We start from the raw sequence: 48,029 nt of genomic DNA, 5'->3' as shown, positions 1-48,029 counted from the left end.
TTCGACTGCGCCGGAAGTGGGGCGAATTATAGACACCTGAGATCTGCCGTCAACCGCTATTTTCACAAATCTGTCATATAGGTCAAAAAAGCCCGAAAACAAAGAGGCCGACCCAATGGGTCGGCCTCTTTGTTTGCCCTTCTACTTACAAACTAGGGAACGCGAACTGCGATGCTTCATGGCTCGCACGCTGAGGCCAACGCTGAGTGATTGCCTTGCGGCGAGTGTAGAAACGTACGCCATCCGGGCCGTAGGCATGCAGGTCGCCGAACAGCGAACGCTTCCAGCCGCCGAAGCTGTGGTAAGCCACTGGCACCGGCAATGGAACGTTCACACCGACCATGCCCACTTCGATCTCGTCGCAGAACAACCGCGCCGCTTCGCCGTCACGGGTGAAGATGCAAGTGCCATTGCCGTATTCATGATCGTTGATCAACTGCATCGCTTCTTCCAGGCTGTTGACCCGAACGATGCACAGCACCGGCCCGAAGATCTCTTCTTTATAGATGCGCATCTCTGGTGTGACGTTGTCGAACAGGCAGCCACCCAGGAAGAACCCTTCTTCATGACCGGCCACGGTCAGACCACGACCGTCCACGACCAGCGTAGCGCCAGCCGCTACGCCATCTTCGACATAACCGCTGACCTTGTCGCGCGCCTGACCGGTAACCAAAGGCCCCATGTCCAGGCCGCAGGAAGTGCCCGCACCGATTTTCAATGCCTTGATCTGCGGAGTGAGTTTGGCCACCAAAGCATCGGCAACCTGATCACCCACGCACACGGCCACCGAGATCGCCATGCAGCGCTCACCGCAAGAACCGTAAGCTGCGCCCATCAATGCACTTACTGCGTTGTCCAGATCCGCATCCGGCATCAGCACTGCATGGTTCTTCGCGCCGCCCAGGGCTTGCACGCGTTTGCCGCGCTTGGTGCCTTCGGCATAGATGTATTCGGCAATCGGCGTCGAACCGACGAAGCTCAACGCTTTGACTTCTGGCGCTTCGATCAGCGCGTCCACCGCTGTCTTGTCGCCGTGTACCACGCTCAGCACGCCCTTCGGCAGTCCGGCTTCCAGCAGCAATTGTGCGATCAGCAGTGTCGAGCTCGGGTCACGCTCGGAAGGCTTGAGGATGAAGCAGTTGCCGCAGACGATCGCCAGTGGGTACATCCACAGCGGCACCATGGCCGGGAAGTTGAACGGGGTGATACCCGCAACCACGCCCAGCGGCTGGAAGTCCGACCATGCATCGATGTTCGGGCCAACGTTGCGGCTGTATTCGCCTTTGAGAATTTCCGGCGCTGCGCAAGCGAACTCGACGTTCTCGATGCCGCGCTTCAGTTCACCGGCAGCGTCTTCCAGGGTCTTGCCGTGCTCTTCGCTGATCAACTGCGAAATCCGGCCTTCGTTCTGTTCCAACAGTTGCTTGAAGCGGAACATTACCTGGGCCCGCTTGGCCGCAGGCGTGTTGCGCCAGCCCGGAAATGCAGCCTTGGCGGCGTCGATGGCGCTCTGGATGGTTTCGCGGGTCGCCAGCGGCAGCTTGTGAATAGCCTGTCCGGTAGACGGGTTGAACACATCGACCGCGCGACCGTTCTCGGTCACCAGTTCGCCATTGATCAAATGCGGAATAACGCTCATGGAAGCTCCTGAAAAGTTGTCCACAGGCGCCCGTTTCCGAACGCCCGTTGTTTATAGCTATATAGAAGGAGAAATCAGTCGATCTTGCTCAGCACTTCGCCGACCGCATCGAACAGGCGATCAAGGTCTTGTGGTTTGCTGTTGAAGGTTGGGCCGAACTGCAGGGTGTCGCCACCGAAGCGCACGTAGAACCCGGCTTTCCACAGTGCCATGCCGGCTTCGAACGGACGAACGATGGCGTCGCCATCACGCGGGGCGATCTGGATCGCACCGGCGAGGCCGAAGTTACGGATGTCGATGATGTTCTTGGTACCTTTCAGACCATGCAGTGCATTTTCGAAATGCGGTGCGACTTCAGCCACGCTCTGTACCAGGTTTTCCTTTTGCAGCAGGTCGAGCGCTGCCAGGCCCGCGGCGCATGCCACCGGGTGCGCGGAATAGGTGTAGCCGTGCGGGAATTCCACCGCGTACTCAGGCGTCGCCTGGTTCATGAAGGTCTGGTAGATCTCGGAGCTGGCGATCACCGCGCCCATCGGGATAGCACCGTTGGTGACTTGCTTGGCGATGCACATCAAGTCCGGGGTGACGCCGAAAGTGGTGGCGCCGAACATGGTGCCGGTACGCCCGAAACCGGTGATCACTTCGTCGAAGACCAGCAGGATGTTGTGCTGATCGCAGATTTCGCGCAGGCGCTTGAGATAACCCTGAGGCGGAACCAGGACACCGGCGGAGCCGGCCATTGGTTCGACGAATACGGCGGCGATGTTCGAAGCGTCGTGCAGTTCGATCAGCTTCAACAGTTCGTCAGCCAGTGCGATACCGCCCTGCTCCGGCATGCCACGGGAGTAAGCGTTGCTGGCCAACAGCGTGTGCGGCAGGTGATCGACGTCCATCATCGCCTGACCGAACAACTTACGGTTACCGTTCACACCGCCGAGACTGGTGCCGGCAATGTTCACACCGTGGTAACCGCGGGCACGACCGATCATCTTGGTTTTGGTCGATTGGCCTTTCAGGCGCCAGTAAGCGCGGACCATCTTCACGGCCGTGTCAGCACACTCCGAACCCGAGTCTGTGAAGAACACGTGGTTCAGGTTGCCCGGTGTCAGGTCGGTGATTTTCTCTGCCAATTGGAAGGAGAGCGGATGGCCGTACTGGAAGCCTGGCGAGTAATCGAGGGTGCCCAGTTGCTTGGCCACCGCCTCTTGGATTTCCTTGCGGGTGTGCCCGGCGCCGCACGTCCACAGACCGGACAGCGAGTCATAAACCTTGCGGCCCTTGTCGTCGATCAGCCAGCTGCCTTCTGCACCGACAATCAGGCGCGGGTCGCGCTGGAAGTTGCGGTTGGCCGTGTACGGCATCCAGTGAGCATCCAGTTTGAGCTGGCTGGCCAGGGATGTCGGAGCGTTTTCAGGCAAGTTCATGAGCGAAACCTCGCAAGGCGATAAGCGACATAGGGATATAAAAACCGTTCTTGCAGCTAAATTGCCACGGGGATAAAGTCGGTGAAATCCAACTTTTCTAACCTTTAGTCAGGTCATCACTAAACTATGTCCAGCCGCCGTCCCGATCCACTGGCGCAAGTCAGCGACTTTGATATTCGCTTGTTGCGGATCTTTCGCAGCGTCGTCGAATGCGGCGGCTTCTCTGCGGCGGAAACAGTGCTCGGCATCGGTCGCTCGGCCATCAGCCAGCAGATGAGCGACCTGGAGCAGCGCTTGGGTTTGCGTCTTTGCCAACGCGGGCGTGCCGGTTTTTCCCTGACCGAAGAAGGCCGGGAGGTTTATCAATCAGCGCTGCAGTTGCTGAGCGCACTGGAAAGTTTCCGCACCGAGGTCAATGGTCTGCATCAGCATTTACGCGGCGAGTTGACCATTGGTCTGACTGACAACCTGGTCACCCTGCCCCACATGCGCATCACCCACGCCCTCGCGCAATTAAAGGAACGTGGCCCGGACGTTCAAATCCAGATTCGCATGATCGCGCCCAATGAAGTGGAGCAAGGTGTGCTCGACGGTCGCCTGCATGTCGGCGTGGTGCCGCAGGCCAGTGCCCTGTCGGGGCTGGAATATCAACCGCTATATAGCGAGCGCTCGCTGCTGTATTGCGCGGTCGGCCACCCGCTGTTTTATGTCGACGACAAGCAACTGGACGATGTGCGCCTCAACAGTCAGGACGCCATCGCCCCGACTTTCCGCCTGCCGGCGGAGATCCAGGCCCATTACCAGGCACTCAATTGCACCGCCAGCGCGTCGGACCGCGAAGGTATGGCGTTCCTGATTCTGACCGGCCGTTATATCGGCTACCTGCCCGACCATTACGCGAGTCTCTGGGTGCAACAGGGTCGATTGCGCGCGCTGAAATCAAAAACGCGCTTCTACGATTTGAGTCTCGCCTCGGTCACGCGCAAGGGGCGTCGCCCACATTTGGTGCTGGAGAGTTTTCTGGAGAGTCTGGCGGCGACGCGTTAATGATCGTTGCGCCGCATAAGGACTTGTCTGGAGCCTGTGGGTGCGCTATCAACGCAATGCCCGCACCCACCCACCTGATCGGAAGTGCCCATGACCTTTGAAGTCCCAGCCCACGGCGGAAAACCCGCCAGCCGCATTCGTCAGAAAAACGAAGAGACCATCATCAAAGCCGCCGAAGACGAGTTCGCCCGTCACGGGTTCAAAGGCACCAGCATGAACACCATCGCCTTGAATGCAGGCTTGCCCAAAGCCAATCTGCATTACTACTTCACCAATAAGCTGGGTTTGTATGTGGCGGTGCTGAGCAACATCATCGAGTTGTGGGACAGCACCTTCAATACCCTGACCGCCGACGATGATCCGGCCGAAGCGCTGACGCGTTACATCCGCGCCAAGATGGAGTTTTCCCGGCGCCAGCCGCAAGCCTCGCGAATCTTCGCCATGGAAGTCATCAGCGGCGGCGAATGCCTGACCGAGTATTTCAACCAGGACTATCGCACCTGGTTCCAGGGCCGTGCCGCCGTGTTTCAAGCGTGGATCGACGCTGGCAAAATGGATCCGGTCGACCCGGTGCATCTGATATTCCTGTTGTGGGGCAGCACTCAGCATTACGCTGACTTCGCCACGCAGATCTGCCGAGTCAGCGGTCGTACCAAATTGACCAGGCAGGACATGGAAGACGCCGGCAACAACCTGATTCGCATCATTCTCAAAGGCTGCGGCCTGACGCCAACTCTCTAAGACGACTATGCCTTTTACCCTCAGCGACTTTTGCGAATACCGCGAAGAGATTCGCAAAAGCCGCTTCATCACCTACGCCGCGCCGATCAGCAGCCCTGCCGAGGCCCAGGCGTTCATCGAACAGCACAGCGACCTGAATGCCACGCACAATTGCTGGGCGTGGAAGCTCGGCGATCAATACCGCAGCACCGATGATGGAGAGCCCGGCGGCACTGCGGGACGACCCATCCTGGCGGCGATCGAAGCGCAGGATTGCGATCAGGTCGCGGTGCTGGTGATTCGTTGGTACGGCGGCATTCAACTGGGCACCGGCGGATTGGCCCGGGCTTATGGCGGTGGCGCCAACAAATGTCTGCAAGCGGCGCCGAAGGTAGAACTGATCAGCCGTGTGCCGCTGCGGTGTGCCTGTGCGTTTGGCGAACTCGTGCTGGTGAAGTTGCGCGTCGTGGAAAACGGCGGGCTGGTGGTGCAAGAGGACTTCACGGCCAATGGCGTAGAACTGCAATTGGCTGTGGGGGCCGAGCAGATCGCCACCTTGCAAACTCAACTCGCCGATTTGAGCCGTGGGCGCATTCTCTTGCAGCGCTGACTGAGTCAAAAGATCGCAGTTTTCCCCTGCGATCTTTTGGGGCACAGGGTTTTATCCCCTATTCCATATTTGCCCACATCTACTGTGCACCCGACTGTGGATAACCTGAGCACATACTGCTGTAACCCTTCTGTCATGCGGCTTTGCGGGCTTTGCTCATTTTTCATCCAATTCACTGTCAAAACGTTAAAACCAAAGTAAAAACAATTAGTTAGATCGGTTTATCACCTTTAGAAGAAAGCCACACAGCGCTTATGCCCAAGTTTTAAGCTTGCGCACAAATACTGTGGAGCAATCTGTGGATAACCCGTTCATGGCTGACGCGGCCCCATATCCGGCATGGCTTGCAGCGCACTGCTCATTTTTTGACCAAAAACGCACGCGCAAAACCGGAGCCAGATCAACGGCTTTGCCCTCAGATGGTGCCGCGGTTTACATCCCGCCCAGCGAAGTGCCGGACTCAACGCTCCGGTTCAAACGGCTCGGATGATTTCCTGACCTACTGGCCAGAAAATTGCTTTATCCACAGGCATAACTTCAATCGAACCGAGCCTGTCATGACCCACGCCGCGCCCATTGTCGATGCAACCCCTCGCCTGCAATTGCGCAGAATCAGCAAGCGCTACCCCGGCTGCCTGGCCAACGACGCTATCGACCTGAGCATTGCACCCGGTGAAATACACGCCCTGCTGGGGGAGAACGGCGCGGGTAAAAGCACGCTGATGAAGATCATCTACGGGGTTATCCATGCCGATTCGGGCGAGGTGATATGGCAAGGGCAGCGGGTGAGCATGCGCAATCCCGCCCAGGCTCGTGGCCTGGGAATCGGCATGGTGTTCCAGCATTTCTCGCTGTTCGAAACGCTTAGCGTGGCGCAAAACATCGCCTTGGCCATGGGTGCGGCGGCTGTAACGCCAAGACAGCTGGAACCGAAGATTCGTGAAGTGTCGCAGCGCTATGGCATGGCCCTGGAGCCGGAGCGACTTGTCCACAGCCTGTCGATCGGCGAACGGCAACGGGTGGAGATCGTTCGTTGCCTGATGCAGGACATCCGCCTGCTGATTCTTGATGAGCCGACGTCGGTGCTGACCCCGCAAGAGGCCGATGAGCTGTTCGTCACCTTGCGCAGGCTCGCTGCAGAGGGCTGCAGCATTTTGTTCATCAGCCACAAACTCGCTGAAGTCCGCGCGTTGTGCCATAGCGCGACTGTGCTGCGGGCTGGTCGGGTAGCCGGGCACTGTGTGCCGGCCGAGTGTTCGGATCAGCAACTGGCGCAATTGATGGTCGGCGAAGCGGCGGCGTTGATCACTGACTATGCAAAAGCGACGGGACAGGATGTCTGGCTGAATGTGCAGGGCTTGTCCTGGCACAACCCGGATCCGTTCGGCTGTTCGCTCAAGGGCATCGACCTTGAAGTGCGCAGCGGTGAAATCGTTGGCATCGCCGGGGTCGCCGGCAATGGCCAGGACGAGTTGCTGGCCCTGCTCAGCGGTGAAGAACGATTGCCCCGAGTCGACAGCGCCAAGATCAGTTTCGGCCTCGAACCGGTGGCACATTTGCGCCCCGACGCACGCCGCCAGCGCGGGCTGGCATTTGTGCCTGCCGAGCGCCTGGGGCATGGCGCCGTACCGGAAATGAACCTGGAGGAAAACGCCCTGCTCACCGCTTTCCAGCAAGGTCTGGTGAATAACGGACTGATCCAGCGCGGCAAAGTCCAGGCATTGGCCAACACCATCATCGAGCGTTTCGCAGTCAAGACTCCTGACGCGCAAACACCGGCCCGCAGCCTGTCCGGTGGCAACTTGCAGAAATTCATTCTCGGCCGGGAAATCCTCCAGCAGCCCAGGCTATTGGTCGCCGCGCACCCGACCTGGGGCGTTGACGTCGGGGCCGCCGCGACGATCCATCGCGCGCTGATTGCCTTGCGCGATGCAGGTGCGGCGATCCTGGTGATATCTGAAGATCTCGACGAACTGTTCCAGATCAGCGACCGCCTTGGCGCCTTGTGCAGCGGACGAATGTCGCCACTCAAAGCCACCGTCGATACCCGCCTGACCGATGTCGGTGGCTGGATGGCCGGCCAGTTTGATACCCCTCAATCCTCGGTGGCCGCCACACTTTAACGGAGAGTCACATGCTGCTTTCTCTTGAACCCCGGGGCCAGCAATCACAGGTGATGTTGTGGTGTTCGCCATTGCTGGCGGCGGTCCTCACGCTGGGCTGTGGCTCATTGCTGTTCCTGGCATTGGGACATGCCCCCTGGCTGACCTTGCATACCCTGCTGATCGCGCCGGTCAGTGACTTGTATGGCGTCTGTGAGTTGCTGGTCAAGGCCTTGCCCATTCTGCTGTGCGCACTGGGCCTGGCGGTCGCGTACCGGGCGCGAATCTGGAACATCGGTGCCGAAGGTCAACTGTTGCTTGGCGCATTGGCTGGCAGTGCGCTGGCGGTAAACATCATTGATATGCAAAGCCGCTGGGCACTGGTTCTGATCCTGCTGGCCGGAGTTCTGGCCGGCGCGGCATGGGCCGGCCTGACCGCGTGGTTGCGAACCCGCTTCAACGCCAATGAAATCCTCACCAGCATCATGCTCAACTACATTGCCCTGAACCTGTTGTTGTATTGCGTCCACGGTCCGCTGAAAGACCCCGAAGGCTTCAACTTTCCGCAATCGGCGATGTTCGGTGACGCCAGCCGGTTGCCGCTGCTGACGGAGGATGGCCGGTTGCACGCCGGGGTGTATTTCGCCCTGCTCGCCTTGGTAACGGTGTGGGTGTTGTTGCAGAAAAGTTTTGTCGGTTTCCAGATCAAAGTGCTCGGGCTGGACAAGCGCGCGGCCGGGTTCGTCGGCTTTCGCGAGAAACGCCTGATCTGGCTGGCGCTGCTGATCAGCGGTGGCCTGGCGGGGCTGGCGGGGGTTTGCGAAGTCACTGGCCCCATTGGCCAGTTGGTACCGCAGGTGTCTCCGGGGTACGGCTACGCGGCGATCACCGTGGCGTTTCTTGGGCGGCTCAACCCCGTCGGAATTCTGCTTTCCAGCCTGTTGATGGCGCTGCTGTACATCGGTGGCGAGGGCGCGCAAATGAGCATGAATTTGCCACAGGCCATCACTCAGCTGTTCCAGGGAATGATGCTGTTTTTCCTGCTGGCCTGTGATGTGCTGATTCTTTATCGACCGCGATTGAACCTGCGCTGGGCACGCCGCGCACCCGCCACCGCCGTACACGCAGGAGCGCTTTGATGGATATCGATCTGCTGAGCAATATTTTCTACGCCATGGTGCGCTGCGGTACGCCGTTGTTGCTGGTGGCGCTGGGCGAACTGGTTTGCGAAAAAAGCGGCGTACTCAACCTGGGCCAGGAAGGCATGATGCTGTTCGGTGCGGTGATCGGGTTCATCGTCGCCTTCAACAGCGGCAACCTGTGGCTGGGGGTGTTGCTGGCGATGCTGGCCGGGATGTTGTTGGCGTCCCTGTTTGCACTGGTGGCACTGATGTTCAACGCCAATCAAGTCGCGACCGGATTGGCCCTGACGATTTTCGGCGTGGGGCTTTCAACCTTTGTCGGCGCGGCGTGGGTGGGCAAACCGTTGACAGGATTCGAGCCGCTGGCGATCCCGTACTTGAGCGACATTCCGCTGATCGGGCGGATGCTGTTTGCCCAGGATCTGCTGGTGTATCTGTCATTCGCGTTATTCGCGCTGGTGGCCTGGGTGGTACTGAAAAGCCGCACCGGGCTGATCATTCAGGCCGTCGGGGAAAACCCCGATGCAGCGAGCGCCATGGGGTTGCCGGTGTTGCGCGTACGCACGCTGGCGGTGTTGTTCGGTGGTGCCATGGCCGGGTTGGCCGGGGCTTATTTGTCCCTCGCCTATACCCCAATGTGGGCGGAGAACATGAGCGCCGGACGCGGCTGGATAGCGCTGGCGCTGGTGGTGTTTGCCAGTTGGCGGGTGTGGCGCCTGCTGCTCGGTGCGTATCTGTTCGGCCTCGCCAGCATCCTGCACCTGGTGGCACAGGGCTTGGGGCTGGCGATTGCGTCGAGTCTGTTGGCGATGCTGCCGTATGTCGCGACTATTGTGGTGCTGGTGTTGCTGTCGCGCGATGCATTGCGCACGCGGTTGTATGCGCCGGTATCGCTGGGGCAGCCGTGGCAGGCCGGACATTGATGACGACTGCACCGGCCTCATCGCTGGCAAGCCAGCTCCCACAGCTTTTTATGATGTGACACAGACCTCGCTTAAACCCGAGCGCCTGGTGGGAGCGGCGGTGCGACGATTCGACTTGCCCGCGATGAGGCCCTGACAGGCAACACTTGAGCAATGCCCCACGCCAGTTCGAGGACCAGGAAACCCACTACCAACAAACTGGCGCCGTGGGCCAGGGCATATGCCAGCCACGCGGCGAACAAAAACCGCGCCACCGCGTCATAGCGTCCATAAACCTGCTGCGGATCACGAATCCGCAACACCGACCACACGCAGACAATCGAGCCCAACAAATTCGCCATCAACAGGTGTACCGGTTCGAACGGTGGCAGCTCACCGGGCAAATTCAGGGCCTGGCTCACCCCCGTCAGAAGCCCATGCAACAGGGCGAAACTCCAGGGCGTGACAAACGCCGCCGTGACGATCAGGTCATACCAGGCACTGCCTTGCACCAAGCGACGGTATTGCGTTGAAGTCCACATCGACATTGCTCCATCAATTCAGGAGCAACAAGGCTAAAGCCTGGAGTATGCTCCAGGGTCAAGCCCTCCATGAGTCGAGAAAATGCGCATCGGTGAATTAGCCCAGGCCAGCGCCGTCAGCCGTGACACATTGCGCTTCTATGAGCAGCGCGGATTGATCGCGGCGCAACGCAGCGCCAATGGCTATCGCGACTATCCGCCCGACATGGTGCAACTGGTGCAGTACATCAAGACCGCTCAACGGCTGGGCTTTACCCTCGGCGAGATCGGTGACAGCGTCGCGGCCATCTCGCAGTCGCCTGATCCCGACAGCGCCGTCACGCAATTGCTGCAAGACAAACTCAAACTGATCGAAACCCGCATGGCCGAACTCGGCGCCCTGCGCGAAGAGTTGCAACAACGGCTCGGGCAACAGTGTCCATTGAATCCACGATTCTGAATCTACAAGGAAGCCACTCATGTCTACGGCAAAAACCGCACTCATCATCGGCGCCTCCCGCGGCTTGGGTCTTGGCCTGGTGAAGACCCTTCTGGCCGATGGCTGGCAAGTCACCGCCACCGTGCGCAACCCGCAGAATGCCGATGCGCTGAAGGCGTTGGGCGAAGTACGGATCGAGAAACTCGACATGGACGATCAGCAAGCGGTGCTCGCCTTGAGCCAACAGCTCAAGGGCGAGGTGTTCGACCTGCTGTTCGTCAATGCCGGGGTCAAGGGCCCGGACGTCCAGACGCCGAATGGTGGTGCAACGCTGGCCGACGTCGGTCAGTTGTTTTTCACCAACGCCGTGGCACCGATCAACCTGGCCCAGCGTTTTGTCGGGCAGATCCGCCCGGACACCGGCGTCCTGGCGTTCATGAGCTCGGTGCTGGGCAGCGTGACCATGCCCGACGCGCCGGAGCTGGCGTTGTACAAGGCGAGCAAGGCCGCGCTGAACTCCATGACCAACAGCTTCGTCACGCAATTGGGCGAAACCAGACTCACGGTGCTGTCGATGCATCCGGGCTGGGTGAAAACCGACATGGGCGGTGAAGGTGCGGACATCGATGTGGAAACCAGCACCCGTGGTCTGGTCGATCAGGTGAACGCGTACGTCGGCAAGGGCGGGCATCACTTCGTCAATTATCGGGGTGAAACCATTCCCTGGTAATCCGCCGCCCCTGTGTGAGCGAGCTTGCTCGCTCACACAGGGGCATGGGTTGTTCGGTCGGACCGGGCTTGCCCATGGCGGCGATTTGATCGAAACTTCGCACCTCGCCTCCCCGGCGACCCTGGATCAGCAGACAGGGCAACACTGAGCTGGCAACCCTGAACCCAACTTTCAGAGGAGCCGGCCAACATGCCTGCGACCCGTACCTGGTTAAAAAATCCCCTCGCCATTTTCACCTCCAACGATCTCGATGCCCGTGGCGGCCTTGTGCTGCAAGACGGTGTGATCGTCGAAGTGCTCGGCCTCGGTCAACAACCATCGGCGCCATGCAATGCAGAGTTCGATGCCCGCGAACATGTGATTCTGCCGGGCCTGATCAACACCCATCACCACTTCTATCAAACCCTGACCCGCGCCTGGGCGCCGGTGGTCAACCAGCCGTTGTTCCCGTGGCTGAAAACCCTGTACCCGGTATGGGCTCGGCTGACCCCGGAAAAGCTCGCCCTCGCCACCAAAGTCGCGCTGGCTGAGTTGCTGTTGTCCGGCTGCACCACCGCGGCCGATCACCATTATCTGTTCCCCGAAGGCCTGGAGAACGCGATCGACGTACAGGTCGAAAGCGTTCGCGAACTGGGCATGCGGGCGATGCTGACGCGCGGCTCCATGAGCCTCGGCGAAAAGGACGGCGGGCTGCCGCCGCAGCAGACTGTTCAGGAAGGCCAGGTGATCCTCGATGACAGCCAACGCCTGATCGCCGAGTACCACGAACGAGGCGACGGTGCGCAAATCCAGATCGCCCTGGCGCCGTGCTCGCCGTTTTCGGTAACCCCCGAAATCATGTCCGCCAGCGCCGAACTGGCGAACAAACTCGACGTTCGCCTGCACACGCACCTGGCCGAAACCCTCGACGAAGAAGACTTCTGCCTGCAACGTTTCGGCCTGCGCACCGTGGATTATCTGGACAGCGTCGGCTGGCTCGGCCCGCGCACGTGGCTGGCACACGGCATTCATTTCAACCCGGACGAAATCGCCCGCCTCGGCGCCGCCCGCACCGGTATTTGCCATTGCCCGAGTTCGAACATGCGCCTGGCTTCCGGCATTTGCCCGAGCATCGAACTGACTGACGCCGGCGCGCTGCTCGGTTTGGGCGTGGACGGTTCGGCGTCCAACGACGCCTCGAACATGATGCTCGAAGCGCGTCAGGCGCTGTACATCCAACGCTTGCGCTACGGCGCTGAAAAGATCACGCCGGAACGTGTGCTGGGTTGGGCAACCAAAGGTTCGGCCAGTCTGCTGGGGCGTACCGATATCGGCGAACTCGCGGTGGGCAAGCAAGCCGACCTGGCGCTGTTCAAGCTTGATGAGCTGCGGTTCTCCGGCAGCCATGACCCGGTGTCAGCGTTGCTGCTGTGCGGCGCGGACCGTGCGGATCGGGTGATGGTCGGCGGCAAGTGGCGAGTGATCGATGGACAGGTCGAGGGGCTGGATCTCAAAGGTCTGATCGCCGATCACAGCCAGGCGGCTCGGCAGTTGATTGCCGGCACCTGATCGCCACGATCCTTGTGGGAGCTGGCTTGCCAGCGATAGCAGACTGTCAGCCAACAGAGATGTTGAATGTGACGGCCTCATCGCGGGCGAGCCCGCTCCCACAGGTTTCTCTGGCGGTTCAAAGGCCCAGCAACGACAACATGATGAAAGTCGCGAACAGCACAAAGTGAGTCATGCCTTCGATGGCATTGGTTTCACCATCGTTGAGGTTGATCGCGCTGACGATCAGCGTGAGGAAGATCATCACGGTCTGCACCGGGGTCATGGCCATCTGGAAGGGTTGGCCGGTGTAAAGCGCCATGGCCTCCATCACCGGCACCGTCAGGATCACCGTCGACAACGACGCCCCCATGGCAATGTTCACCACCGACTGCATACGGTTGGCCAATGCCGCGCGTAATGCGGTCAGAATCTCCGGCGCCGCCGAGATCGCCGCCACCAGAATTGCCGTGACCACCGGCGGCGCGCCCGTTCCTTCCAGGCCCAGGTCGAGGGTCTTGGACATCACCTCGGCCAACGCGCCAATCACTACAACACCCAACACCAGCAGGCCGATCGACAGCGTCAGGTTGACCGGCGTCGGTTCCTCGTCCATGGGCGTTTTCTTGCGGCGCTTGTCCGGGTAGCTGTAACTGAAAAAATAACTGTGCGGCCCGACCTGCATGCGCAGGAACAATGTGTAAAGCACCACCATCGCACCAATGGTGAACGCCGAATAAAGCTTCCAGTTGGCTTCGGGAATGAACTCCGGCACCACCATGGAAACGCCCATGGCGGTGAGGATCATCACGCTGTAGCTGCGCGCAGAATCATCGTTGTACGACTGTTCGCCGTGCTTGAGCCCACCCATCAACGCCGCCAGGCCGAGGATGCCGTTGATGTCGAGCATCACCGCCGAGTAAATCGTGTCGCGCACCAGGGTCGCCGAGGCTTCGTTACGCATCATGATCGCCAGGATCACCACTTCCACCAGCACGGCGGCCAAGGTCAGGATCATGGTGCCGTAGGGATCGCCGACTTTTTCCGCGAGCAATTCGGCCTGATGGGCAACGCGCATGGACGCGGCGACGATGAAGGCAATCAGTACCAGCCCGCCGATCAGCGCGACCATCTGGCCGCTGTGCAGCAGCCAGTGTTCCAGCGGGAACGCAACGATGGCGGCGATCAAGGCCAGTAGCAGAAAGCTTTCTTGCTTGAAAATCGTGAGCATGGCGGGCCTTTTGCCGTGGGGTGCGATAAGCCACTGACTGCGGTGCGGCGCTAACGTTTCGTTAAACCTTAGCGCACCAGTGAATGGCAGCCGTGCCAGGCTGCGCACTTTTATCGGTCTTGCGGGCCCCATCGCCAGCAGGCTGGCTCCCACATTGGAATGCGTTCTCCTGTGGGAGCTTGCCTGCAAGCGATGGCCGTTACGCGGTTTCACCGTTTGTTGTCTTGTTGGTCAGCAATTTGCATTGCCCCTGCCAACCTCAAAACAAAATGGAGTTGGATTCATGCACAAACGTCCGTTGCAGAAGCTGCTTTGCGCCATCACCGCGGCCATCGGCCTGAGCGCCAGCCTGACCGTCAGTGCTGCCGATCCGCTGAAAGTCGGCTTCGTCTATATCGGTCCGATCGGTGACCACGGCTGGACGTATCAGCATGAACAGGGGCGCAAGGCACTGGCGGAAAAGTTCGGCGACCGGATCACCACTAACTACGTGGAAAACGTCGCTGAAGGCGCTGACGCCGAGCGGGTGATCCGCAACATGGCCAAGGATAAATACGACCTGATCTTCACCACGTCCTTCGGCTACATGAATCCGACGTTGAAAGTCGCCAAGCAGTTTCCCAACGAGATCTTCGAACACGCCACCGGCTACAAACAGGACAAGAATCTGGGCACTTACCTGGCACGCACCTATGAGGGGCGCTACGTCGGTGGATTCCTCGCAGCGAAAATGACCAAGAGCAAGAAAATCGGCTACGTCGCTTCGTTCCCGATCCCGGAAGTGATCCGCGACATCAACGCCATTCAGCTGGCCTTGAACAAATACAACCCCGGCACCGAGATCAAAGTGGTGTGGGTCAACTCGTGGTTCGATCCGGGTAAAGAAGCGGACGCCGCCAACGCGCTGATCGACCAGGGCGTGGACGTGGTCTTCCAGCACACCGACAGCCCGGCACCGATCCAGGCGGCCGAACGCCGCGGCGTATATGCCGTGGGCTACGCTTCGGACATGGCGCACTTCGGGCCGAAAGCCGTGCTGACTTCCATCGTCAACGACTGGGCACCGCACTACATTCAGGCAACCCAAAGCGTGATCGACCACACATGGAAGTCCCAGGACTATTGGGGCGGTTTGAAGGAAGGAACGGTTGAGCTGCCCATCAGCGACCTGGTACCGGCCGCAGTGAAATCAGAAGCCGAGCAGATCATCGCCGACATCAAGAGCGGTGCAATGCATCCGTTCACCGGCCCGATCAAGGATCAGGCCGGGGCCGAGAAAATTCCTGCCGGTGTGAGCGCGACCAATGCGCAGCTCGCGTCGATGAATTATTACGTGGAAGGCATGAAGGCCGAGATGCCGAAGTAAATTTGCCCCCCACACAAACCCTGTGGGAGCCAGCCTGCAGGCGATGACGGAACATCTGATCATTCCCACGCTCTGCGTGGAAATGCAGCCCGGGACGCTCCGCGTCCCAAAAGGCCGAACGCAGAGCGTCCGTTGAGGCATTCCCACGCGAAGCGTGGGAATGATCACATCTTAACGTTTTCAAGGATTGTGCATGAACAGTCTTCCGATCATCGACATCGCCCCGCTGTACAGTGACGACCAAACCGCCTGGCAATCCGTCGCCACTGAAATCGACCACGCCTGCCGCGAGTGGGGCTTTTTCTACATCAAGGGTCACCCGATCAGCGCCGAACGCATCGACGCGCTGCTCGACAGTGCCAAACGTTTCTTCGCCCAGCCCACCGCCGAAAAGCTCAAGATCGACATTACCCAGACCCGCCACCATCGTGGTTACGGCGCCATCGCCACCGAACAACTCGACCCGGGCAAACCCAGCGATCTGAAAGAGACTTTCGACATGGGCCTGCATCTGCCCGCCGACCATCCAGACGTGCTGGCGGAAAAACCCTTGCGCGGCCCCAACCGTCACCCGTCACTGCCCGGTTGGGCAACGTTGATGGAGCAGCATTACGTCGACATGCAGGCCTTGGCGCAGACCCTCTTGCGGGCAATGACTTTGGCACTGGGCATTGAACGGGATTTTTTCGATACGCGCTTCAGCGAGCCGGTCAGCGTGTTGCGCCTGATTCACTACCCGCCGCGCCATACCGCCAGCTGCGCAGAACAACAAGGTGCCGGGGCCCATACCGACTACGGTTGTATCACCCTGCTCTACCAGGATGCTGCCGGCGGCTTGCAAGTGCGCAATGTCAAAGGTGAGTGGATCGATGCGCCACCGATCGAAGGCACGTTCGTGGTCAACCTCGGCGACATGATGGCGCGCTGGAGCAACGACCGTTACCTGTCGACGCCGCACCGGGTGATCAGCCCCCTCGGCGTGGACCGCTACTCGATGCCATTCTTCGCCGAACCGCACCCGGACACCCGCATCGAATGCCTGCCGGGGTGTCAGGACGAATTGCATCCGGCGAAATACCCGGCCACCACGTGCGCGCAATTTCTGCTCTCGCGCTTCGCCGATACCTATGCTTATCGACGGGAGCAAGAAGCCGTGTAGTGAACCGGCTGGTCAGGTTTTGCCAATTGTTCGCGCCAGCACCTGTAGAATGTCCGCCATCTGCACCTGATGAGAAAAGAATTATGTACGACTGGCTGAACGCACTGCCCAAGGCAGAACTGCACTTGCACCTGGAGGGTTCGCTCGAGCCCGAATTGCTGTTCGCCCTGGCTGACCGCAACAAGATCGCCCTGCCGTGGAGCGATGTCGAAACCTTGCGCAAGGCCTACGCCTTCAACAACCTGCAAGAATTCCTCGACCTGTATTACCGGGGTGCCGATGTGTTGCGCACGTCGCAGGATTTCTACGACCTGACCTGGGCTTACCTGCTGCGCTGCAAAGAACAGAATGTGATTCACACCGAACCGTTCTTCGACCCGCAGACCCACACCGACCGCGGCATCCCGTTTGAAGTGGTGCTCAACGGCATCGCCGCCGCACTCAAGGATGGCGAGCAGCAACTGGGTATCACCAGTGGTTTGATCCTGAGTTTCCTGCGCCATCTGAGCGAAGAACAAGCGCAGAAAACCCTCGACCAGGCGCTGCCGTTCCGCGATGCGTTCGTCGCCGTGGGCCTGGACAGTTCCGAGATGGGCCACCCGCCGAGCAAGTTCCAGCGCGTGTTCGACCGAGCCCGTGACGAAGGCTTCCTGACCGTCGCCCACGCCGGTGAAGAAGGCCCGCCCGAGTACATTTGGGAAGCTCTCGACCTGTTGAAAATCCAGCGTATCGACCATGGCGTGCGCGCCATCGAAGACGAGCGCCTGATGCAGCGGATCATCGACGAGCAGATTCCGCTGACCGTGTGCCCGCTGTCCAATACCAAGCTCTGCGTGTTCGATCACATGTCGCAGCACAACATTCTCGACATGCTCGAACGCGGCGTGAAAGTGACCGTGAACTCCGATGACCCGGCGTACTTTGGCGGTTATGTCACCGAGAACTTCCATGCGCTGCACACGCATTTGGGCATGACTCAAGACCAGGCCAAGCGCCTGGCGCAGAACAGCCTGGATGCGCGATTGGTAAAACCCTGACGGATAAAACAGCCTCTGTGGGAGCTGGCTACCCAGCTTCCACAGGTTTGATCTCAGGCCGTTAAAAAGCCATTTCCAGCTCGGTTTGCTCGACGAAGCGTTGGATTTCACGTTGCCCGGCGGCGGTGACCTGCAAGGCACGCGAATCATTGGGCAGGTTCAACCAGCCCGACTGCATGAACAACTGCAACAACGCAGCGCCCAATGACCCGCCCATGTGTGGACGTCTCTCGCTCCAGTCCGGGCAAGCACATGCCGCCTTGCCCTGACGATGGGCAAGCGCCTGAATATATACACCGCGTGTCGCCAACTCGTTGGAGCCCTTGAGGGTGATCGTCACTCGATGATCAAACTGCTCGATCCACCCCGCATCCAGCAAACGCTGATAAAGATCAGCCGCCAGGGTTCCGCCCAGATGGTCGCCGCACAGTCGCGCGCGCAACATCGATGAGCGCAGAGCCTGCGGCTTGGCCAGGGGAGCGGAGCGTTTGAAAATGTCCGGAATGTCCTGCGGCGCGCTGGCCAGTGTTGCGCTGGCCAGTGCTTCGATCGCGGCACCGACTTCAGGGGCTGACAGACGGAAAAACCGCTTGCGCCCTCGGGTCTCGACTTTCAATAGTCCCCCGGCGGATAAACGCCCCAGGTGTGCACTGGCCGAAGAAGGAGAAAGGCCGGCCAACAAGGCCAGCTCTTCGGTTTGACGCGCCGAGCCATCCATCAAGGCCCACATCATTGCGCTGCGCTTTGGGTCAGCCAGCAAGGTGGCTATCTGGCTGATGCAAGGTGCATGTTCCATGTATTCACTCCCTGTTGAATCGTTTCGTCTACTGCTCAGAGACATCTTGACCAGTAATGTGTCGTCGGCCAAGACGCAGAAACCGCCATAGCCCGGGCAAAGTCTTTGCTCACCCAAGCCATCACCGGGTATCTGTTACAGAGGGCAGGCATTGGGACGCGTGACCAGGCCGACGCCAGCGGGGCTTCGCCATCGCGATCGACGGTGGGTACTTCGGGCGAGCGCTAGTATAGGCGGGTTGACGGCCGGTTCCTGCCCTCCGCAAACCGTTGGTGGTGATAGTTCCTGAGGGAAATTTCGCTTTTTAACTGCGACTAATCATCGATACCCGCCAACCCCGGAAAATGACTGCTCAATTTTGCGCATCGACTGGCAAGCATTTCCCGCAACAGGTTCACTGGCTTACTCAATTGTGCGCGATGGGCGCACAACAGATTCAGCGGTGCGCGCTCACAAACCAGCTCAGGCATCAGTATTTTCAAACGACCGGCAAGCACATCCCAGGCGACATCCAGCCAAGACTTGTAGGCGATGCCAGCCCCCGCCACCGCCCACAGCCGCACGACATCGGCGTCGTCGCTGAAACGGTCGCCGCTGACGGTCAAACCGATCTCCCGCTTGCCATCGTGAAAGCTCCAATGATCGTGAACGCGGCTGCCAAGCATGAACAGCAGGCAATTGTGTTGCGCCAACTGCTCCAGTTGCCGCGGTTCGCCATGCCGGGCCAGATAACCCGGCGCCGCACATAACACGCGGCGGTTTTGCGGGGCGATAGGCAGCGCCACCAGGCTGGAGTCTTCTGGCTCGCCGTAACGCAAGGCTATGTCCACCGGTTGCCGGAACAGATCGGCGATGCGATCGCCTAACAGCAAACGCACGGTGAGTTTCGGGTGCTCGCGCTGAAACTCGTCCAGCCACGGCAACAGCAGGTTGCGACCGAAGTCTGACGGCGCCGACAGCTGCAACACGCCACTGACCTGATCCTGACCACTGGCCAGCAAACGCCGGCCTTCATCGAGGTTGCTCAAGGCTGCCCGGGCGTATTCAAGAAAGCCCTCACCCTCAGCGGTCAAACGCAGGCTGCGGGTCGAACGGGCGAGCAAGCGGGCACCGAGTTGCTGTTCGATGCGTTTCAACGCTGCGCTGGCCACCGCTGCCGACATGTCCATACCCCGTGCAGCTGCCGACAAACTGCCCAGGTCCGCAGCCCGAACAAACAACTGCAAGTCATCGAAACGCAGCATCCCAACACCCAATTATCAAAAAAATATTGAAAGAGACTGCTCTTTTAACGGCTTTTATCTTCAGGAGAAATAGCCAATCATCTGCCCATCGAAATCACCCGCTCCGGAGTCGCAGATGTCCCAGCCCTTTACCGCTATCGCCACCCTCATCGCCAAGCCCGGCCAACAGGATGCCCTCGAGCAACACCTGCGGGCGCTGGTGGAACCGACCCGAGCCGAAGCCGGTTGCGGGCAATATGACCTGCATCAGGACCTGGCCAATCCCCTTGCCTTCTACATGATCGAGAAGTGGAGCAGCGACGAAGCCCTGCAAGCCCATGACGACAGTGCGCACATCCAGAACTTTCGCGCCAAGGCCCCTGATTTTCTCGAACACTTCGAACTCACGCGCCTGCGCTCGATCGCCTGATAGCTTGTTCTCTTAATGTTGCGGAGCCACACATGAAAGCCATTGCCTATTACGCGTCCCTGCCAATCAGCGACGAAAAATCCCTGCAGGACATCGAACTGCCTGAGCCGGTCGCCGGGCCGCGTGATCTGTTGGTGGAGGTCAAAGCGATTTCGGTCAATCCGGTGGATACCAAGGTCCGCCAGAACGTCCAGCCTGAAGGCGGCGCAGCCAAAGTGCTGGGCTGGGACGTGGCCGGTGTGGTCAAAGCGGTCGGCAGCGAAGTGACGTTGTTCAAGGCCGGCGACAAGGTGTTCTACGCCGGCTCCATCGCCCGCTCCGGTGCCAATAGCGAACTGCACGTGGTGGATGAGCGGATCGTCGGCCATATGCCGAAAACCCTGGGTTTCGCCGAAGCCGCCGCCCTGCCGTTAACCGCGATTACCGCCTGGGAGTTGCTCTTCGAACGCCTGCAAGTACCCGAAGGTAATACAGACGAAAACCAAAGCCTGCTGATCGTCGGCGCGGCCGGTGGAGTGGGCTCGATTCTCACGCAACTGGCCAGGCAGCTTACCGGGCTGAGCGTCATCGGCACCGCCTCACGTCCACAGACACAAAGCTGGGTGAAAGAACTGGGCGCCCATCACGTGATCGATCACAGCCAGCCACTGAGCGAAGCACTCAAGCGCGCAGGCATCAACGAGGTCACTCACGTTGCCAGTCTGACCCAGACCGATCATCATCTGGATCAATTGGTCGAGGCGTTGGCACCGCAAGGCAAACTGGCGCTGATCGACGATCCGAAAACCCTTGACGTAACCAAGCTCAAGCGCAAGAGCCTGTCGCTGCACTGGGAATTCATGTACACCCGCTCACTGTTTGAAACAGCGGACATGATCGAGCAGCACCATCTGCTCAACCGCGTGGCGCAGTTGATCGATGCAGGCACATTGAAAACCACGGTAGGCGAACATTTCGGCACCATCAGTGCGGCGAATCTGCGCCGTGCACATACCTTGCTGGAAAGCGGCAAATCCAAGGGCAAGATTGTGCTGGAAGGATTTTAACCACCGGTAAAAAACATCGCAGGCCGCCCCAGAGCCTGCGATGTGTTTTGTTACAAACCGTCAGTCCGACAGTTATGCCCTGTCACGATAGCGATCGCATTCAGGTCTACAATCGAATCTCCTGCGAGGCCACCTTCTACGAGACATCTTTTACAAGAGGAATTCGGTAATGAAGATCCTGTTAAAAGAATTGGCAAAATCCCAGTGGCAAGTCCGCCTGGATCAACATGTCGTAACGTTCCGCAGCGAGTCCGAAGCCCGCAATTTCATGCGCACCCTGGAATCACGCATTCAAGCGCCTCACTCAATCCCCGTACTCCAACCACAGCGTGCTGCCGGCTGACCTTTAAACCGGGGCTTGCGCCATTGCCCGTGCATTTTGCAAACGCCGGGTGAACATCGCCACGCTCACCACCAGAATTGCACACAGGCTGATGACCATGGCCATCGGCATGGCGCTGCCGTCGTGCAGAACTCCCACCAGCGCGGCAGCACCGGCGGCCACGCTGAACTGCAGGCAACCGAGCATCGCCGAAGCGCTGCCGGCGCGAGCGCCCTGGCCGTTCATGGCGCACGCCGATGCGTTTGGCAGAATGCAGCCGAGGCTGGCGATACAGACAAAGAGCGGGATCAGTAACGGCCACAGCTGTGTCGTGTGCAATGCACTGACGCCAAGCAGAGCCAGGCCGGCACCCAGGTAGACCCACACGGCACGCGCAAGCAGGAATGCCGGCCCGCGCTTGGCCAGCAAACGCGCATTGACCTGCGCCACCAGAATGAAACCCGCGGCATTGGCACCGAAGAACCAGCCGAAATGTTCGGCCGGAACGCCATAAAGTTTGATGAAGACGAACGGTGAACCGGCAATGTAGGAAAACATCCCGGCGATGGCGATACCACCGGTCAACGCGTGGCCGAGGTACACCGGTTCTTTCAAGAGCCGAGCATATTGGCGCAACGCCCCCGATAGCGGTTGGCGTGGCAAATGGGCCGGCATGCTCTCGGGCAAGCCGAGTGCCACAGCCAACCCTGCCAGAGCACTGAAACCGGTCAGCGCAAGAAAGATCGACTGCCAGCCCGTCGTATTGACCAACAGGCCGCCGAGCATCGGCGCCAGAATCGGCGCCAGCCCCATCACCAGCATCAGCTGTGAAAACACTTTCGCCGAACCCACCGCGTCGCATTTGTCGCTGACGATCGCCCGGGAAATCACCATTCCCGCGCATCCGCCCAATGCCTGGACAAAACGTGCACCGATCAGCCATTCCAGGTTTGGCGCATAGGCGCACGCCAGCGAAGCGGCGGTGAACAGCCCCACGCCGGTGAGCAAAGGAATGCGCCGCCCGAAACGATCCGCCACCGGCCCGTAAGCCAGTTGGCCGATGGACAGGCCGAGGAAGTAGGCGGCCAATGTCAGCTGAACGTGTTTTTCATCCGTACCGAACGCGAGCGCCATGGCCGGGAAAGCCGGCAGGTAGAAATCGATCGCCAATGGACCGAAAGCGCTTAACGCGCCAAGAATCAGAATGGTACGGAAGTTCATCAGGCACCCAGGGGCATTAGTCGGCAGCCCGACAGTCTAGCCGCGCATGGACGCCTTGAACATTACGATAGCTCGCTAACTATTAAAAAGATCAGGCGAGTTTGGCGCCATAGCCCTCTTCGCTGATCGCCTCGATCACCTGTTGCGCTGTCAGGGCACTCTCGACGCCGACCTCTCTCGCCGCCAGATCGACCCGTACGCTGGCCGCAGGATCTTTAGCCTGAACGGCCTCGGTGATGGCCCTGACGCAATGACCGCAGGACATACCTTCAACATTGAACACTTGCATGGAAAACTCCCTGGATGTGGCTCTTGAATGAGGTTGAGTACAGTCTCGAGCTTGCCACCATGGCAAGGTCAAGTTCTGAAGTGATCTGCCGGGCTGGCAATCATCGTCGCGCTCGGCCAAGCTGCGAGCATCAATGACTCGATCTCAGGAGATTCAGCCATGCGCTGGTCAGTTTTCAGCCTGTTTGGCTTCCTCAGCCTTTTCGCCGCCGTGCCGTCGGCCAGTGCCGCCGGGGAGGACTATGGCGTGCTGATCATTTCCCGCGAGCGCCTGGAAGTCGCGACCAGCTGCGAAATCGGCGTGTACATCCAGGACCAATTGGCGGCGCGGCTGTTCCAGGAACAAAGCACCTCATTCAATCTGCCGCCGGGCAATGTGTCCCTGCGCCTCAAACTGCTGCCGGGTCAGGTGCCTGGCTGCAATCCGGGCATGTTGGCGCCGGGCTCGCAGGACATTCAGCTCCGGGCGGGCGATGTGCTCAAGTACCGGATTGCGATGACGCAGGAAGGGATGTACCTGAAGCGCGCAGGGCTCGGTTACTGAAGACCACCACCCTGTAGGCGCGAGGCTTTCCCGCGAAGGGGTCATTTCATTCGATATCGATTATTGAATGTGGCGCGCCCTTCGCGGGCAAGCCTCGCTCCTGCATAGGCAAAACTTTGCGCTTGACCTTGCCAGCATGGCAAGGTTGATCCTGTAGACATCTACTACAGGGAGTGCGACCGATGTCCGATTCCACCACGTTCGATCTGCCGATTGCCGGCATGACCTGTGCCAGTTGCGCCGGCCGTGTCGAGCGCGCCTTGAGCAAGGTCATCGGGGCCAGCGCCGTGAGCGTCAACCTCGCCACCGAACAGGCGCGGGTTCAGGCGCCAGCCGATAGCCTGCCAGCCTTGATGGATGCCGTGGCAAAGGCTGGCTACAGCGTGCCACAGCAAACCCTTGAATTAAACATCGACGGCATGACCTGCGCGTCCTGCGTCGGCCGCGTCGAGCGTGCGCTGACCAAAGTGCCCGGGGTGAAAAGCGTCAGCGTCAACCTGGCGAACGAGCGCGCTCATCTTGAACTGCTCGGGCAGATCGATCCGCAAACCTTGATCGGCGCCGTGACCAAGGCCGGCTATGGCGCCAGCGTCCGGGAAGCCGAACACCCGCAAACCGACAATCAACAGTCCCGCCTGCAACACGAACGCTGGGCCTTGATCGCGGCCATCACCCTCGCCTTGCCGCTTGTCTTGCCGATGCTCCTGCAACCGTTCGGTGTGCATTGGATGCTCCCGGCGTGGGCGCAATTTGCCCTGGCCACCCCGGTGCAATTCATCTTCGGCGCGCGGTTTTATGTGGCGGCGTGGAAAGCTGTGCGCGCCGGTGCCGGCAACATGGATTTGCTGGTCGCACTGGGCACCAGCGCCGGTTATGGCTTGAGTGTCTACGAGTGGGCCATCGCTGCCGGACGCATGCCGCATCTGTATTTCGAAGCGTCGGCGGTGGTGATTGCCTTGGTGTTGCTGGGCAAGTACCTGGAAAGCCGCGCCAAGCGCCAGACTGCCAGCGCCATCCGCGCACTCGAAGCGTTACGCCCGGAGCGGGCGATTCAGGTAATCGATGGCCGTGAACAAGATGTCGCCATCAGTGCCCTGCGCTTGAATGATCTGGTGCTGGTCAAACCCGGCGAACGCTTTCCGGTGGACGGCGAAGTGATCGAAGGCCAAAGCCATGCCGATGAAGCGTTGATCAGCGGTGAAAGCCTGCCGGTACCGAAACAACCCGGCGATAAAGTGACCGGCGGTGCGATCAACGGTGAAGGTCGATTACTGGTCCGCACTCGGGCGCTCGGCGCGGAAACCGTGTTGGCACGCATCATTCGCCTGGTGGAAGACGCTCAGGCAGCGAAGGCACCGATCCAGAAACTGGTGGATAAAGTCAGCCAGATCTTCGTGCCCGTGGTGCTGTTGCTGGCCCTGGCGACGCTGATCGGCTGGTGGCTGTATGGCGCACCACTGGAAACGGCGCTGATCAACGCCGTTGCGGTGCTGGTGATCGCCTGTCCTTGTGCGTTGGGCCTGGCCACACCCACGGCGATCATGGCCGGCACCGGGGTGGCGGCGCGTTACGGAATTCTGATCAAGGACGCCGAAGCGCTGGAACGTGCCCATGAAGTCAGTGCGGTGGTGTTCGACAAGACCGGCACCCTGACCTCCGGAGCCCCACGCATCGCGCACTTGAGTGCGGTGGACGGTGACGAAGCCGCCCTGCTGCAATGGGCCGGCGCGCTGCAACGGGGCAGTGAACACCCTTTGGCCAAAGCCGTACTGGACGCCTGTACTGAACGCAGGTTGCAGGTGGACGACGTCACCGACAGCCAATCACTGACCGGACGCGGCATTGCCGGCACCCTTGAAGGTCGACGACTGGCGCTGGGCAACCGGCGTCTGCTTGAAGAAAGCGGCCTGAACGCCGGTGCCCTGGCTGAATCCGCCGCAGTGTGGGAAACCGAAGGCCGTACCTTGTCCTGGCTGATCGAACAAAAACCCGAACCACGGGTGCTGGGCCTGTTTGCCTTTGGCGACACGCTCAAGCCCGGTGCTCTGCAAGCGGTACAGCAATTGAGCGCACGGCACATCAGCAGCCATTTGCTGACCGGCGACAATCGCGGCAGTGCCAACGTGGTTGCGCAGGCACTGGGCATCAGAGACGTGCACGCCGAAGTGTTGCCAGCGGACAAAGCCGCGACGGTGGCTGCGCTGAAACAGACCGGCGTGGTGGCGATGGTCGGCGACGGCATCAACGACGCCCCAGCCTTAGCTGCGGCCGACATCGGCATCGCCATGGGCGGCGGCACCGACGTGGCCATGCACGCCGCCGGCATCACCCTGATGCGCGGCGACCCGCGCTTGGTGCCCGCTGCACTGGAGATCAGTCGCAAGACCTACGCGAAAATCCGCCAAAACCTGTTCTGGGCGTTCGTCTATAACCTGATTGGTATTCCGCTGGCAGCGTTCGGTTTCCTCAACCCGGTACTGGCCGGCGCAGCGATGGCGTTGTCGAGCGTCAGCGTGGTGAGCAATGCGTTACTGTTGAAAACCTGGAAACCCGCGGACTTGGAGAACAATCGATGAACATCGGTCAAGCGGCCCGGCACAGTGGCCTGAGCGCAAAAATGATCAGGTATTACGAATCCATCGGATTGCTCAAGGCAGCCCACCGTACCGACAGCGGTTATCGGGTGTACGGTGATGACGACTTGCACACCCTGGCATTCATCAAGCGCTCGCGGGACCTGGGGTTTTCCCTGGAAGAAGTCGGCAAGCTGCTGGCCCTGTGGCACGATCGCCAACGTGCCAGTGCCGATGTGAAGGCGCTGGCCCGCCAGCATATCGATGAACTGAACCAGAAGATCCGCGAGTTGGGGCAATTGCGCGATACCTTGCAGGACCTGGTTGAGCACTGCCAGGGCGATCATCGACCTGATTGTCCGATTCTGAAGAACCTTGAGTCGGGGTGCTGTGCCTGATCGCAGCTTCTACAGGAGGATGTGTGTTGTGCATAAAAAACCCGGCCGAAGCCGTAATGCTGTTCACTTAAGAGAACGTTAGTATCCTGTGGCGAGGGAGCTCGTCGCATCGCCGCACCGTCCCGCTGGGCTGCGCAGCAGTCCTTTTTAGGGCCGCTTCGCGCCCCAGCGGGAGCAAGCTCCCTCGCCACGGGTACAGTGTTCTTCCCTTAAGTGAACAGCATTAGGCCGAAGCCGGGTTTTTGTTTAGCCAATCACTGCATCCATGGCGGAGGCGGCTCTTCGGTTTTGCTGGCTGGCGCATCGTCAGCGGCACGGGCTGCTTGCTTGCGCTCTTCATCCAGGCGCGCCGCCTCGATCTCACGCATGATGCCGCCAACGTCGGCCAGCTCTTCCGGCTCGTCGAACTCGCCGGTCAGGACGCTGGCCGGGTGCAGGGTGCCGGCCTCGTACAAGGCCCACATTTCCTTGGCATAACGGGTCTTTTTCAACTCCGGTGCGAACCGCCCGAAGTACGACGCCATATTGCCCACATCCCGTTCCAGCATGCTGAACGCGTGGTTGTTGCCCGCGGCATCCACCGCTTGCGGCAAGTCGATGATCACCGGACCGGTCGGCGTCAGCAGAACGTTGAACTCGGACAGGTCACCGTGCACCAAACCGGTACACAACATCAGCACGATCTGCGAAATCAGAAAGGCGTGATACTCGCGGGCCTGGTCAGGCTCCAGCACCACGTCGTTCAAACGCGGCGCGGCATCGCCGTATTCGTCGGCCACCAGCTCCATGAGCAGCACGCCTTCGAGGAAGTCATACGGCTTGGGCACCCGCACGCCGGCACTGGCCAGACGGAACAGCGCCGCCACTTCGGCGTTCTGCCAGGCGTCTTCGGTTTCCTTGCGGCCAAACTTGGAGCCCTTGGCCATGGCCCGGGCCTGACGGCTGTTGCGCACCTTGCGGCCTTCCTGATACTCGGCTGCCTGGCGGAAACTGCGTTTATTCGCCTCCTTGTAGACCTTCGCGCAACGTAGCTGGTTGCCGCAGCGCACTACATAAACAGCTGCTTCTTTACCACTCATGAGTGGGCGCAGCACCTCGTCGACCAGACCGTCCTCGATCAGGGGTTCAATGCGTTTTGGAGTCTTCATCAGCTTTTATTGTGGGTCCTTTATTACCAAACACGCGAAAGTCATTCGTTATACGGCAATCCACTCACCGGTGGGAGGGGGGGCCGACCTATGAACACTGCCAGGAGCAACACAAAGCACACAATGTGCCGGATTCCTCACAAAAACCTGACGTCCATCGCCGGGCGCCAATGATCATAGCCGAGGCTGTGTCGCTTGTTCTTCAGGGCCTGCGAGGGCATTTGTGACAGAAGCTGACATCCGCCTTCCCGCGCTTCGCAGGATTTTTCCTGGCGCCCCTCAATTTCCTCCGACAACAGCCGAAGTCCTAAGTGACAAAGTGAATTGTCCGACAAACGCTTCGCCAACAAATAGCGCATCGCACTCAAGGATTCGAGTAGACCAAGAACGTTTTCGGCTGCCAAAAATCCGCGAGTCATCTGCACTGCGTGGGCCTACAAGAAAATCTGGAGCGCGGATGAACATCAAACAGAAGTTGACCTGGGCGTTTGCAATCATCGCCTGCTTGCCCGTGGTGCTGGTCGCCACCCTCGTTGTGCTGAACTTGCGCAGTGATGCCAAGGACGGATTCGTCGACAGCAGCGGCCGAGAAATCCGTCAGGTCAGCAATGCCATGCAACTGTTTTTCGACGGTATCAGCCAGAACGTCGAGTACCTGGCCAAGCAACCGTTGATCAAGAATTCCGACGACAGCCTCAAGACCTACATGGCCGCCAACGCCGAGACCATCCCCCAAGGCGAGATGGACAAAAAGATCTTCGGCTTCCTGCAGGACCTGGGCAATGCTCACCCGTCCTATGCCTACGCGATTCTCGGCACCGCCGCCGGTGGCTACGTGTCGTGGCCGGACGATGCCAAGCTGGCCAACTACGACCCGCGCCAGCGTCCGTGGTACAAGGCGGCCCAGGCAAAACCGGGCAAGCCGTTCCGTACCGAGGCCTATTACTGGGCCGAAAACGACACGTCCTACGTCAGCACCGTACGCACCATCGATAACAAGCTGGGTAGCAATGGCGGCGTGGTCAGCATCGACGTGTCGCTCAAACAGCTCACCGAACTGGTGAAGCAGATCAAGCTCGGCGAAACCGGCTACCTGATGCTGCTGGAAAACTCCGGCACCGTGCTGGTTGACCCAAAGCAACCGGAGCACAATTTCAAGGCCCTGAGCAGCCTCGGCGAAGGTTATGCGCAGCTGGCCAAGGCTGGCAAAGGCCTGGTCGAAGTCGAACTCGATGGCGAGCGCTACATGGCCAACGTCTGGCCGTCGGAGCAACTGGGCTGGACCTTCATCGGCCTGATCAAGCAAAGCGACGTAATGAGCACCGCGACCCAGCTGACCTGGTTGATCGCGATCATTGCAGCGGTGCTGGCGGTGATCTTCGCCGTGGTCGGCGCCAGTTTCGCCAGCGTCATCGTGCGTCCGATCCGCAGCGTGGCCGATGGCCTGGAAGGCATCGCCCAAGGTGAAGGCGACCTGACAAAAAACCTGCAGATCCGTGGCAGTGACGAAACCGCGCAACTGGCCAGCTGGTTCAACCAGTTCCTCACCGCGATTCGCAACCTGATCCAGAGCATCGGCGGTGCCGCGACGAAGATTCTCGCCACGTCCAAAAGCTCGACCCAGGTTTCCAGCGATATGGCTGAAGCCGCCGGGCGCCAGCGTGAAGCGGTGGACATGGTGTCCACGGCGTTCCACGAAATGGTCGCCACCGCCAACGAAGTGGCGCGCTCGTGCAGCCAGGCTGCCGAATCCGCCGACAGTGGCCAGCGTCAGGCCCGCGAAGGCCAGCAGCAGATCGACGCGGCAGTGAGCAGCGTCGATCGCCTGAGCCAGGAAATCGAACAGTCCGCACAATCGATGCAACAGCTTGAGCGCGACAGCAATGACATTCAGTCGATCCTCGGCACCATTCGCTCGATCGCCGAACAGACCAACCTGCTTGCGTTGAACGCGGCCATCGAAGCGGCGCGGGCCGGTGAGCAGGGGCGTGGCTTTGCGGTGGTGGCGGACGAAGTGCGGGCACTGGCCAAACGCACGGCCGACTCCACCGCGGAGATCGACGGGCTGCTAGGCAACCTGGCCAAGCGCACCAGCCAGGTGACGCAACAGATGCACGCCAGCCTGGAAGTGTCGCAGCAGTCGGTATCACGCATCGGCGAAGCGCGCAGCAGCTTCGGGCAGATCCGCGAGTCGGTGGACGTGATCCGCGACATGAACACGCAGATCGCCACCGCGGCGGAACAACAGCATCAGGTGGCTGAAGACATCAACCGGCACATCAGCCAGATCCATGGCGATGCGCAACTGGTGGCTGAGCTGGCGAACTCGGCGCGCCTGGATTCGCAGAGCCTGGCCGGGTTGTCCAATGAGCTGGACGGGTTGGTGCGCCGTTTCCGCACCTGACCGGCGGACCGCTGCGCGGTCAATCGCTGGCAAGCCAGCTCCCACAGGTTATGCGTCGAGCCGAAATCATGCGGCTCACATCATTCTCTGTGGGAGCTGGCTTGCCAGCGATGGGGCCCTTACTGCCGAAACAACTCTCCCGGGGTAAACCCGAACAGACTTTTGAACGCCGCAATAAACGCCGACGTCGAGTCATATCCACAAGCCAGCGCGACATTGGTCACGCTGTCACCCTCTTCCAGCAAACTCAATGATGACAGCAAGCGCGCACGTTGCCGCCAGCCACGGAAGCTCAACCCGGTTTCACGCTGGAACAGGCGCATCAGGGTTTTTTCCGATGTGCCCAGGCGCTCTGCCCATGCCTGCAACGTCACGTTGCGGTCGGGGTTTTCAATCAGCTCGTTGCATAAACCCAGCAACCGTTCGTGGCGAGGCAATGGCAGGGAAAAACCGACTTCCGGCAACCCGGCCAATTGATCGAGCAACACACTCACCAACCGCGCCTCCTGGCTGTCGCCCTGCGGGTACTCCACAGGCAGCAAACAAAAACTCTTGATCAACTCCCGCGCCAACGGTGTCACTTCCAGCACCCGGCAACGCCCGTCCGCCCACTGGCAATCTTCACGTCGCACATAGAGGCTGCGCATCTCGGCGCGCATCGACGTCACCACTTGGTGATCAAGGTCCGCTGGAATCCAGATGCCCCACTGCGGTGGCGCAAAGAAACTGCCTTCAGCGGTGTGCACCCCGAGAACGCCACTGATGGCATAGGAAAACTGCACCCAGTCGTGGCGATGGGAAGGGGTCCATGAACCGGCATTGAGACTCTCCACCCGGGCATACAACGGACGCGGCAGCACGGTGATCGGTGGGATGCTTCGTTCGAGGGAAATTTGTCCGTTGGTCGGCATTGACTGGCCTTGTGCGATGCGGCTGACAGGGCCGACGTTAAGGCATGCCCCTTATCTATTCAAATTCGGTGATCCTTGTGGGAGCGGGCTTGCCCGCGATTGCGAGCTCTCTGACACATTGATGTTGGATGTGCCGACGTCATCGCGGGCAAGCCCGCTCCCACAGGTTCCTGGTTTCAACCCATAACACTCTTCAACGTTCGATAATGGCGGTAACCCCCTGCCCACCCGCTGCACAAATCGAAATCAGCCCACGCCCCCTTTCCGCCGCATCCAGCAGTTTCGCCAGGTTCGCAACAATGCGCCCTCCCGTGGCGGCGAACGGATGCCCCGCCGCCAGTGAACTGCCTTTGACGTTGAGTCGGCTGCGATCGATCGAACCCAGCGCAGCATCGAGGCCGAGGCGGGTTTTGCAGTATTGCGGATCTTCCCAGGCCTTCAACGTGCACAGCACCTGTGCGGCGAAGGCTTCGTGAATTTCGTAGTAGTCGAAGTCCTGCAAGCTCAGGCCGTTGCGCGCCAGCAAACGCGGAACCGCGTAAACCGGCGCCATCAACAAGCCTTCGGCACCATTGACGAAGTCCACCGCCGCGGCCTCGCCGTCACGCAGGTACGCCAGAATCGGCAAGCCACGCTCGTTGGCCCACTGCTCGCTGCCCAACAACACCAGCGATGCGCCATCGGTCAGCGGCGTTGAGTTACCTGCAGTCAGCGTGCCCTTGGCGCTTTTTTCGTAGGCCGGTTTAAGCGCGGCAAGTTTTTCCAGTGTCGAATCAGCCCGCAAATTATTGTCACGGGTCAGACCGAGGAACGGCGTCATCAGATCGTTGTGCCAACCTTCGGCATAGGACGCCGCCAACTTCTGATGACTTTCCAGAGCCAGTTGATCCTGTTCTGCGCGGGGGATGTTCCAGGTTTGCGCCATCAACTCGCAATGTTGCCCCATGGACAAACCGGTGCGCGGCTCGCCGTTGCGCGGGAATTCGGGGATCAGATGGCGCGGTCGCAATTGCAGAAAGGTTTTCAGTTTGTCGCCCGTGCTCTTGGCACGGTTGGCCTGCAGGAGGATTTTGCGCAGCCCTTCGCTGACGCTGATCGGCGCATCGGAGGTGGTATCAACGCCACCGGCAATGCCGCACTCGATCTGCCCCAGGGCAATCTTGTTGGCCACCAGCAACGCAGCTTCCAGTCCGGTACCGCACGCCTGCTGAATGTCATAGGCCGGGGTTGCAGGCGACAAGCGCGAGCCGAGTACGCATTCGCGGGTCAGGTTCATGTCTCGCGACAACTTGAGTACCGCGCCGGCGACCACCTCGCCGATGCGCTGACCGTGCAGGTTGTAGCGTTCGATCAAGCCTTCGAGCGCGGCGGTGAGCATCACCTGGTTGCTGGCGGTGGCGTATGGCCCGTTGGACCTGGCGAAGGGAATCCGGTTACCGCCGATGATTGCGACGCGACGCAGTTGAGTCATGAAAATCCCCTGATGAAATATCCGATGTGGAAACCGTCCTCTGTAGGAGCGAAGCTTGCTCGCGAAGGTGTGTCAGCTACATTTATGTCAACTGATACACCTTCGCGAGCAAGCTTCGCTCCTACAGGGATTCGGTTGTCATTTATATCCCGCCTGGTTCAAGCGTAGGCCTTATCTCGTGGATCGAACGACTGATTGCCATTCGTGGTCCACACTTTGAACCCCAGCTTTCGGAGCGCGTTCCATGTCTGACCGCTATATCGACTTTGCCAATTCATCCATCGGCCATCGTCTGGTCGGCGCCTTGGGCCTGCCTTCACCGACTCGGCTGGAGCGCTGGCAAGCCGGTCGGCTGCGTCCGGTGGAGGGTGCTCTGCTGATTGGCGGCGGGCCATTGGCGGAGAACGTCAGCGCCTTTGCCAATCGCCTGACCGACGCGATCTACAGCTACGGCACGGAACCCTCGATGGCGACGGCGTGGATTCCCGGGCACGGCCCGAAACTCAAAGCCGTGGTGTACGACGCCAGCAATCTGCTGCACACCGATCAGCTCAAGCAGCTGCGCGAGTTCTTCCAGCCGCTGATGAAAAACCTCGATCACAGTGCGCACCTGGTGATTCTCGGGCGTGACCCGCAGACCTTGACCGACCCGTTCGCCGCCAGCGCCCAACGTGCGCTCGAAGGTTTCAGTCGCTCGCTGGCCAAGGAACTGCGCAGCGGCGGCACCTTGCAACTGATCCATGTCGGCGAAGGGGCCGAGGATCAACTGGAAGGCCCGCTGCGGTTTTTCCTTTCGCCAAAAAGCGCGTTCGTTTCCGGCCAAGTGATTCGCCTGAATCCCTGCGATACGCCGGTGACGGACTGGACGCGACCGCTGGCCGGACGCAAGGCGCTGGTCACCGGTGCCGCGCGAGGCATCGGCGCATCCATTGCCGAGACCCTGGCCCGGGACGGTGCCGACGTCATCCTGCTCGACGTGCCACCGGCCAAAAATGATCTGGAGGCCCTCGCCGCTCGCTTGGGTGGACGTAGCATCACCCTGGATATCTGCGCCGAAGACGCCGCCGCGCAACTGGTCGAACAACTGCCCGACGGGGTCGATATCGTGGTGCACAACGCCGGCATCACCCGCGACAAAACGTTGGCCAACATGACCCCTGAATTCTGGGACGCGGTGCTTGCAGTCAACCTCAACGCGCCACAAGTGTTGACCAAAGCCTTGCTCGATAACGGCACCCTGCGCGACAACGGCCGGGTGATTCTGTTGGCGTCGATCAGCGGCATCGCCGGTAACCGCGGGCAAACCAACTACGCGGCGAGCAAGGCTGGGCTGATCGGTCTGGCGCAAGCCTGGGCACCGCTATTGCAAGCGCGGGGTATCAGCATCAACGCCGTGGCGCCGGGTTTTATCGAAACCCAAATGACCGCGCACATCCCGTTTGGCCTTCGCGAAGCCGGGCGGCGCATGAGTTCGTTGGGCCAGGGCGGCTTGCCGCAAGACGTTGCCGAAGCGGTGGCCTGGCTGGCTCAACCGGGCACCGGGGCCTTCACCGGGCAAGCCTTGCGTGTGTGCGGGCAAAGTGTTTTGGGGGCTTAGGCATGAGCATCGACTGGCACACACTCAATCGCGAACCCAGCCTGCCGGGACTGTACGCACAGGCGGCGACGCGACGAAAAATCACGGGGACCAGCTTGCCGACCACTGGCCTGCGCTGCTGGGTCGATGTCGATGCAAAGCGTCTGGCGGCCTATCGCAAGGTCTGCGGTTTTGCCGACAACAGCCTGCTGCCACCCACTTACCCACATATCCTCGCCTTCGCCTTGCAGATGCAATTGCTGACTGCCAAGGACTTTCCGTTTCCGTTGCTGGGGCTGATTCATCTGAGCAATCGCATTCGCGTGCTGCGCCCCATGGGTGGACTCAATCGGGCGCGTGTCAGCGTGCATGTGGAAAACTTGCAACCCCATGCCAAAGGCGCGACGTTCGATCTGGTGACCACCCTGGATGATCAACTCGGGCCGCTGTGGGAGGCGCAAAGCCAGATGCTGTGCCGAGGGGTCAAACTCGAAGGCGAGCCCGTGGAGGAAGTGTTGGCGTCGACGCTGACGCTCACGCAAGTGGCCCAGTGGAAGGCGCCAGCGGATATTGGCCGGCAATACGCCAAGGTGTCCGGGGACTACAATCCGATTCACCTGAGCTCGGCCAGCGCCAAACTGTTCGGCTTTCCATCGGCCATCGCCCATGGGCTTTGGAACAAGGCTCGCACACTGGCCGCGTTGGCCGAACATCTGCCGGCGGCAAACATCGAGATCGCGGTGCAATTCAAAAAGCCGGTTCGCCTGCCCAGCGAAGTCGCATTGCTTTCCAGCGCGGCGGGGTCCAGTGGTAATCTGCAATTGATCGGGGCTGGGGATCTTGAACACATGGTCGGGCATTGGCGACCGGTTGCCTGACAGATCAACAGATCGCAGCCTGCGGGGCTGCGATCTTTTCGGCTCCCTAACATGGTCAATTGTGTATATATCACTTAAGTTTTCTCCCTCCTCGCCTTCTCCCTCTCCAGCCACACCCTGCTTGATTTAAAAGGCATTTTCACCCGCGGCCAACCCCAAGGTATTAGCCCTTAGGCAGCACGCGCGCGCGTGTATAAAACGGTTTAATACCAAGTGGAGAATGGCGTTGCAGAAGCCTTGCGATTGATATGTGGACAACGGACGGAGGCATGGCCGGCGACAGAACCGGTCAGCCATCGAAGACAACGACGTTGTTACAGGTGCAAGGACTTTCAATCATGAAAACTCAAGTTTTGTGCAAATCCGCAATTGCATTGGCGCTCATTCTCTCGCTAGGTCTGGCCGGTTGCAGCAGCGGCGGTGGCGGTCATGACAGCAGCTCCGACAGTTCCTCACCCGATGGCCAGACCTCTGCGGGTGCTGGTGGTGCAGCCGGTGGTTCAGACGGCACCGCTGGCACAGGCGGGGCAGGTACAGGTGGAACAGGAGGCACTGGCGGTGGCGGTGGCGGCACCACTGACCCGACCAGTCCGACCAATCCAACCGACCCCACCAACCCGACCAATCCAACGGTAACGCCGCTGGTGACCACCACCCTGCTTCAGGACGTCGGCACCACTGTCGGTGGCGTCGGCGATGGCGTAGGGCAGATCGGCGATTCGCTGGGCTCGGTTCCGGTGGTCGGTGGCGTGGTACAAAGCGTGGTCAACACCACCGGCAACGTGGTCAGCACATTGGGTGACGGCGTGGCCGATGGCTTGGGCAAACTCGGCACCGATCCGAATGGCCTCGGTGTCACCGCCTCGGCAGTCGGCGGCGTCGTGCAGGATGTCGGTGACGGCGTTTCCGATGTCAGCGGCAAACTCGCGACCGCCACCAACAGCGTGCCGGTGGTGGGTGGCGTAGTGACCCGCGTTGCGCCGGTGCTCGATGGGGTCGGCGAGCGAGTCACCATGCTTGGCGACACGTTGAGCACCGCGACCACCAGCGGTCCGCTGGGCTCAGTGACCCAGGAAGTCGGCAACAAACTGGTGCCGGTGATCGCCATGGTCGAGAGCACCACCGACAAGGTCGGCGACGCCACCGGCCTGGGCGATCCGCTCAAGGGCATCGTGCAGAAAGTCGGCGACACGGTTGATGGCATAGGTGGAAAAGTCACCGATGCCGGCAACGGCAACGCACTGACCAACACCGTCGGTGGCACCCTGAGCAACACCGGCACAGCGGTCGGCAAGGTCGGAGGCCTGCTGGCCAACGGCAGCGGATCTGGCGGCGGCCTGGGTGGCAACGGCCTGTTGGAAACCGTCGGCGGCGCTGTGGTCAACGTCGGTAGCGGGCTGAACATCGGCAACACCAATGGCGTGGTCAGCGCGGTCGGCGTGAACGGTGCGGCTGGCGGTAATCTGATCGCCTCGGTGGGAAGTGCTCTGGGCGGTAGCGGTATCGCCAATACCGGACCGACCGCGGCGCTGGGCACCGTCGCCACAAGCATCGGGGCCGCGATCAATCCCGTCACCACTGGCGTGACCGGCCTGACCCAAAACATCGGCAGCGCGACCGGCATTGGCTCCCCGGTCGCCAGCCTCACCGGCCAGGTCGGCGGCGCCGTTGCCAACCTCGGCGGCGCGATTACCGGCAGCAACGCCAACCCGGTTGTCGCCGCAGTCGGCACCACAGTCACCACCGTGGGCGGCACCGTTGCGGCGGTCGGCGGGCTGGTCAACAGCGGCACCGGCACCGGCACCTCCGGTGGCCTGGGCGGCGTGTTGGGTGGGCTGACCGGCGCACTGGGAGGAAACCAACGCTGAATTGCACCTGGCCGATTCGACGGCCTTACCTACAGCGCCTACGCTTGGTTGGAGGCGGAAGATTCTGATCAGTCTTCCGTCTTTTTCTTTGGGTCACGAAGACCCACGCGACACAGCGGTTTGAACAGGGAGTGTCCTATGCGCATTTTGCCTTGCCTGCTGTTACTGCCCCTCAGTTGCACCGCTTTCGCCGACACCCTCCCCAGCTTCCTCAACAGCAACGACACGATCCGCAACCTGCCGGTACCCAACCTGCCCGCCGACGCCTATCGTCCAACAGCCGCCCCCCTGCAAGTGCCGGAGCCCGGCGCCACACAAGCGCAACCGTTGATGATGGGTACCAAGGTCAATCTCAAAACCGTGCAGATCGAAGGCGGGACCATTTACCCGCTGACGGAACTGGCCGCTATTTACCAACCGCTGCTGGGCCACGAAACCAGCCTGGCCGACCTGATCGAAGCGACCCGCAACATCACCCGCCGCTATCAACAGGATGGCTACTTGCTGTCCTACGCGTTTCTGCCACGGCAGTCGTTCGATAACGGTGTGGCGCGGGTGGTGCTGGTGGAAGGCTACATCAGGAATTACCAACTGCAGGGCGACATCGGACGGGTCAAAGGCCTGCTCGACAAACTGGTGGCCAAACTCCAGACCGAACGGCCGCTGACCCGCAAAACGTTCGAACGTTACACCACGTTGATGAGCCGAATACCCGGCGTGACCCTGCAAGCGCAAGTCCCGCCGCCGGGCACCACCGATGGCGCGACCGACCTTATCGCCCAGGCCAGCCGCAAGCCCTTCACCAGCAGCCTGAGCACCACCGACGACAACCGCAACGGCACCCAGGCCTTGCTCGGCGTGAGCAGCAACTCCCAGACCGCCATGGGAGAACAACTGAGCCTCAGCGGCCTGTTTCCACCGGGGGATGACGATGAACATTACTATCGTCTGGACTACAACCAGTTCCTCAATGCCGAAGGCATGCAACTGGCACTGTCCGCCTCCCGCTACCGCGCCGACCTTGGTACGAATATCAGACTCGATAACGGCCTTGAGCTCGAACCCCACCGGGAAAACGACCGGTATTCCATTGGCTTCAGCCATCCGGTCATTGCCTCGCCCAACGAACTGCTCAGCGCCGGAGCGCGGTTGTACGCGGTCAACGACAAGACCCGCTACAAAGTGGTGGGTTTCCCGCTCAGCGTTGAAGAACGCACCGACGTCCGCGCCCTGGCGTTCGAAAGCGACTGGCGCAAGGCCGATGCGCAACAACTGCGCATCATCAGCGGCGGGCTGTATCAAGGACTCGACAGCATGGGCGCAGAAACCAACAACAGCGCCCTCGACCTGGACTTCTTCCGTCTGCGCCTGTCAGGGGTGCAAAGCGATAAATTCTTCGACCACTGGCAAGGCGTGCTGTCGGCCGCCTGGTACTGGAGCGACGACACCCTGCCTGACAGCGAACGCGCTGTGTTCGGCGGACAAAACTTCGGCCGCGGCTACCCTGACGACCAGGCATCCGGCGACAAGGGCTGGGGCGCGGCCTACGAAGTGAACTACAGCTTCAACCGCGACGGGAACTGGGTCAGGGTCCTGCAACCTTACGTGGTCCTGGACCGGGCCAAGACCTGGTTCAACCAACTGCCGGTCAAAGGCAGCGACATGTCATCGGCAGCCGTGGGTTTGCGATTTGGCGATGCCAGGTACTACAACATTGCACTCGAGGCGGCCAAACCCATGTCCGATGAGGCACTGGATACCTTCAACCGCAAGCCGCGGTACAGCATCAGTTTCAGTTATCAGTTGTAGGGTGGGTGAGGGATGGGGGCATCTTTTGGAGAATGGTCGGCTGTCAGGCCGCCATCGCTGGCAAGCCAGCTCCCACAGGGTTGGAATGCATCTGGTAGGGATTGGTTGGCTGTCAGGCCGGCATCGCCAGCAGGGCTGGCTCCTACAATTGGATTGGGGGCATCTGGTAGAGAATCGTTGGCTCTCAGGCCGCCATCGCTGGCAAGCCACAGTGGATCCCGGTGTGATCGGGATTTTCGATCACTGAAGATCCCCTGTAGGAGTGAGCCTGCTCGCGATAGCGGTGGATCAGTCAACTCACCTGTTGAATGAGAATCCGCCATCGCGAGCAGGCTCACTCCTACAGTTGGATTGGGGGCATCTGGTAGAGATTGGTTGGCTGTCAGGCCGCCATCGCTGGCAAGCCAGCTCCCACAGAAGAGCAAAAGCAATAGCAGAAGCAGAACACCACCCCACCGCCGTTGCTTCTCACCACTCAACAGGCCGAGCGTTAGCTCGCCTGCAGCTTTTGATCTTGATCCACCCGCCCCCTCGGCAGGCTGAGTGGAGGCGTTTATCCGGGGGTGGGCGCGTAGCGCCGTGCGGCGCAGCCGCACACATCGAGAGGAGGTCGTCGCGAAGCAGACCGGAGGCGATGCCCCCGGATGAATGCCGGAGCGAAGGAACCCCGAGCCTCAGCGAGGGGCCGTACGTACGGGGAGAGACTTTTTGGTTACTTTTGTGTCGTTTGACAAAAGTGACCCGCTGTAAAAGCGGAACCATAAGCCGCCGTTACCGCAGGAATGGATATGTACGCAACCAACCAAGAGCCTGGTCGGCCCAGAGGCCGCCAAGGCCAAGACCGCAATCACCCCTTGACCAAATAAACCTGCGGCAAAGGAAAAAGATTATTCAACGTCTCCAACAACCGCACGTGATAAATCGGCTTGCGAAACAAATCCAGCACCTGCAAACGCAACATGTCACTGACATCGTCCATGTCCGCATGCCCCGACATCACAATCACCGGCAAATGCTGACGCGACGTATGCTCGCGCAACCGCTTGATCAACGACATGCCACTTTCCTCCGGCATGCGCAGATCAGTGATGACCAGCGCAATATCCGGATGCTGCGTCAGCGTTTGCAGCGCCAGCTTGACCGATGTCGCCGTGAAACAAACGAAGCCCTCACCCTCCAGCAACTCCGCCAACTCAAGCACTGCGTCCTCTTCGTCATCGACCAGAAGAAGTTGCTGTCGTGGCGCTGCTGGAGCATTCATAAGGCAACCCTGCATTGGACTGAACGCTGACTTTGGATCACTCGAAACAGGCGCATGGCTGACTGTTACAAAGCAGCCTTGATCGATGTAAAGGTAGTGGAAATGGCGGTCTTGACGCCTGAGCTGAACCCGGCGAGAACCACCGCCACCATGGCCGCAATAATCGCATACTCAATACCCGAAGCACCCTCGGTATCCTTGACCAGCCCCTTGTAGAAAACGAACTCCGATTTGACCTTCTGAACCAGCTTGGAAAAAGGCATGACATGTCTCCTGAAGCACCCGGGTGTTGCACAAGCGCAACATGATTCCCCTATGCCAGCATCAGCATTGTCGGCATTCCCCCTTCCAACAACTGTAACAACGCATTAATACGAAAGTATTAGTCGTTTCGTTGACGTCAAAAAACCCTGCATTTCATCGAATTCTTTAACTTTGCCCAGATATTTCGCTCTGGGTAATGGCGTTTTGCTCTAGCTGCGCTACGGTCAAATAGCGAAATCGTTTTATGTTCATAGCTGCCTGATTGCGAAGTTTTCTCGTTGGAAAGCGAGGCTTTAAGCAGCAGGAAAGGGAGAGCCGTCATGAACAGCCGTTTCATCCTGGGTCTTGCCGGATTGTCTCTGGTGGGTGCGGTCATTGCCGGTTACCTGGGCTTCACACTGACCCGCCAACCCGTCGCCGCGCCCGTTGTGCAAACCGGGACCGATACGACCACCTCCACCGTACAACCGACCGCGCCTGTTGAAGAAGACACCACTCGCCAACCCGTCGTGGTACTGCAACGGGACATCGCGCCGTTTGTACAAATCACCGCCGACGATGTCGCCCTGGAAAAACTTCGTACCGTCCCCGCGGGCAGCCTCACCCAACTTGACCAGGCCATTGGCCGCACGCCTTGGCGCGCCCTTCGCGCCGGCAGTTGGCTGAGCGATGAAAGTTTCGAAGCTGGCAGTAACTTGGCGCGGATGATTCGTCCCGATGAACGCGCTCTGGCCGTCGCCGTAGATGAAGTGATCAACGCCGGGGGTCAACTGACGCCGGGCGATTATGTCGATGTGCTGCTGTTTTTGCGCGGCGACGCCATCAACCTGCAACCGTCGGCGCAACTGGTGGTACCGGCCTTGCGTGTACTGGGCGTGGGCGAGCAAATGGGCTTGACCAACAACGGCCAGCCCGCCAGCCCGGCTCGCAGTAACGACGACAAACTCAGACAGGAACAACAACGCGCTGGCGCCCGCACCGTGCTGCTCGCCGTGCCCGAACAACTGCTCAGCCGCTTGATGCTCGCAGCACAGGCCGGGGTATTGCGCCTGGCGGTGCGCAGCGCCGATGAAAAACGCCTGGCCCGTTACTGGGCCGGCCAGAGCGAATCCCCGGCCAACATCGCCAACGCCAATCGCGAACTGGTGCAGTTCAACCAACTGGCCATGACAGCTCCTCCCAAACCGATCACCAACAGTGGCGCAACCACACCACGCAAGTCCGCTGTGGAAGTGATCCGCGGTAATGAAATCACTCAACAGACCCCCTGAATCGTGCAAGGACGCCTTTTAATGCGCAGACGTTTTACGCCGTTGTTCAACGGCTTGATCTGGGCCACCTTGCTGGGCAGCTTACCGCTGGCGTCAGCAACCGCTGCAACCGGCAGTTGCGCCACGCTCGGCCCATTGCCGGCCGCGCTGGAAGTGGGCGAAGGGCAGCAACAGGAGTTGCAATCGCCCGTAGCGATTACCCGGATCGCCGTGGGTGACCCGAAAATCGCCGATGTGCGGGTCAACGGCAATCAGGCGTTCCTGATCACCGGCGTCGCCTCCGGCACGACCAGCCTGATGGTCTGGACGGCCTGCGCCAGTGCACCCCGCCAAAGCATGGTGTTCGTCCAGGGTCGCGCGACGACGGCCATGACCACCGCACGACAGCTACCCTCCGCTGATCCCTTGCTGCCATCGCAGGTACAGACCGACATTCGCTTCGTCGAAGTCAGCCGCACCAAACTTAAGGAAGCCAGCACGTCGATCTACGGCAAAAGCTCGAACTTCCTGTTCGGCTCCCCCGGCACGGTGCCGAACACCGCGGTGACACCACGGGTATTCCCGCTGCGCAACCTTGACCCGCGCATTGCCGTGCCGAGCATTCCGCTGGCCAATGATATGTACAACATCGTCGCCGGTGGCGGTAACTTCCTCGCGATCATCAATGCCATGGAGGGCAGTGGCTTCGCCTATACCCTGGCTCGGCCAAGCCTGGTGGCGCTCAGCGGCCAGAGCGCAAGCTTCCTGGCGGGCGGTGAAATTCCGATCCCGATTCCCAGCGCCAACAGCGACAGCTATTCCATCGAATACAAGGAATTCGGCATCCGCCTGACGCTCACACCCACTGTGATCGGCAATGACCAGATCGCCCTCAAGGTCGCACCCGAAGTCAGCGAACTGGACTACAACAACGCGGTGACCATCGGCGGCACCACCGTGCCGGCCTTCACCATTCGCCGCACCGACACCAGCATCTCCCTGGCCGACGGTGAGAGCTTCGTCATCAGCGGCTTGATCAGCACGCAAAACACCTCGCAGGTGAACAAGTTTCCGGGGCTGGGCGACATCCCGATCCTCGGTGCGTTCTTCCGCAGTTCCGCAATCAATCGCGAAGAACGGGAACTGCTGATGATCGTCACCCCGCACCTGGTGCAGCCGTTGGCCGTGAATGCACAGTTGCCGTCGCTGCCCGGTGAAAAACTGCGCAACTACGATCCCAACTGGTATCGCCTGTACTTCCTTGAAAACGGCGACTTCGATAAACGCAGCGGGCTATCGCAATGAGCCAGAACCTCAGCCAGACCTTTCTTGCGATCACGCGCAACAGCACCGATCTTGAATGGCTGCAAGGCGCCCTCGCGCCGTTGGGCCAGGTGGTCAGTGCCGGGGGCGGTAGCCTCGACGAACTGCTGGCGCTGGTCGACGTGACCTTCGCCAACCTGGTGTTCGTGGGCCTTGACCGTGAACACGTGGTCGCGCAGTGCGCGTTGATCGAAGGCGCGCTGGAAGCCAAACCGATGCTGGCCATCGTCGCGCTGGGCGACGGCATGGACAACCAACTGGTACTCAATGCCATGCGGGCCGGCGCGCGGGACTTTGTCGCCTATGGTTCACGTTCCAGTGAAGTCGCAGGATTGGTGCGGCGCTTGAGCAAGCGCCTGCCAGCCGTGGCGCCCAGCAACCATTTGGGCGGCCTGACCGTGTTGTATGGCGTGCAGAGCAATGCCGACGGTGCGCTGCTTGCCAATCACATGGCGCAAGTGGTGCAGAAGAGCGGCCAGCAGACGCTGCTGCTCGACCTCGGATTACCCCGCGGCGACAGCCTGGCCTTGCTCGGTCTGGAGAGTTCGTTTCATTTTGGCGATGCCTTGCGTCATGTCCGCCGCCTCGATGCCACGCTGATCGACAGCGCCTTCACCCGCTGCGAAGTCGGCCTGCGCATCCTCGCCTACGCCAACAACGATGAACCGCTGGAACACACCAGCGCTGCCGAGTTGTACATGCTGCTCAGCGCCCTGCGTCAACACTTCCAGCACATCGTGGTGAACCTCACCGGCCAGCCCGACAGTGAAGCCCTGCGCACCTTCGTCAGCCATTGCGACAAGCTGTTGTGGTACACCGACCAGAACGTGCTTGATTGCCGCCGCAACCTGGCGGTGCTCAACCTGTGGCGCGAAAAGGGTGTGAAGCTCGATCACGCCAAACTGCTGGTCGACCGTTATCTGCGCAGCGTGGCGCCGGACTCAGATGCCTTGGGCAAAAGCTTCGGTATGGAAATCATCGCCACCCTGGCCTACTGCCCCGAAGTGCGTCTGAATGCAAAGAACCAGGGTGTGACCCTGTTTGAACTGGCACCCCGGGAAGTCCTCACCCAAAGCCTGCGCACCCTCGGTGAACGCCTGGCCAAACGCTCCGAAAGCCTGGCCAAACCCAAGTCCTGGTTCAGTCGCTTGAGAGGTGTGCAATGAGCGCGGAAAAACTGTTCGGCGCCAGCCCGCGCGCGGTGGCCGGCAATACCGATCATGAAGGCCTGAAACTGGTGCTGCACCGCTACATCATCGATGCCATCGAAGAGTCCGGCAAAAACCTGCTGGAAGGTTCACGGCAAGTGCTGTCGCAGTTCGTCATCGACAAAGTGGCCGAATACATCGCGCGCCTGCACCTGGCGATTTCCCGCTACGAGATGGAGCGCCTGGCCGAAGAAATCGTCGACGAGCTCACCGGTTTCGGCCCGCTGGAAGTGCTGCTGCGTGATTCGGCCGTGACCGAAATTCTGGTCAATGGCCCGCATCGGGTGTTTATCGAGCGTGACGGTGTGCTGCACCAAAGCGATTTGCGTTTCATCGATGCGCACCACGTCGAACGCGTCATGCAACGCATTCTTGCGCCACTGGGACGCAGGCTCGATGAATCATCGCCGATGGTCGATGCGCGCCTGCCGGACGGCAGCCGGGTCAACGCGATCATTCCCCCGATTGCGCTGGACGGCCCTTGCCTGTCGATTCGAAAGTTCCGCCAGGACATGCTCAAGAGCACCGACCTGATGGCCATGCAAACCATCGATCAAGCGATCTACGAATTCCTCCAGGAAGCCGTGGGCAAGCGCTGCAATATCTTGATCAGTGGCGGCACCGGCACCGGCAAGACCACGCTGCTGAACATCCTCAGCCAGTTGATCAACCCCCATGAACGCCTGGTGACCATCGAAGACGTCGCCGAATTGCAACTGGGCCACCCGCACGTGGTGCGCCTGGAAACCCGCCCGCCGAATGCCGAGGGCCATGGCGAGGTGAAGGCCAGCGACCTGATTCGCAACGCCCTGCGGATGCGTCCGGACCGGATCATCCTCGGCGAGATCCGCGGTGTCGAAGTGGTCGACGTACTGACGGCAATGAACACCGGCCACGACGGCTCCATGAGTACCGTGCACGCCAACAATGCCCAGGATGCTTTGCTGCGCCTGGAAACCCTGGTCGGTCTGACGGGCCGCAGCATCGCCGAACGGACCTTGCGCCAGATGATCTGCGCCGCGCTGGACGTGGTGATTCAGTTGACCCGCATGCCCGACGGTCGCCGTTGCGTCAGCGAGGTGGTGGAGGTCATCGGCATCCGCGAAGACGTCTACGTGACCAATACCCTGTTCCGCCTCGACCGACGCAGTGGCTTTGGTTTCCTGCGCGAGGCGCTCAACCCGGCTGGCGACAAATTGCGTCGCGAGTCGACGCTCTCCCCTATCGCGTACTGAAGGCCACGGCATGCTCAAACCGCTGCTGCTCATCGTCGTTTGCCTGGCCTTGCTGGGCCTGTCGGCGCGTTTGCTCTATCGCGGCCTGCGTCAACCCGGCACCCAGCGCGTGCTGGAGCGCTTGAGCCAAGGGCAACCGGAACGGGTGGCGCACAAAACCTCATGGTCGGCGCTGGAGCGGGCCTTCTTGCGCGCAGGTCTCGGGCGCCCGACTGAACGTATCGAACAGTGGCTCGCCCTGTGGGGTCTGCTTGTTTTAGTCGCCGTCGTAGCGGGCGGCTGGATCGGCTTGCTGTTGGCGTTATTGCTGCCGCCCTTGCTCCTGAAAGTGTTTGTCGAATGGCGCTACCAACGCCGGCTAAAGCGCATGATCGAACAATTGCCGCCGCTGCTCGATCACACCGTGCGCAGCCTGAAGTCCGGACGCACCCTGGCCGATGCCGTGCTGGGTGCGATCGATGCCGCCCAGGACCCGCTGAAAAATGCCTTGGGCCGGGTGCAACGCAACGTACAACTGGGCATCAGCCTGCCCGAAGCGGTATCGGACTTCGCCGAACTCTACGACAAAGACGAACTGCGTCTGTTTGCCCTCGGCCTGAAGGTCAACCACCGCTACGGCGGCAACGCCAGCGAATTGCTGGAAAACCTGATCAAGATGATCCGCGAACGCGAACAGGCGGCGCGTCAACTGAGCGCCATGACCGGCGAAACCCGCGTCACGGCGGTGGTCCTGGCGGCGTTGCCGGTCACCGTCGCTGGTTACTTCCTGATCGCCAATCCCAAATACCTGATGACCATGTGGAGCGATGGCTCGGGGCAAATGATGCTGATGGCCGCGCTGGGCTTTCAGGTATTTGGCTGTCTGGCGCTGTGGCGCATGTTGCGTAGCCTATGAACCTGTCATTGCTGTTGAGCTCGCTGCTGTTTCTGTTGGCATCGCTGATGCTGCTGAGTGTCGTGCTGGAACTGCGTCGGCGTGCCCGCCAAGTGGTGCAACGGCTGGACGGTAAAAACCCGGCGGATAACCGCTTCGGCCAATGGCTGCATGCGCTGGGCAACAGTCGTGTGGGCCGGCAAACGGTCAGTCTCGATAACGAAACCCAAACGCTGCTCAACGCCCTCGGCTGGCGCACCGCCCGCAAACGCTCGATCTTCGCGGCGTGCCAAGTGGGGGTTCCGGTGCTGGCACTGGCCCTGAGTGCAATGATCCAGGGGCTGTTCTTCCCGCAGATCGCCAATCCGTGGATTGTCCCGGCATTTGCCGTCGGCATCGGTTATCTGCTGCCAAAACGTCTGCTTGCTGCCGCCGCTCACCGTCGGCGGAAAAAACTGGCGATCGAAATTTCCACCTTCATTCCACTGCTGCGCATTCTGTTTGAGTCGGGCATGGCCGTGGAGCAATCGCTGCGCGTCTTGAGCAACGAAGGCAAACAACTGCTGCCGATTCTGACCCATGAATTACGCCTGGTGCTGACCCGCGTCGACTCCGGCCTGGAACTGGCCGAGGAGCTGAACAAGGCCTCGCGCATGCTCGCGGTGGACGAATTCACTGACACCTGCGTGATCCTGCAACAGCTGATACATCAGGGCGGCGGCGCGATGAAATCCCTGCTGGCGCTCAAGTTATTGCTCGATGATCGGCGCCTGACGCGCCTGCAGGAATACATCTCCAAGATGTCCGCGAAAATGTCCGTCGTGATGATGCTGTTCCTCTTCCCGGCGTTATTGATCGTCCTGGCCGGCCCGGGGCTCACCGCCCTGGCCCGGGCTTTTGCTTCGTAGAGGGATTCTGATGAAAGCACTGATTGCCGGTTTGAGTCTGCTGTTGCTCAGCGGTTGCGCGAGCACCGGTCAAACACCCTGGAGCGCCCTGACCGACTCCGCCAGTTGCAGCAAGCTGAGCTCCGAGCAACAGCTGTCGCTGAACCTGGCCGAGGACATGGCCAAGGAAGGCAAACTGCACGCCAGCCTGGCCAACCTGCAAAGCCTGCCGGACAACCTCGCCGATGTGCGCCTGCGCAAAGCCAAGGTCTACCGATTGCTCGGCCGCAGCGAAGCCGAACCGTTGTACCGCAGCCTGCTCGGCGGTTGCATGGCCGCCGAAGCCGAACACGGCCTGGGCCAACTCGCCGCCGCCAGGGGCGACAACGGCCTGGCGCAGGCCCACTTGCAACGGGCCGCGCGACTGGCGCCCACCGACGAAAAAATCCGAAATGACCTGGGCGTGGTGTACCTCAACCAACTGCGTGTCGAAGATGCCCGATTCGAATTCCTCACCGCCATGGAACTCAAGCAAAGCGACCTGCTGGCCGCGCAGAATCTGGTGACGCTGCTGATCTACCAGGACGACTGGAGCCGCGCTGCCGAACTGGTCAGCCGCCTCGGCCTGAGCCCGGCGCAAGTCACCGAAGCCCAGGCCCGCGCGGAAAAACTCAAGAGCCCGGCCAAACCTGCCGCGACCGCCGCCGCGCAAGTTGCAGCGGTCACCACCGTGCCCCTTCAGTAGGGAGATCCCAGGATGAAATCCACTACCCTCTGCTGCCTCGGCCTCCTGGCCTTGCCACTCAATGCCCACGCTATCGGCCCTGGCCCCGCGTCACCGCAACAACAGGAAACCGAAGGCTGGTTGCAGCTGCAAAGCAGCAATATGGCCGCCTCCCAAAAAACCCAAACCGCCACCGCGACCGAACGGGAACTGGCCATGCAACGCTGGCTCAAGAGCTACCAGCATGAGATTCCGGCGTTTTTTGATCAGGATGCAGGGGGTGCGGTGGACAGTGGGTCGGGGGAATAGCTGCACCTGACAAATCGTGGCGCGGGAGCACGCTCCCTCGCCACAGGATGGGTTGAAATGCATCCCCTGCTGACGATGAACGATAACGCGGCCTACTACGGCGGATCGAGATTATCCAGCGCCCGATTCACCGCCAACTCACCGAGCATGATGATCTGCGCAATGCCCAGCAGCGCATTGCGATGCGGACTG

At 60.4% G+C, this 48,029-nt stretch carries 45 protein-coding genes; 31 read left to right on the top strand and 14 right to left on the bottom strand.

The genetic code is table 11. From position 1 onward, the window contains the following. Positions 1-145: 145 nt before the first annotated feature. Positions 146-1,639, bottom strand: a complete 1,494-nt coding sequence (locus D8U73_RS21915) for a CoA-acylating methylmalonate-semialdehyde dehydrogenase (RefSeq protein WP_130905784.1) — start codon at positions 1,637-1,639, stop codon at positions 146-148. 74 nt (positions 1,640-1,713) lie between these two features. Further along, positions 1,714-3,063 (bottom strand): aspartate aminotransferase family protein, encoded by a 1,350-nt coding sequence (locus D8U73_RS21910; RefSeq protein ID WP_075947886.1) that lies wholly within the window; start codon positions 3,061-3,063, stop codon positions 1,714-1,716. A 126-nt stretch (positions 3,064-3,189) separates the two neighbouring features. Between D8U73_RS21910 and D8U73_RS21905 the strand changes: the two genes are divergently transcribed. From D8U73_RS21905 to D8U73_RS21880, 6 genes are all read left to right on the top strand, one after another. Continuing rightward, positions 3,190-4,110 (top strand): LysR family transcriptional regulator, encoded by a 921-nt coding sequence (locus D8U73_RS21905; RefSeq protein ID WP_130905783.1) that lies wholly within the window; start codon positions 3,190-3,192, stop codon positions 4,108-4,110. Positions 4,111-4,200: 90 nt separating this feature from the next. Beyond that, entirely contained in the window at positions 4,201-4,851 is a 651-nt protein-coding gene (locus D8U73_RS21900; RefSeq protein WP_056852528.1) for a TetR/AcrR family transcriptional regulator, read from the top strand. 7 nt (positions 4,852-4,858) lie between these two features. Beyond that, entirely contained in the window at positions 4,859-5,440 is a 582-nt protein-coding gene (locus D8U73_RS21895) for a YigZ family protein (RefSeq protein ID WP_056852527.1), read from the top strand. 557 nt (positions 5,441-5,997) lie between these two features. Beyond that, complete coding sequence (locus tag D8U73_RS21890; protein WP_130905782.1) at positions 5,998-7,563, top strand: ABC transporter ATP-binding protein; 1,566 nt, start codon at positions 5,998-6,000, stop codon at positions 7,561-7,563. Between the two features lie 11 nt (positions 7,564-7,574). Next, positions 7,575-8,681, top strand: a complete 1,107-nt coding sequence (locus D8U73_RS21885) for an ABC transporter permease (protein ID WP_056852525.1) — start codon at positions 7,575-7,577, stop codon at positions 8,679-8,681. Next, positions 8,681-9,607 carry an ABC transporter permease gene (locus D8U73_RS21880; protein WP_056852524.1) on the top strand — a complete coding sequence of 309 codons (927 nt, stop codon included), beginning with the start codon at positions 8,681-8,683 and terminating at the stop codon, positions 9,605-9,607. The genes D8U73_RS21885 and D8U73_RS21880 overlap by 1 nt, the downstream gene beginning before the upstream one ends. Positions 9,608-9,678: 71 nt before the next feature. Here the strand turns inward: D8U73_RS21880 and D8U73_RS21875 are convergent, their stop codons facing one another. Beyond that, a complete protein-coding gene (locus tag D8U73_RS21875; protein WP_130905781.1) occupies positions 9,679-10,128 on the bottom strand; it encodes a hypothetical protein in 450 nt (149 codons plus the stop codon). An 82-nt stretch (positions 10,129-10,210) separates the two neighbouring features. Here D8U73_RS21875 and D8U73_RS21870 point away from each other — a divergent pair, with 82 nt between their 5' ends. The 3 genes from D8U73_RS21870 (at position 10,211) to D8U73_RS21860 (ending at position 12,824) form a co-directional block, all read left to right on the top strand. Next, on the top strand, positions 10,211-10,567 hold the full coding sequence (locus D8U73_RS21870) for a MerR family transcriptional regulator (RefSeq protein ID WP_056852522.1): 357 nt from the start codon (positions 10,211-10,213) through the stop codon (positions 10,565-10,567). A gap of 19 nt (positions 10,568-10,586) precedes the next feature. Then, complete coding sequence (locus D8U73_RS21865) at positions 10,587-11,276, top strand: SDR family oxidoreductase (protein WP_130905780.1); 690 nt, start codon at positions 10,587-10,589, stop codon at positions 11,274-11,276. 189 nt (positions 11,277-11,465) lie between these two features. Then, positions 11,466-12,824 carry an 8-oxoguanine deaminase gene (locus D8U73_RS21860; RefSeq protein WP_130905779.1) on the top strand — a complete coding sequence of 453 codons (1,359 nt, stop codon included), beginning with the start codon at positions 11,466-11,468 and terminating at the stop codon, positions 12,822-12,824. A 118-nt stretch (positions 12,825-12,942) separates the two neighbouring features. On the opposite strand, the gene D8U73_RS21850 is transcribed toward D8U73_RS21860, so the two are convergent. Continuing rightward, positions 12,943-14,034, bottom strand: a complete 1,092-nt coding sequence (locus D8U73_RS21850) for a calcium:proton antiporter (protein WP_130905778.1) — start codon at positions 14,032-14,034, stop codon at positions 12,943-12,945. Between the two features lie 283 nt (positions 14,035-14,317). On the opposite strand from D8U73_RS21850, the gene D8U73_RS21845 reads away from it, so the two are divergent. The 3 genes from D8U73_RS21845 (at position 14,318) to D8U73_RS21835 (ending at position 17,596) form a co-directional block, all read left to right on the top strand. Next, positions 14,318-15,400: a BMP family ABC transporter substrate-binding protein gene (locus D8U73_RS21845; protein WP_130905777.1), complete on the top strand. Its 1,083-nt coding sequence runs from the start codon at positions 14,318-14,320 to the stop codon at positions 15,398-15,400. Positions 15,401-15,593: 193 nt separating this feature from the next. Further along, on the top strand, positions 15,594-16,559 hold the full coding sequence (locus D8U73_RS21840; protein WP_130905776.1) for a 2-oxoglutarate and iron-dependent oxygenase domain-containing protein: 966 nt from the start codon (positions 15,594-15,596) through the stop codon (positions 16,557-16,559). A gap of 83 nt (positions 16,560-16,642) precedes the next feature. Then, positions 16,643-17,596, top strand: a complete 954-nt coding sequence (locus D8U73_RS21835; protein WP_130905775.1) for an adenosine deaminase — start codon at positions 16,643-16,645, stop codon at positions 17,594-17,596. Positions 17,597-17,657: 61 nt separating this feature from the next. Here the strand turns inward: D8U73_RS21835 and D8U73_RS21830 are convergent, their stop codons facing one another. Together D8U73_RS21830 and D8U73_RS21825 are read right to left on the bottom strand one after the other, a co-directional pair. Further along, complete coding sequence (locus tag D8U73_RS21830) at positions 17,658-18,392, bottom strand: helix-turn-helix transcriptional regulator (RefSeq protein ID WP_056852515.1); 735 nt, start codon at positions 18,390-18,392, stop codon at positions 17,658-17,660. A 314-nt stretch (positions 18,393-18,706) separates the two neighbouring features. Next, a complete protein-coding gene (locus D8U73_RS21825) occupies positions 18,707-19,636 on the bottom strand; it encodes a LysR family transcriptional regulator (RefSeq protein ID WP_130905774.1) in 930 nt (309 codons plus the stop codon). Between the two features lie 115 nt (positions 19,637-19,751). Here D8U73_RS21825 and D8U73_RS21820 point away from each other — a divergent pair, with 115 nt between their 5' ends. The 3 genes from D8U73_RS21820 (at position 19,752) to D8U73_RS29255 (ending at position 21,434) form a co-directional block, all read left to right on the top strand. Continuing rightward, positions 19,752-20,045, top strand: coding sequence for a putative quinol monooxygenase (locus tag D8U73_RS21820; RefSeq protein ID WP_056852513.1), 294 nt, complete (start codon positions 19,752-19,754; stop codon positions 20,043-20,045). Positions 20,046-20,077: 32 nt separating this feature from the next. Continuing rightward, positions 20,078-21,091 (top strand): zinc-binding alcohol dehydrogenase family protein, encoded by a 1,014-nt coding sequence (locus tag D8U73_RS21815; protein WP_130905773.1) that lies wholly within the window; start codon positions 20,078-20,080, stop codon positions 21,089-21,091. Between the two features lie 169 nt (positions 21,092-21,260). Continuing rightward, positions 21,261-21,434, top strand: a complete 174-nt coding sequence (locus D8U73_RS29255) for a hypothetical protein (protein ID WP_177336546.1) — start codon at positions 21,261-21,263, stop codon at positions 21,432-21,434. 3 nt (positions 21,435-21,437) lie between these two features. Here the strand turns inward: D8U73_RS29255 and D8U73_RS21810 are convergent, their stop codons facing one another. Both D8U73_RS21810 and D8U73_RS21805 read right to left on the bottom strand, forming a co-directional pair. Continuing rightward, positions 21,438-22,634, bottom strand: a complete 1,197-nt coding sequence (locus tag D8U73_RS21810) for a multidrug effflux MFS transporter (RefSeq protein WP_130905772.1) — start codon at positions 22,632-22,634, stop codon at positions 21,438-21,440. A 91-nt stretch (positions 22,635-22,725) separates the two neighbouring features. After that, positions 22,726-22,923, bottom strand: a complete 198-nt coding sequence (locus tag D8U73_RS21805) for a cation transporter (protein ID WP_130905771.1) — start codon at positions 22,921-22,923, stop codon at positions 22,726-22,728. A 159-nt stretch (positions 22,924-23,082) separates the two neighbouring features. Between D8U73_RS21805 and D8U73_RS21800 the strand changes: the two genes are divergently transcribed. The 3 genes from D8U73_RS21800 (at position 23,083) to cueR (ending at position 26,437) form a co-directional block, all read left to right on the top strand. Next, positions 23,083-23,466: a hypothetical protein gene (locus D8U73_RS21800; protein ID WP_056852509.1), complete on the top strand. Its 384-nt coding sequence runs from the start codon at positions 23,083-23,085 to the stop codon at positions 23,464-23,466. A gap of 182 nt (positions 23,467-23,648) precedes the next feature. Beyond that, positions 23,649-26,042, top strand: a complete 2,394-nt coding sequence (locus D8U73_RS21795) for a heavy metal translocating P-type ATPase (protein ID WP_130905770.1) — start codon at positions 23,649-23,651, stop codon at positions 26,040-26,042. Next, complete coding sequence (cueR, locus tag D8U73_RS21790; RefSeq protein ID WP_130905769.1) at positions 26,039-26,437, top strand: Cu(I)-responsive transcriptional regulator; 399 nt, start codon at positions 26,039-26,041, stop codon at positions 26,435-26,437. The genes D8U73_RS21795 and cueR overlap by 4 nt, the downstream gene beginning before the upstream one ends. Before the next feature lie 254 nt (positions 26,438-26,691). On the opposite strand, the gene D8U73_RS21785 is transcribed toward cueR, so the two are convergent. Then, entirely contained in the window at positions 26,692-27,585 is an 894-nt protein-coding gene (locus D8U73_RS21785; RefSeq protein ID WP_056852506.1) for a PA4780 family RIO1-like protein kinase, read from the bottom strand. A 137-nt stretch (positions 27,586-27,722) separates the two neighbouring features. Next, positions 27,723-28,010, bottom strand: coding sequence for a hypothetical protein (locus tag D8U73_RS21780; RefSeq protein ID WP_130905768.1), 288 nt, complete (start codon positions 28,008-28,010; stop codon positions 27,723-27,725). A gap of 32 nt (positions 28,011-28,042) precedes the next feature. Between D8U73_RS21780 and D8U73_RS21775 the strand changes: the two genes are divergently transcribed. Continuing rightward, positions 28,043-29,989 carry a methyl-accepting chemotaxis protein gene (locus tag D8U73_RS21775; RefSeq protein ID WP_056852504.1) on the top strand — a complete coding sequence of 649 codons (1,947 nt, stop codon included), beginning with the start codon at positions 28,043-28,045 and terminating at the stop codon, positions 29,987-29,989. 119 nt (positions 29,990-30,108) lie between these two features. Here the strand turns inward: D8U73_RS21775 and D8U73_RS21770 are convergent, their stop codons facing one another. Both D8U73_RS21770 and D8U73_RS21765 read right to left on the bottom strand, forming a co-directional pair. Next, on the bottom strand, positions 30,109-30,900 hold the full coding sequence (locus tag D8U73_RS21770) for a helix-turn-helix transcriptional regulator (RefSeq protein WP_056852503.1): 792 nt from the start codon (positions 30,898-30,900) through the stop codon (positions 30,109-30,111). 193 nt (positions 30,901-31,093) lie between these two features. After that, positions 31,094-32,371, bottom strand: a complete 1,278-nt coding sequence (locus D8U73_RS21765; protein ID WP_130905767.1) for an acetyl-CoA C-acetyltransferase — start codon at positions 32,369-32,371, stop codon at positions 31,094-31,096. A 244-nt stretch (positions 32,372-32,615) separates the two neighbouring features. On the opposite strand from D8U73_RS21765, the gene D8U73_RS21760 reads away from it, so the two are divergent. The 4 genes from D8U73_RS21760 (at position 32,616) to D8U73_RS21745 (ending at position 38,502) form a co-directional block, all read left to right on the top strand. Next, the gene (locus D8U73_RS21760; protein ID WP_130905766.1) at positions 32,616-33,968 is read left to right on the top strand and encodes a 3-oxoacyl-ACP reductase; all 1,353 of its coding nucleotides are present in this window, start codon (positions 32,616-32,618) and stop codon (positions 33,966-33,968) included. A 2-nt stretch (positions 33,969-33,970) separates the two neighbouring features. Then, the gene (locus D8U73_RS21755) at positions 33,971-34,825 is read left to right on the top strand and encodes a MaoC/PaaZ C-terminal domain-containing protein (RefSeq protein ID WP_130905765.1); all 855 of its coding nucleotides are present in this window, start codon (positions 33,971-33,973) and stop codon (positions 34,823-34,825) included. A 338-nt stretch (positions 34,826-35,163) separates the two neighbouring features. Beyond that, complete coding sequence (locus tag D8U73_RS21750) at positions 35,164-36,693, top strand: collagen-like triple helix repeat-containing protein (RefSeq protein WP_130905764.1); 1,530 nt, start codon at positions 35,164-35,166, stop codon at positions 36,691-36,693. 138 nt (positions 36,694-36,831) lie between these two features. After that, positions 36,832-38,502, top strand: coding sequence for a POTRA domain-containing protein (locus D8U73_RS21745; protein WP_130905763.1), 1,671 nt, complete (start codon positions 36,832-36,834; stop codon positions 38,500-38,502). 847 nt (positions 38,503-39,349) lie between these two features. On the opposite strand, the gene D8U73_RS21735 is transcribed toward D8U73_RS21745, so the two are convergent. Then, positions 39,350-39,763 carry a response regulator gene (locus tag D8U73_RS21735; RefSeq protein ID WP_130905762.1) on the bottom strand — a complete coding sequence of 138 codons (414 nt, stop codon included), beginning with the start codon at positions 39,761-39,763 and terminating at the stop codon, positions 39,350-39,352. A 65-nt stretch (positions 39,764-39,828) separates the two neighbouring features. Next, the gene (locus tag D8U73_RS21730; protein ID WP_130905761.1) at positions 39,829-40,026 is read right to left on the bottom strand and encodes a Flp family type IVb pilin; all 198 of its coding nucleotides are present in this window, start codon (positions 40,024-40,026) and stop codon (positions 39,829-39,831) included. Between the two features lie 321 nt (positions 40,027-40,347). Here D8U73_RS21730 and cpaB point away from each other — a divergent pair, with 321 nt between their 5' ends. The 8 genes from cpaB to D8U73_RS21690 are packed head-to-tail and all read left to right on the top strand — an operon-like array spanning position 40,348 to position 47,837. Continuing rightward, positions 40,348-41,298, top strand: coding sequence for a Flp pilus assembly protein CpaB (gene cpaB, locus D8U73_RS21725; protein WP_056852494.1), 951 nt, complete (start codon positions 40,348-40,350; stop codon positions 41,296-41,298). 21 nt (positions 41,299-41,319) lie between these two features. Further along, positions 41,320-42,582, top strand: a complete 1,263-nt coding sequence (locus D8U73_RS21720; RefSeq protein WP_130905760.1) for a type II and III secretion system protein family protein — start codon at positions 41,320-41,322, stop codon at positions 42,580-42,582. Next, the gene (locus tag D8U73_RS21715) at positions 42,579-43,766 is read left to right on the top strand and encodes a pilus assembly protein (RefSeq protein ID WP_056852492.1); all 1,188 of its coding nucleotides are present in this window, start codon (positions 42,579-42,581) and stop codon (positions 43,764-43,766) included. The genes D8U73_RS21720 and D8U73_RS21715 overlap by 4 nt, the downstream gene beginning before the upstream one ends. Continuing rightward, complete coding sequence (locus D8U73_RS21710) at positions 43,763-45,043, top strand: CpaF family protein (protein ID WP_056852491.1); 1,281 nt, start codon at positions 43,763-43,765, stop codon at positions 45,041-45,043. Before D8U73_RS21715 ends, D8U73_RS21710 begins: the two co-directional genes overlap by 4 nt. 10 nt (positions 45,044-45,053) lie before the next feature. Further along, positions 45,054-45,938, top strand: coding sequence for a type II secretion system F family protein (locus D8U73_RS21705; RefSeq protein ID WP_130905759.1), 885 nt, complete (start codon positions 45,054-45,056; stop codon positions 45,936-45,938). After that, positions 45,935-46,825: a type II secretion system F family protein gene (locus D8U73_RS21700; RefSeq protein WP_130905758.1), complete on the top strand. Its 891-nt coding sequence runs from the start codon at positions 45,935-45,937 to the stop codon at positions 46,823-46,825. Before D8U73_RS21705 ends, D8U73_RS21700 begins: the two co-directional genes overlap by 4 nt. Positions 46,826-46,835: 10 nt before the next feature. Continuing rightward, positions 46,836-47,549, top strand: a complete 714-nt coding sequence (locus D8U73_RS21695) for a hypothetical protein (RefSeq protein WP_130905757.1) — start codon at positions 46,836-46,838, stop codon at positions 47,547-47,549. A gap of 12 nt (positions 47,550-47,561) precedes the next feature. Beyond that, the gene (locus D8U73_RS21690) at positions 47,562-47,837 is read left to right on the top strand and encodes a DUF3613 domain-containing protein (protein WP_056852487.1); all 276 of its coding nucleotides are present in this window, start codon (positions 47,562-47,564) and stop codon (positions 47,835-47,837) included. Positions 47,838-48,029: the final 192 nt, after the last annotated feature.

It is taken from the genome of Pseudomonas sp. Sample_22, assembly GCF_004307635.1.
In the GTDB taxonomy this organism is placed as follows: domain Bacteria; phylum Pseudomonadota; class Gammaproteobacteria; order Pseudomonadales; family Pseudomonadaceae; genus Aquipseudomonas.
This window is presented reverse-complemented; position numbering and strand designations above follow the sequence as displayed.

Bases quoted from the DNA above. Each gene is read 5' to 3' on its own strand.
- D8U73_RS21905 (WP_130905783.1), top strand. From the start codon at position 3,190: ATGTCCAGCCGCCGTCCCGATCCACTGGCGCAAGTCAGCGACTTTGAT.
- D8U73_RS21885 (WP_056852525.1), top strand. From the start codon at position 7,575: ATGCTGCTTTCTCTTGAACCCCGGGGCCAGCAATCACAGGTGATGTTG.
- D8U73_RS21910 (WP_075947886.1), bottom strand. From the start codon at position 3,063: ATGAACTTGCCTGAAAACGCTCCGACATCCCTGGCCAGCCAGCTCAAA.
- D8U73_RS21690 (WP_056852487.1), top strand. From the start codon at position 47,562: ATGAAATCCACTACCCTCTGCTGCCTCGGCCTCCTGGCCTTGCCACTC.
- D8U73_RS21830 (WP_056852515.1), bottom strand. From the start codon at position 18,392: ATGGAACATGCACCTTGCATCAGCCAGATAGCCACCTTGCTGGCTGAC.
- D8U73_RS21735 (WP_130905762.1), bottom strand. From the start codon at position 39,763: ATGAATGCTCCAGCAGCGCCACGACAGCAACTTCTTCTGGTCGATGAC.
- D8U73_RS21810 (WP_130905772.1), bottom strand. From the start codon at position 22,634: ATGAACTTCCGTACCATTCTGATTCTTGGCGCGTTAAGCGCTTTCGGT.
- D8U73_RS21815 (WP_130905773.1), top strand. From the start codon at position 20,078: ATGAAAGCCATTGCCTATTACGCGTCCCTGCCAATCAGCGACGAAAAA.
- cpaB (WP_056852494.1), top strand. From the start codon at position 40,348: ATGAACAGCCGTTTCATCCTGGGTCTTGCCGGATTGTCTCTGGTGGGT.
- D8U73_RS21705 (WP_130905759.1), top strand. From the start codon at position 45,054: ATGCTCAAACCGCTGCTGCTCATCGTCGTTTGCCTGGCCTTGCTGGGC.
- D8U73_RS21775 (WP_056852504.1), top strand. From the start codon at position 28,043: ATGAACATCAAACAGAAGTTGACCTGGGCGTTTGCAATCATCGCCTGC.
- D8U73_RS21880 (WP_056852524.1), top strand. From the start codon at position 8,681: ATGGATATCGATCTGCTGAGCAATATTTTCTACGCCATGGTGCGCTGC.
- D8U73_RS21745 (WP_130905763.1), top strand. From the start codon at position 36,832: ATGCGCATTTTGCCTTGCCTGCTGTTACTGCCCCTCAGTTGCACCGCT.
- D8U73_RS21860 (WP_130905779.1), top strand. From the start codon at position 11,466: ATGCCTGCGACCCGTACCTGGTTAAAAAATCCCCTCGCCATTTTCACC.
- D8U73_RS21710 (WP_056852491.1), top strand. From the start codon at position 43,763: ATGAGCGCGGAAAAACTGTTCGGCGCCAGCCCGCGCGCGGTGGCCGGC.
- D8U73_RS21760 (WP_130905766.1), top strand. From the start codon at position 32,616: ATGTCTGACCGCTATATCGACTTTGCCAATTCATCCATCGGCCATCGT.
- cueR (WP_130905769.1), top strand. From the start codon at position 26,039: ATGAACATCGGTCAAGCGGCCCGGCACAGTGGCCTGAGCGCAAAAATG.
- D8U73_RS29255 (WP_177336546.1), top strand. From the start codon at position 21,261: ATGAAGATCCTGTTAAAAGAATTGGCAAAATCCCAGTGGCAAGTCCGC.
- D8U73_RS21890 (WP_130905782.1), top strand. From the start codon at position 5,998: ATGACCCACGCCGCGCCCATTGTCGATGCAACCCCTCGCCTGCAATTG.
- D8U73_RS21805 (WP_130905771.1), bottom strand. From the start codon at position 22,923: ATGCAAGTGTTCAATGTTGAAGGTATGTCCTGCGGTCATTGCGTCAGG.
- D8U73_RS21825 (WP_130905774.1), bottom strand. From the start codon at position 19,636: ATGCTGCGTTTCGATGACTTGCAGTTGTTTGTTCGGGCTGCGGACCTG.
- D8U73_RS21730 (WP_130905761.1), bottom strand. From the start codon at position 40,026: ATGCCTTTTTCCAAGCTGGTTCAGAAGGTCAAATCGGAGTTCGTTTTC.
- D8U73_RS21820 (WP_056852513.1), top strand. From the start codon at position 19,752: ATGTCCCAGCCCTTTACCGCTATCGCCACCCTCATCGCCAAGCCCGGC.
- D8U73_RS21835 (WP_130905775.1), top strand. From the start codon at position 16,643: ATGTACGACTGGCTGAACGCACTGCCCAAGGCAGAACTGCACTTGCAC.
- D8U73_RS21700 (WP_130905758.1), top strand. From the start codon at position 45,935: ATGAACCTGTCATTGCTGTTGAGCTCGCTGCTGTTTCTGTTGGCATCG.
- D8U73_RS21900 (WP_056852528.1), top strand. From the start codon at position 4,201: ATGACCTTTGAAGTCCCAGCCCACGGCGGAAAACCCGCCAGCCGCATT.
- D8U73_RS21840 (WP_130905776.1), top strand. From the start codon at position 15,594: ATGAACAGTCTTCCGATCATCGACATCGCCCCGCTGTACAGTGACGAC.
- D8U73_RS21850 (WP_130905778.1), bottom strand. From the start codon at position 14,034: ATGCTCACGATTTTCAAGCAAGAAAGCTTTCTGCTACTGGCCTTGATC.
- D8U73_RS21870 (WP_056852522.1), top strand. From the start codon at position 10,211: ATGCGCATCGGTGAATTAGCCCAGGCCAGCGCCGTCAGCCGTGACACA.
- D8U73_RS21875 (WP_130905781.1), bottom strand. From the start codon at position 10,128: ATGTGGACTTCAACGCAATACCGTCGCTTGGTGCAAGGCAGTGCCTGG.
- D8U73_RS21750 (WP_130905764.1), top strand. From the start codon at position 35,164: ATGAAAACTCAAGTTTTGTGCAAATCCGCAATTGCATTGGCGCTCATT.
- D8U73_RS21720 (WP_130905760.1), top strand. From the start codon at position 41,320: ATGCGCAGACGTTTTACGCCGTTGTTCAACGGCTTGATCTGGGCCACC.
- D8U73_RS21765 (WP_130905767.1), bottom strand. From the start codon at position 32,371: ATGACTCAACTGCGTCGCGTCGCAATCATCGGCGGTAACCGGATTCCC.
- D8U73_RS21895 (WP_056852527.1), top strand. From the start codon at position 4,859: ATGCCTTTTACCCTCAGCGACTTTTGCGAATACCGCGAAGAGATTCGC.
- D8U73_RS21800 (WP_056852509.1), top strand. From the start codon at position 23,083: ATGCGCTGGTCAGTTTTCAGCCTGTTTGGCTTCCTCAGCCTTTTCGCC.
- D8U73_RS21785 (WP_056852506.1), bottom strand. From the start codon at position 27,585: ATGAAGACTCCAAAACGCATTGAACCCCTGATCGAGGACGGTCTGGTC.
- D8U73_RS21715 (WP_056852492.1), top strand. From the start codon at position 42,579: ATGAGCCAGAACCTCAGCCAGACCTTTCTTGCGATCACGCGCAACAGC.
- D8U73_RS21755 (WP_130905765.1), top strand. From the start codon at position 33,971: ATGAGCATCGACTGGCACACACTCAATCGCGAACCCAGCCTGCCGGGA.
- D8U73_RS21845 (WP_130905777.1), top strand. From the start codon at position 14,318: ATGCACAAACGTCCGTTGCAGAAGCTGCTTTGCGCCATCACCGCGGCC.
- D8U73_RS21865 (WP_130905780.1), top strand. From the start codon at position 10,587: ATGTCTACGGCAAAAACCGCACTCATCATCGGCGCCTCCCGCGGCTTG.
- D8U73_RS21695 (WP_130905757.1), top strand. From the start codon at position 46,836: ATGAAAGCACTGATTGCCGGTTTGAGTCTGCTGTTGCTCAGCGGTTGC.
- D8U73_RS21915 (WP_130905784.1), bottom strand. From the start codon at position 1,639: ATGAGCGTTATTCCGCATTTGATCAATGGCGAACTGGTGACCGAGAAC.
- D8U73_RS21770 (WP_056852503.1), bottom strand. From the start codon at position 30,900: ATGCCGACCAACGGACAAATTTCCCTCGAACGAAGCATCCCACCGATC.
- D8U73_RS21795 (WP_130905770.1), top strand. From the start codon at position 23,649: ATGTCCGATTCCACCACGTTCGATCTGCCGATTGCCGGCATGACCTGT.